At 61.6% G+C, this 57671-nt stretch carries 51 protein-coding genes (1 of these 51 running past the window's edge); 24 read left to right on the top strand and 27 right to left on the bottom strand.

Annotated features, from left to right (window positions below; genetic code table 11):
* Both QRN61_RS20535 and QRN61_RS20530 read left to right on the top strand, forming a co-directional pair.
* Positions 1-130, top strand: partial view of a DUF4136 domain-containing protein gene (locus QRN61_RS20535; RefSeq protein WP_007963018.1) — the final stretch only. The gene continues 428 nt to the left of window position 1, outside the view; only the last 130 of its 558 coding nucleotides appear in the window; its start codon lies beyond the left edge, outside the window; it ends in the stop codon at positions 128-130.
* A 252-nt stretch (positions 131-382) separates the two neighbouring features.
* Positions 383-2380: a pilus assembly protein TadG-related protein gene (locus QRN61_RS20530; RefSeq protein WP_115988288.1), complete on the top strand. Its 1998-nt coding sequence runs from the start codon at positions 383-385 to the stop codon at positions 2378-2380.
* On the opposite strand, the gene QRN61_RS20525 is transcribed toward QRN61_RS20530, so the two are convergent.
* Positions 2377-5124 carry a PAS domain-containing sensor histidine kinase gene (locus tag QRN61_RS20525; RefSeq protein WP_285375104.1) on the bottom strand — a complete coding sequence of 916 codons (2748 nt, stop codon included), beginning with the start codon at positions 5122-5124 and terminating at the stop codon, positions 2377-2379. The two genes, QRN61_RS20530 and QRN61_RS20525, sit on opposite strands and share 4 nt — an antisense overlap.
* A complete protein-coding gene (locus QRN61_RS20520) occupies positions 5121-5567 on the bottom strand; it encodes a TadE/TadG family type IV pilus assembly protein (RefSeq protein ID WP_007963015.1) in 447 nt (148 codons plus the stop codon). The genes QRN61_RS20525 and QRN61_RS20520 overlap by 4 nt, the downstream gene beginning before the upstream one ends.
* 75 nt (positions 5568-5642) lie before the next feature.
* Here QRN61_RS20520 and QRN61_RS20515 point away from each other — a divergent pair, with 75 nt between their 5' ends.
* Together QRN61_RS20515 and QRN61_RS20510 are read left to right on the top strand one after the other, a co-directional pair.
* Positions 5643-6113 (top strand): prepilin peptidase, encoded by a 471-nt coding sequence (locus QRN61_RS20515; protein ID WP_097089922.1) that lies wholly within the window; start codon positions 5643-5645, stop codon positions 6111-6113.
* 118 nt (positions 6114-6231) lie between these two features.
* Entirely contained in the window at positions 6232-7017 is a 786-nt protein-coding gene (locus QRN61_RS20510; RefSeq protein WP_285375098.1) for a response regulator transcription factor, read from the top strand.
* A 60-nt stretch (positions 7018-7077) separates the two neighbouring features.
* Here the strand turns inward: QRN61_RS20510 and QRN61_RS20505 are convergent, their stop codons facing one another.
* The 3 genes from QRN61_RS20505 to QRN61_RS20495 form a co-directional block, all read right to left on the bottom strand.
* Positions 7078-7485, bottom strand: coding sequence for a response regulator (locus QRN61_RS20505; protein ID WP_095138201.1), 408 nt, complete (start codon positions 7483-7485; stop codon positions 7078-7080).
* Positions 7486-7551: 66 nt separating this feature from the next.
* Positions 7552-7764, bottom strand: coding sequence for a Flp family type IVb pilin (locus QRN61_RS20500; protein ID WP_134785354.1), 213 nt, complete (start codon positions 7762-7764; stop codon positions 7552-7554).
* 120 nt (positions 7765-7884) lie between these two features.
* A complete protein-coding gene (locus QRN61_RS20495; RefSeq protein ID WP_414888930.1) occupies positions 7885-8100 on the bottom strand; it encodes a Flp family type IVb pilin in 216 nt (71 codons plus the stop codon).
* Between the two features lie 336 nt (positions 8101-8436).
* On the opposite strand from QRN61_RS20495, the gene cpaB reads away from it, so the two are divergent.
* The 9 genes from cpaB (at position 8437) to QRN61_RS20450 (ending at position 18519) form a co-directional block, all read left to right on the top strand.
* Complete coding sequence (cpaB, locus tag QRN61_RS20490) at positions 8437-9372, top strand: Flp pilus assembly protein CpaB (RefSeq protein WP_282412495.1); 936 nt, start codon at positions 8437-8439, stop codon at positions 9370-9372.
* 20 nt (positions 9373-9392) lie between these two features.
* Positions 9393-10616 carry a type II and III secretion system protein family protein gene (locus QRN61_RS20485; RefSeq protein WP_096794833.1) on the top strand — a complete coding sequence of 408 codons (1224 nt, stop codon included), beginning with the start codon at positions 9393-9395 and terminating at the stop codon, positions 10614-10616.
* On the top strand, positions 10613-11803 hold the full coding sequence (locus tag QRN61_RS20480) for a CpaE/TadZ family protein (RefSeq protein ID WP_097089925.1): 1191 nt from the start codon (positions 10613-10615) through the stop codon (positions 11801-11803). The genes QRN61_RS20485 and QRN61_RS20480 overlap by 4 nt, the downstream gene beginning before the upstream one ends.
* Entirely contained in the window at positions 11800-13068 is a 1269-nt protein-coding gene (locus QRN61_RS20475) for a TadA family conjugal transfer-associated ATPase (protein ID WP_285375089.1), read from the top strand. Before QRN61_RS20480 ends, QRN61_RS20475 begins: the two co-directional genes overlap by 4 nt.
* A gap of 18 nt (positions 13069-13086) precedes the next feature.
* Positions 13087-13971 (top strand): type II secretion system F family protein, encoded by an 885-nt coding sequence (locus QRN61_RS20470; protein WP_285375086.1) that lies wholly within the window; start codon positions 13087-13089, stop codon positions 13969-13971.
* 1 nt (position 13972) lies between these two features.
* Positions 13973-14857: a type II secretion system F family protein gene (locus QRN61_RS20465; protein WP_247268746.1), complete on the top strand. Its 885-nt coding sequence runs from the start codon at positions 13973-13975 to the stop codon at positions 14855-14857.
* A gap of 23 nt (positions 14858-14880) precedes the next feature.
* Complete coding sequence (locus QRN61_RS20460; RefSeq protein WP_285375082.1) at positions 14881-15603, top strand: tetratricopeptide repeat protein; 723 nt, start codon at positions 14881-14883, stop codon at positions 15601-15603.
* A gap of 17 nt (positions 15604-15620) precedes the next feature.
* A complete protein-coding gene (locus QRN61_RS20455) occupies positions 15621-15893 on the top strand; it encodes a DUF3613 domain-containing protein (RefSeq protein ID WP_097089929.1) in 273 nt (90 codons plus the stop codon).
* Positions 15894-16119: 226 nt separating this feature from the next.
* Entirely contained in the window at positions 16120-18519 is a 2400-nt protein-coding gene (locus QRN61_RS20450) for an autotransporter family protein (RefSeq protein WP_285375079.1), read from the top strand.
* 169 nt (positions 18520-18688) lie between these two features.
* Here QRN61_RS20450 and QRN61_RS20445 read toward each other — a convergent pair whose 3' ends face one another.
* The 4 genes from QRN61_RS20445 to QRN61_RS20430 all read right to left on the bottom strand — a co-directional run bounded on the left by QRN61_RS20445 (position 18689) and on the right by QRN61_RS20430 (position 24595).
* Positions 18689-20359, bottom strand: a complete 1671-nt coding sequence (locus QRN61_RS20445) for a ShlB/FhaC/HecB family hemolysin secretion/activation protein (protein WP_285375076.1) — start codon at positions 20357-20359, stop codon at positions 18689-18691.
* Between the two features lie 134 nt (positions 20360-20493).
* On the bottom strand, positions 20494-22083 hold the full coding sequence (locus tag QRN61_RS20440; protein ID WP_285375073.1) for a collagen-like triple helix repeat-containing protein: 1590 nt from the start codon (positions 22081-22083) through the stop codon (positions 20494-20496).
* A gap of 302 nt (positions 22084-22385) precedes the next feature.
* A complete protein-coding gene (locus QRN61_RS20435) occupies positions 22386-23240 on the bottom strand; it encodes a MaoC family dehydratase (RefSeq protein ID WP_285375071.1) in 855 nt (284 codons plus the stop codon).
* A 2-nt stretch (positions 23241-23242) separates the two neighbouring features.
* Positions 23243-24595, bottom strand: coding sequence for a 3-oxoacyl-ACP reductase (locus QRN61_RS20430; RefSeq protein WP_285375069.1), 1353 nt, complete (start codon positions 24593-24595; stop codon positions 23243-23245).
* 236 nt (positions 24596-24831) lie between these two features.
* On the opposite strand from QRN61_RS20430, the gene QRN61_RS20425 reads away from it, so the two are divergent.
* From QRN61_RS20425 to QRN61_RS20415, 3 genes are all read left to right on the top strand, one after another.
* Positions 24832-26109 carry an acetyl-CoA C-acetyltransferase gene (locus tag QRN61_RS20425; RefSeq protein WP_285375067.1) on the top strand — a complete coding sequence of 426 codons (1278 nt, stop codon included), beginning with the start codon at positions 24832-24834 and terminating at the stop codon, positions 26107-26109.
* 322 nt (positions 26110-26431) lie between these two features.
* Positions 26432-27328, top strand: a complete 897-nt coding sequence (locus QRN61_RS20420; RefSeq protein WP_003221347.1) for a PA4780 family RIO1-like protein kinase — start codon at positions 26432-26434, stop codon at positions 27326-27328.
* Positions 27329-27512: 184 nt separating this feature from the next.
* Complete coding sequence (locus tag QRN61_RS20415) at positions 27513-28757, top strand: MFS transporter (RefSeq protein WP_285375062.1); 1245 nt, start codon at positions 27513-27515, stop codon at positions 28755-28757.
* Here the strand turns inward: QRN61_RS20415 and cueR are convergent.
* From cueR to QRN61_RS20400, 3 genes are all read right to left on the bottom strand, one after another.
* On the bottom strand, positions 28711-29124 hold the full coding sequence (gene cueR / locus QRN61_RS20410; RefSeq protein ID WP_150369573.1) for a Cu(I)-responsive transcriptional regulator: 414 nt from the start codon (positions 29122-29124) through the stop codon (positions 28711-28713). The genes QRN61_RS20415 and cueR overlap by 47 nt on opposite strands.
* Positions 29121-31514, bottom strand: coding sequence for a heavy metal translocating P-type ATPase (locus tag QRN61_RS20405; protein ID WP_285375059.1), 2394 nt, complete (start codon positions 31512-31514; stop codon positions 29121-29123). The genes cueR and QRN61_RS20405 overlap by 4 nt, the downstream gene beginning before the upstream one ends.
* 194 nt (positions 31515-31708) lie before the next feature.
* Positions 31709-32092 (bottom strand): hypothetical protein, encoded by a 384-nt coding sequence (locus QRN61_RS20400; RefSeq protein ID WP_027613629.1) that lies wholly within the window; start codon positions 32090-32092, stop codon positions 31709-31711.
* A gap of 148 nt (positions 32093-32240) precedes the next feature.
* Here QRN61_RS20400 and QRN61_RS20395 point away from each other — a divergent pair, with 148 nt between their 5' ends.
* Both QRN61_RS20395 and QRN61_RS20390 read left to right on the top strand, forming a co-directional pair.
* Complete coding sequence (locus tag QRN61_RS20395; RefSeq protein ID WP_096794848.1) at positions 32241-32441, top strand: heavy-metal-associated domain-containing protein; 201 nt, start codon at positions 32241-32243, stop codon at positions 32439-32441.
* Positions 32442-32575: 134 nt separating this feature from the next.
* Positions 32576-33778, top strand: coding sequence for a multidrug effflux MFS transporter (locus tag QRN61_RS20390; RefSeq protein WP_150369575.1), 1203 nt, complete (start codon positions 32576-32578; stop codon positions 33776-33778).
* Positions 33779-33783: 5 nt separating this feature from the next.
* Here the strand turns inward: QRN61_RS20390 and QRN61_RS20385 are convergent, their stop codons facing one another.
* From QRN61_RS20385 to QRN61_RS20375, 3 genes are all read right to left on the bottom strand, one after another.
* Positions 33784-33957 (bottom strand): hypothetical protein, encoded by a 174-nt coding sequence (locus QRN61_RS20385; protein ID WP_166496092.1) that lies wholly within the window; start codon positions 33955-33957, stop codon positions 33784-33786.
* Between the two features lie 153 nt (positions 33958-34110).
* The gene (locus tag QRN61_RS20380; protein WP_027613632.1) at positions 34111-35124 is read right to left on the bottom strand and encodes a zinc-binding alcohol dehydrogenase family protein; all 1014 of its coding nucleotides are present in this window, start codon (positions 35122-35124) and stop codon (positions 34111-34113) included.
* Between the two features lie 32 nt (positions 35125-35156).
* A complete protein-coding gene (locus QRN61_RS20375) occupies positions 35157-35450 on the bottom strand; it encodes a putative quinol monooxygenase (RefSeq protein ID WP_096794850.1) in 294 nt (97 codons plus the stop codon).
* A 118-nt stretch (positions 35451-35568) separates the two neighbouring features.
* Between QRN61_RS20375 and vimR the strand changes: the two genes are divergently transcribed.
* The 3 genes from vimR to QRN61_RS20360 all read left to right on the top strand — a co-directional run bounded on the left by vimR (position 35569) and on the right by QRN61_RS20360 (position 39051).
* Positions 35569-36498, top strand: coding sequence for a transcription regulator VimR (vimR, locus tag QRN61_RS20370; protein WP_027613634.1), 930 nt, complete (start codon positions 35569-35571; stop codon positions 36496-36498).
* Positions 36499-36813: 315 nt separating this feature from the next.
* The gene (locus tag QRN61_RS20365) at positions 36814-37545 is read left to right on the top strand and encodes an ArsR/SmtB family transcription factor (RefSeq protein ID WP_097089938.1); all 732 of its coding nucleotides are present in this window, start codon (positions 36814-36816) and stop codon (positions 37543-37545) included.
* Positions 37546-37671: 126 nt separating this feature from the next.
* The gene (locus tag QRN61_RS20360) at positions 37672-39051 is read left to right on the top strand and encodes an MFS transporter (protein WP_285375050.1); all 1380 of its coding nucleotides are present in this window, start codon (positions 37672-37674) and stop codon (positions 39049-39051) included.
* 109 nt (positions 39052-39160) lie between these two features.
* On the opposite strand, the gene QRN61_RS20355 is transcribed toward QRN61_RS20360, so the two are convergent.
* The 3 genes from QRN61_RS20355 to QRN61_RS20345 form a co-directional block, all read right to left on the bottom strand.
* Entirely contained in the window at positions 39161-40114 is a 954-nt protein-coding gene (locus QRN61_RS20355; RefSeq protein WP_003221371.1) for an adenosine deaminase, read from the bottom strand.
* Positions 40115-40196: 82 nt separating this feature from the next.
* Positions 40197-41162 carry a 2-oxoglutarate and iron-dependent oxygenase domain-containing protein gene (locus tag QRN61_RS20350; RefSeq protein WP_285375048.1) on the bottom strand — a complete coding sequence of 322 codons (966 nt, stop codon included), beginning with the start codon at positions 41160-41162 and terminating at the stop codon, positions 40197-40199.
* 144 nt (positions 41163-41306) lie between these two features.
* A complete protein-coding gene (locus tag QRN61_RS20345) occupies positions 41307-42380 on the bottom strand; it encodes a BMP family ABC transporter substrate-binding protein (protein WP_096794853.1) in 1074 nt (357 codons plus the stop codon).
* 286 nt (positions 42381-42666) lie between these two features.
* On the opposite strand from QRN61_RS20345, the gene QRN61_RS20340 reads away from it, so the two are divergent.
* On the top strand, positions 42667-43758 hold the full coding sequence (locus tag QRN61_RS20340) for a calcium:cation antiporter (protein ID WP_096794854.1): 1092 nt from the start codon (positions 42667-42669) through the stop codon (positions 43756-43758).
* A 124-nt stretch (positions 43759-43882) separates the two neighbouring features.
* On the opposite strand, the gene QRN61_RS20335 is transcribed toward QRN61_RS20340, so the two are convergent.
* From QRN61_RS20335 to QRN61_RS20295, 9 genes are all read right to left on the bottom strand, one after another.
* Positions 43883-45241, bottom strand: coding sequence for an 8-oxoguanine deaminase (locus tag QRN61_RS20335; protein WP_027613641.1), 1359 nt, complete (start codon positions 45239-45241; stop codon positions 43883-43885).
* Positions 45242-45500: 259 nt separating this feature from the next.
* On the bottom strand, positions 45501-46187 hold the full coding sequence (locus QRN61_RS20330) for an SDR family oxidoreductase (RefSeq protein WP_095138233.1): 687 nt from the start codon (positions 46185-46187) through the stop codon (positions 45501-45503).
* A gap of 248 nt (positions 46188-46435) precedes the next feature.
* Positions 46436-47362, bottom strand: a complete 927-nt coding sequence (locus QRN61_RS20325) for an ABC transporter permease (RefSeq protein ID WP_003221385.1) — start codon at positions 47360-47362, stop codon at positions 46436-46438.
* Positions 47362-48468 carry an ABC transporter permease gene (locus QRN61_RS20320; RefSeq protein WP_285375044.1) on the bottom strand — a complete coding sequence of 369 codons (1107 nt, stop codon included), beginning with the start codon at positions 48466-48468 and terminating at the stop codon, positions 47362-47364. Before QRN61_RS20320 ends, QRN61_RS20325 begins: the two co-directional genes overlap by 1 nt.
* Positions 48469-48483: 15 nt before the next feature.
* Positions 48484-50031, bottom strand: coding sequence for an ABC transporter ATP-binding protein (locus QRN61_RS20315; RefSeq protein WP_285375041.1), 1548 nt, complete (start codon positions 50029-50031; stop codon positions 48484-48486).
* A 606-nt stretch (positions 50032-50637) separates the two neighbouring features.
* Positions 50638-51219 (bottom strand): IMPACT family protein, encoded by a 582-nt coding sequence (locus QRN61_RS20310; RefSeq protein ID WP_285375038.1) that lies wholly within the window; start codon positions 51217-51219, stop codon positions 50638-50640.
* Between the two features lie 7 nt (positions 51220-51226).
* Complete coding sequence (locus QRN61_RS20305; protein ID WP_027613646.1) at positions 51227-51877, bottom strand: TetR/AcrR family transcriptional regulator; 651 nt, start codon at positions 51875-51877, stop codon at positions 51227-51229.
* An 87-nt stretch (positions 51878-51964) separates the two neighbouring features.
* Entirely contained in the window at positions 51965-53353 is a 1389-nt protein-coding gene (locus QRN61_RS20300; protein ID WP_285375035.1) for a uracil-xanthine permease family protein, read from the bottom strand.
* Positions 53354-53475: 122 nt separating this feature from the next.
* Positions 53476-54396, bottom strand: coding sequence for a LysR family transcriptional regulator (locus tag QRN61_RS20295; RefSeq protein ID WP_007968115.1), 921 nt, complete (start codon positions 54394-54396; stop codon positions 53476-53478).
* Positions 54397-54534: 138 nt separating this feature from the next.
* Here QRN61_RS20295 and aptA point away from each other — a divergent pair, with 138 nt between their 5' ends.
* Positions 54535-55884 (top strand): omega-aminotransferase AptA, encoded by a 1350-nt coding sequence (aptA, locus tag QRN61_RS20290; protein ID WP_095138240.1) that lies wholly within the window; start codon positions 54535-54537, stop codon positions 55882-55884.
* Positions 55885-55960: 76 nt separating this feature from the next.
* A complete protein-coding gene (locus QRN61_RS20285) occupies positions 55961-57454 on the top strand; it encodes a CoA-acylating methylmalonate-semialdehyde dehydrogenase (RefSeq protein WP_027613649.1) in 1494 nt (497 codons plus the stop codon).
* Positions 57455-57671 lie beyond the last annotated feature (217 nt).

The following is a 57671-nucleotide window of genomic DNA, read 5'->3' as shown; positions in this document are numbered from 1 at the left end:
CAAGGACGGCAAACTGGTGTGGCGTGGCAGCGATGAGCAGATGCTCAGCAGCACGCCGAACCCGCAGGATCGCAGCAACGCAGTGCGCGAAACCGTCAGCCGGATATTGGCCAACTATCCACCGCGCTAGTTCGCTGTAAAAAAAAGGGAGCCCAAGAGGCTCCCATTTTTTGCCCCACCACAAATCTCCCTGTGGGAGCGGGCTTGCTCGCGAAGACGGCGTGTCAGCCACATCCATGTTGAATGACACAGCGCATTCGCGAGAAGACGAGGTCTGCAGGGTTTTGTGCAGCACCAAATGGCGCGTTGCCATTAGCGCCGTCTACACTCAAATCCACCATCGGAGGTAGCGCTCGGCAACGCGCCGGCAAAGGAGTGCGCCATGTCGCCTCGTACGCAGTTCAACGGCCCGGCCCGGCAACGCGGGGCGATCGGGTTGATGGCGGCTGCCACCCTCAGTCTGGCGCTGGTGTTGATGCTGTTGGTGGTCGACACCGGTCGGCTATACATGGAGCAGCGCAAGTTGCAGCGAGTGGTCGACAGCGCGGCGCTGGAAGCGGTCAGTCGCGGCGGCAATTGTCAGTCAGGCCTCAGCGCGGCCACGTATGCCGGGCAAAGCGCAGTGCGCAATGGCTACACCGTCGATACCAACAACACTCTGACGACCACCTGCGGCAGCGTGCAGACCGCGGCCAGCGGGTTGCGCGCGTTCACCGCCGATGCAACCCGGTCGAGCGCAATCAAAGTGGACGCCAGCCGCACGGTGACCACCAGTTTTGCCGGCGGGGTGCAGGCCCTGTTCAGCGGCTCGACGGTCAGTCTGAACACCACACTCAACGCCTCAGCCGTCGCCGCGCAACCGACCCCGACGGTTGCGCAACTGAACATCCGCAGTACGCTGGCGAGCATCAACACCGCCCAGTCGAACATTCTCAATCCGCTGTTCTCGGGGCTGCTCGGCGGCAACGTCAACCTCACGGCTCTGGGTTGGGACGGTCTGCTCAACACCGACATCAACCTGCTCAGCTACCTCAACCAACTGGCGATCAACCTCAACGTCGCCGCCGGCAACTACACGCAACTGCTCAACACCCAGGCCACGGTCACCCAACTGATTCAGGCGGCCGCGACGGTGGTGCAGCTCAATGGCGCGACCGCGACGGTGATCACTGCGCTGGGTCAGCTGCAGGTTGCGGCGATCAATGCTGCGCCGGTCAAACTCGGCGACATCCTGCAGTTGCAGACCGGCACCACCGCCGCCGGGCTGGATGCCAACCTGCAACTGCTGCAACTGATTCAGGGTGTGGTGCAACTGGCCAACAGCAAAAGCGCGGTGGCCGCGACCTTGCCGATCAGCGTGCTGGGGCTGGCGAATGTCACGGTGCGGGTCAAGGTGATCGAGCCGCCGCAGTTCTCGGCGATTGGTGATCCGGCGCGGGCCAAGGCCAACCCATTGGGGGCGGATCGGATTTATGTGCGCACGGCGCAGATTCGCACGATGCTCTCGGTGAATCTGCCGGTGTTGTCCGGGGTGACCGGGCTGGCCAATGCGGTGTTGGGGCTGGTCGGCACACTGACCCCGACCCTCAATGCGCTGCTGAGTCTGAATCTGGTCGACACGCTCAACTCCGTGCTCTGTCTGCTGGGCGCCGGTTGCGAGCAACTCGATCCGAAACTGCTGCCGAGCCCGCAAATCGATATCGCGCTGGATGCCGGCGGCGCGAAAAGTTATGTCACGGACTACAGCTGTCCGACCGGCACTACCGGCACCAAAAGCCTGACAGCCCACACCGTCACGTCGATTGCAGACCTCAAACTTGGCAAGATTGATCCGACCAACGCCTTTTCATCGGCGGCCGAGCCTGTGGTCTCGCCTTTACCGCTGGTGGATCTGGGCATCGTGACCTGCCACAAGATTCTCGGCCTCGGCAGTTGCGACGCCGCGACCCGTGTTCAATACGGTGCCGGCGGCATCGCGATCAAACTCGACACCCCGGTCGCGCAAAATTCACAGGACCTGGTGTTTTCCAGTGGCACGCCGTTCGCGACTCCGCCCAACCTCAAATTGCCCTCCAGCGTGCAATCGGCGATTCCCACCAACAATATCGTCGGTAGCCTGAGCAACACCCTGGCGGGTATCAACCTGATCGTTTACCAACCGGTCGGCAGCAACCCGCTCGGTGCCATTGTCACCGGAGTGGCCTCGTTGATCAGTGATGTCAGCAGCCGTTTGTTGCCCGTGGTGACCAGCGTGCTCAGCCCATTGCTCGACCCCTTGCTCAACAACCTGCTGAAAAGCCTGGGCATCAACCTTATGGACGTCGACGTCGGCGCCAACATGACCTGCGGCCAGACCGGCAAGGCCTATCTGGTGATCTAGGCGTCCGGGGCAATCGGCAACTCGATACAGAAACGTGCACCCTCCAGCGAGTTGCGCACGCTCAAATGACCACCCATGTTTTCGATGATGCCGTAGCTCACCGACAGCCCCAGCCCGGTGCCGACGCCCACCGGTTTGGTGGTGAAGAACGGTTCGAAAATCCGCTCCAGCAAGCGCGGGTCGATGCCGCCGCCGTTGTCCTCGACCCACAGCCGTACCTTGTGCTCGTCGCGCTCGGCATAAATCGAGATCCATGGCTTGAACGATGAGTCTTTCTCGCGTTTGCCGAGCAGCGCATCGCGGGCGTTGACCATCAGGTTGATCAGCACCTGCTCCAACTGATCGACGTAACCGCGCACCTGCACGCTGAAAGTGGTTTCGCTGATCCGCAGGTCGACGCCTTTGCCGCGCATGCCTTCGGCCAGCAACGACAAGGTGCCTTCGATGGCCGAGGCCGGGTTGAACAGTTGTTGCTCGATCTCCGAACGACGGCCGAACACGCGCATGTGATCGACCACTTTCGCGGCGCGCTGCACCTGGGCGTCGATGCGATTGAGTTTGTCGGTCAGATAGTCGATCTGCACATCGCCGTTGCCCAGACGCTTGAGCACGTTGACGATGGCCATGCGCATCACGTTCAGCGGCTGATTGATTTCGTGGGCGAGGCCGGTAGCCATTTCGCCGAGGGTGGCCATTTTCGCGCTTTGCGTGAGCTGCTGCTGCGAGCGCCGCACCTCGGTGTTGTCGCGGCCCACGGCCTGCACTTCAAGCAGGCGCCCGTGTTCATCGAACACCCCGCGATCAGACCATACCCACCAGGCGTGCTCGCGCCCGGGCAACTGCAAACTGATTTCGGCGGTGCTCACCGGCAGCTCCGGCGTCAGCAGTGCCAGACGCTGGACGAAGGCGGCGCGTTGTTCGTCGGACATCCAACTGCCCAGATCGACCCCCGGCAATTGCTCCGGGGTGCATTCCAGGTAGGTCGCCAGCGGCCGGTTGCCGAAGGTCAGGGTCAGGTCCGGGCGATAACGGCAGATCATCGCCGGAGAGTCTTCCACCAGAATCCGGTAACGCTCTTCGCTGTGTCTGACCTGTTCGGCGGCGAGGGTCGCTTCGGTGACGTCCAGCCACAGCCCGACGGCTTCGACCGGCAGACCAAGATCATTGCGCAGCAGTTTGGCTTCGTCGAGCAGCCAGTGGTAGTCGCCGCGTGCGTCGCGCAAGCGAAAACGCGCGCGCGCCGAGCCTTCGCGCAACAGTTGCCGGGTGCGAGCGAAATACAGCTCGCGGTCTTCGGGGTGAATCAGTTGCACCCAGTCGGCGGCGCAGCCCTCGGCCGGCGTCCAGCCCAGCAGCGGCTGCAGGCTGGCGCTGAAGAAGTCGGGAAGCAGCGCACCCTCGACGTAGCGCTGCACATAAATCACCGCCGGCGAACTGGCGATCAGGTTATCCAGCCGCGCATGGGCGGCTTCGGCGCGTTGATGCTGGTTCTGGATGTCGCTGATGTCGAGCATGAATCCCACCAGTCGCCGCTGTTCACCGGTGCCGGCGACCTGGCCCTGAACGCGATACCACAAGGGCGTTTGTCCGGGGCTGCTGCGGTGCAGGCGCACGCACAGGGTCAGGGGCTCGCCGTGCAATTGCAGGGCATGCAGACGACTGCGCAGTTCTTCGCGGTCGGCCGGATGAATCAGTGCCAGCCAGTCTTGCAGCGAGATGCGAGCACGGTCCGCCGGCAACACATCGAGCAGCGTAGGCGCCAGCAGCATGTCGTCGCCAAGCATTTCCCACCAACCGGTGCCAAGCAGGGTCTGCAGCGATTCGAGGCGTTCGGTGTAGTGATGATGTTGCTGTTCTCGCAGGCGGCTGAGTAACGGGCCGGCCAGTGCGCTGGTCAGGGCCATCCAGTCGCGGTCGTTCAGGTGCGGGGCGGCAACGTCCACGTTGTAGAAGCCGCAGAGCAGCCACGCGACCACCCCACGATCATCGCTGTAGGGCACGGCGAAACCATCGGCGTTGCCAAACGTGGCCTCCACCCGCGCGTGTTCGTACAAACCATGATGGGCGCCAAGGCGTTGCGGCGCGCTGCCGTTGAGGCTGTCGAGCGGCGTGCCCAGACGCTGGCCATCCTGCCACAGCAGCGGCGCGTCGTGGGCGCGATATTGCTCGTAGATCTGCCAGCCCTGTGCCTGTTCGTCGAGCAGGGCGATGGCCAGACACGGGATATGCCAGCGCTGGGCGATGGCCTGCAATTGCTCGCTGAGCACCATCGGCAAACGCGTCAGGTTGCAGACGCGCAGGTGTTCGCTGATCTGCCCGGCGAGGGCCTGACAGGTTTCACGATTGCGCGACTGCTGGCGCTCCAGCAGCAGGTCGCCGATGTCCATCAGTTGCAGCATCCAGCCCTCGGCCGAAGGCTGCACCCAACCGCGCAGGTGCAGGGTCTGATCGCTGAGGCCGGGAAAATCCAGATCGAGTATTTGCCCTTGCCAGTCCTGCGGGCGGCCTTCAATTGCCAACGTACTGTGCGCGAGTAAATAAGCCGACAACGGCAGCGGCGAGTCGTGGGGTGGCTGTTGCGCGAGTTGGTGGCGCAACGGCCCGGCGATCTGCAATACGCCGCCGTCGTGGTTCAGTTGCAGGTGCAGGCCCAGCGGCGGTGCGCCGAGATGATCGGGCAGTTCGTTGGCCGGCGGTGGCGCGCGCTTGAGCAGGCGCCCGAACAGATTGTCGCCGGCGGTCAAAATTTCAGGCTCGACGCGGCGGAGAGGGTGGCGGGCAGACTCGGCACTGCACCCACGCCCGGCAGCACCAGAAATGGAATGACCTGATTGAGCTTGCTGGTGGGGTAATCGACTCTGACCGTCAGCGTACCTTGAGTGGCGTCATACACCGCCGAGGTATCGACGCCGACCACCAGGTTCAGCGCGGATGGCACCCACTGCAACTGTTGGGTCAACGCGGTGTTGGCAGTGCTCACCACCACGGAAGCATAACCGGGAGTGTTGGGGTCGACTGCGACGCTGCGGCGCACCGCTTCAGATGTCGCCTCGTTGAAAGTCTGCATCAATACAAACGGCAGGCTGTAGCTGACCAGCGCGTAGAACACGGCAAAAAAAATCACGAATACCAAGGCGAATTCGATCGCCACTGCGCCTGCCTGTGATTTTGCGAAGCCGGTTTTCATGAGTGCGTCTACCCTGACTTTCACTGCGTAGTATCAGCATAGAATCATTCAGCAAAATCGGATGGATTTAACCGGATGCAGAGTTTAGTTCTCCTGATCTGGCTGGCCCTGTGCGCCGCCCAGGATGCCCGGCAACGGCGTATCGCCAATGTGCTGACGTTCGGTGCAGGAGCGCTGGCGCTGATCCATTTGCTGGCGACTGGCACCACCTGGTTCGGAGCCGATGCGCAGCAGGGATGGTGGGCCGCCGCGATCGCCCTGATGTTGACTGTTCCTGGGTATTTCATGGGCCGGATGGGCGCAGGCGATGTGAAATTAATGACAGCCATGGGCCTTGCGACGAACGGTTTATTCATTCTTTGTGCGTTTATCGGCGCTGGTATCGCCAGTCTGCTGTGGCTGCTCGTTGCGCCAAGAGTCTGGCTTCATATGAGTCAATGGCTTAGAGAACGTCTTCGATATTTAGAGCCAGGAGCGTCAAAGAAGCTGCCATTTGCACCGTTCGTGCTGGCAGGTGTATTGGCTTCGATACATTGGATCCATTAGTCGCCAGATGCCACTAGTCCTATGTACATAGTCGGAAAGTGCGTCTACTTTCAAATGAAGTGGTTACATCGCCAAAGTGCAGAAAAAGTCAGCTTTGGCCCGAGCAATGGAGTGGTTCGTGAACAAGCTTACGTCGGCGGTAAAAGTGCTCGTGGTCGATGATCAACCGTTGATCGTCGAAGAATTGTGCGAGTTTCTCGAAAGCAGCGGGTACCGCTGTGTGCCGTGTGAATCCAGCACTCAGGCGATCGAGCGTTTCAGTGAAGACGCCGAAATCGGTCTGGTGCTGAGCGACCTGCATATGCCGGACATGGATGGCATCCAACTGGTGCAGGAGCTGCAACGCATCAGCGGCAAACAACGGGTGTTCGAAGCGATCATGCTCACGGGGCGCGCCGACAAACAGGACGTGATCAAGGCCCTGCGTGCCGGGATTGCCGACTACTACCAGAAGCCGATCCAGCTGGATGAACTGCTCGAAGGCGTGAAACGTCAGGAAGCGGCCCTGCAAGAGCGGCACAAGAATGTCCAGTTGGGACACCTGAACCAGAAGCTGCAGTTTCTCTCGGAATCCATCGACGATCTCTACCAGGATCTGGACAAGGTCCGGCGCAATCCGGCGGCGGTGGTCAAAGACATGCTCGGCGGCGACGGCGCCGAAGCCGAGCAGGAGATCCCGGCGATCTTCAATCAGCTGTCGCCACGGCAACTGGATGTGGCGCGGCTGGTGGGCAAAGGGCAGACCAACTATCAGATCGCCTGCGAGTTGGGCATCACCGAAAACACCGTGAAACTGTATGTCTCGCAGGTCTTGCGCCTGACCCATATGCACAACCGCACCCAGTTGGCATTGGCGCTATCACCGAGTGCTTCGGCCGCCCGTCAGCGTGTGACAGCACACTGATCTTGATTGCCTGTTCCTCGCGGGCAGGCAGTCAATTCTTCCAAAAACACCCTGAGTGAATTACCCGGCCTGCGTCTTCGGTTTGGGGAACAGATTGTCCAGGGTTTCCAGCAGGCGCACGTGGTAGATCGGCTTGCGAAACAGGTCCAGCACCTGCAGGCGCAGCATGTCGCTGACGTCTTCCATGTCGGCATGTCCGGAGGTCACGATCACCGGCAGATGCTGGCGTGAGGTGTGCTCGCGCAGACGCTTGATCAGCGACATGCCGGACTCTTCCGGCATACGCAGATCGGTAATCACCAGGGCGATATCCGGAAAGCGGGTGAGGTGATGCAGGGCGAGTTTCACCGAGGTGGCGGTGTGACAGACAAAGCCCTCGCCCTCCAGTAACTCGGCCAGCTCAAGCAAAGCGTCCTCTTCGTCGTCAACCAGAAGCAACTGTTGGCGGGGGAGCGAGGAGGCAGTCATGGGCAGTCCCTGAAAAGCTGGAAGTGAGATCGAGTGTAGCGCGACATTCGCCGGACGCGACTCACATCAGGGGGTTTGTACCGGAGCGGTTTGCGAGGCTCCACCGAGCGCCACCAGAACATTGTTGAAAATCGCAAAGATTTTCGCGCCCAGGGGTGTGATGAACACCACCACCACGACCGCCACCATAGCCACGACAATCGCGTACTCGATGGCTGAAGCGGCTTCCGTACTGGCCAGAAAGGACCTCAGGCGCATGATCAGGTATTCAAGGATCATTGACATTCTCCTTAGTTACAACGGGAGATCGGACCTGTGAAATCCGATGACTTGCCAGTGCCTGAGCGCTGCTATGGGTGAGCATGGGACCGGGCACTGGAAGAGGGGCAAGGTTTTTGATCAAGGTGTCGGTCTGACCTGCGTAGCGCCACCGAGTTTGGTCAACACCAGGTTGAAAATGGCCAGCACCTTGTCGCCGATGGGCGTCACAAACACCACAACCACGACCGCCACCATTGCCACCACAATCGCGTATTCGATGGCAGATGCGCCTTCTTCACTTCTGCACAGCAGCCTGGCCCTGGCCAGTAGATAGTCGATGATCATCCGAAACATACGTCCACTCCTTTGCGCCTCTGGCGCCGATCCCACGCTACAGCGGCATGCTTTCACCGTGCTATCAGAGCATTGTCAACAAACCCCCGGTCAACAACTGTAAGAACGGATTAATCACAAAGGATTAACCAGAACGTTAGTCGAGCCAAACCCTGCAGTTAATTGGCCAGGACTCATACTTTAGTGAGTTATTTTCCTGTCAGAAATGGCGTTTTGGCTCGGATCAGCTAGCTTGGAAATAGCGAAATCGTTGCATGTTCATAGCTGCCTGATCGCGAAAAATTCTCTCGGCAGGAAGTGCAGGCTGTCGGTGCAGTGAGGAAAGGGAGAGCCGTCATGAACAGTCGCGTCACCATGGGTCTTGCAGCCGTTCTGCTGCTGGGGGCAATCGTCGTCGGCTACTGGGGCCTGATGCTCAGTCGGCAACCGGCTCCCGTTGCCCAAGTGCCTGCCGCCCCGGCAGTCGCCATGGAAAAAACCGTGGCCGCCGCCGAAGATCAGACCCGCCAGCCAGTGGTCGTGCTGTTGCACGATGTGCCGCCGTTCACGCCGCTCACGGCTGCCGATGTGGCGGTGGAGAAACTGCGCAGTGCGCCAGCCGGCAGCCTTTCCAGTGTCGAGCAAGCGGTGGGTCGCACGCCGTGGCGGCACTTGAGCGCAGGCACCTGGCTCAACGACGAAAGCTTTCAGGCCGGTGGCTCACTGGCGCGGATGATTCACAGTGATGAGCGTGCGCTGACCGTGGCCGTGGACGAAGTGATCGGCGCCGCCGGGCAACTGATTCCCGGCGACTACGTCGATGTGCTGCTCTACCTGCGTCAGGACGCGAGCAATCTGCAGCAGTCGGCGCAGATCGTGGTGCCGGCCATGCGCGTACTCGGTGTCGGTGAGCAATACGGCCTGACCAACGACGGACAACCCGCCACCCCGGCCTTGAGCGCCGACGAAAAACTCAAACAGGATCAACGCCGGATCGCTGCACGCACCGTGGTGCTGGCGGTGCCCGAACAATTGCTCAGCCGGATGATGCTCGCCACTCAGGTCGGCACGTTGCGCCTGGCCGTGCGCAGCAGCGAAGAACAGCGTCTGGCCAAGTACTGGGCCGGTGAAACCCAGTCACCGGCGCACGTGGACAACGCCAACAGCCAGCTCTTCCAGTTCACCCAACTGGCCCTCGGTGCCGCGCCAAAAGCGCCGGCCGCTGGCGGCCATGGCGGTGCGCGGCCGATGGAAGTGATCCGCGGCAATCAGCTTTCCCAACAAGCCCCATGACTGAGCAAGGATCCACGTGCATGCAGAGTCGATTCAGGCCGCTATTAACACCTGTCGTCCGGGCCTTGATACTGATGGGACTGTCGATCAACGCCGCCGTCGCGGCCACCGGCAATTGCTCGGCACTCGGCCGTATGCCGCCGGTGATCGAGATCGGCGAAGGCTTCCAGCAGGACATCCAGTCGCCCGTGGCAATCACCCGCGTGGCTATCGGCGACCCGAAGATCGCTGATGTGCACGACACCGGCAGCGCCTCGTTTCTACTCACCGGCGTGGCCCCCGGCGCCACCAGCCTGATGGTCTGGACGTCGTGCTCCAGTGAGCCGCGCCAGAGCATGGTGTTCGTCAAGGGCAGTGCCACTGCCGCACTGACCAGCGCCAGCAGAATGCCTTCCGATGATCCGACACTGCCCTCGCAAGTGCAGACCGACATTCGTTTCGTCGAAGTCAGCCGCACCAAACTCAAGGAAGCCACCGCTTCGCTGATCGGCACCCGGGGCAATTTCCTGTTTGGTTCGCCCGGTACGTTGCCACCGATCGATGGCGTGCCGACGCCGAGGCTGCCGGTGGATAACGGCCTGTTCAATTTCTCGTGGATCGGCGGCAAGACCATGGCGATCATCAACGCGCTGGAAACCAGCGGTTTCGCCTACACCCTCGCACGCCCCAGCTTGGTGGCGTTGAGCGGGCAGAGCGCAAGCTTTCTGGCCGGTGGTGAAATCCCGATTCCGGTGCCCAGCGCCGGTAGCGACAACGTGTCGATCGAGTACAAGGAGTTCGGTATCCGCCTGACCCTGACCCCGACCGTGATCAGCCACGACCGCATCGCGCTGAAGGTCGCACCGGAAGTCAGCGAACTGGATTTGAGCAACGCCGTGCAGATCGCCGGCACCACCGTGCCGGCCCTGACCATCCGCCGTACCGACACCAGCGTCTCGCTGGCCGATGGCGAAAGCTTCGTGATCAGCGGCCTGATCAGCACCACCAACAGTTCGCAGGTGAACAAGTTTCCGGGGCTGGGTGATATTCCGGTGCTCGGCGCCTTTTTCAAAGGCTCGCAGATCAGACGCGAAGAGCGCGAACTGCTGATGATTGTCACCCCGCACCTGGTGCAGCCACTGGCGGCGGACGCGCAACTGCCATCGCTGCCGGGGGAAAAACTGCGCAACTACGATCCGAATTTCTACCGCATGTTCTTCCTCGAAAACGGCAACTTCGACAAACGCAGTGGGCTGTCCCAATGAACCAGAACCTCAGCCAGACTTTTCTGGCGATCACCCGTAACAGCACCGATCTGGAGTGGCTGCAAGGCGCACTCGCGCCGCTGGGCCAAGTGGTGAGCGCCGGGGCCGGGAGCCTGGACGAGTTGCTGGCGCTGGTCGATGTCACCTTCGCCAGCCTGGTGTTCGTCGGCCTCGATCGCGACCATGTGGTGGCGCAGAGTGCGTTGATCGAAGGCGCGCTGGAAGCCAAACCGATGCTTGCCATCGTTGCGCTGGGCGATGGCATGGACAACCAACTGGTGCTCAACGCCATGCGTGCCGGCGCCCGGGATTTCGTCGCCTACGGTTCGCGGGCCAGTGAAGTCGCCGGGCTGGTACGGCGCTTGAACAAGCGCCTGCCACCGGTGGCGGCCAACACGCATCTTGGCGGCCTCACGGTGTTGTACGGTACGCAGAGCTATTGCGATGGCGCGCTGCTTGCCAACCATATGGCGCAGGTGGTGCAAAAGAGCGGACAACAGACCCTGCTGCTGGATCTGGGGCTGCCGCGCGGCGACAGCCTGGCGTTGCTCGGGCTCGAGAGTTCGTTCCACTTCGGCGATGCCTTGCGTCACTTGCGCAGGCTCGACGCGACCCTGATCGACAGTGCCTTCACCAGCGCTGAAGCGGGGCTGCGGATTCTGGCGTATGCCAGCAGCGACGAGCCGCTGGAAGGCACCAGCGCCGCCGAGCTGTACATGTTGCTCAGCGCCTTGCGCCAACACTTCCAGCACATCGTCGTGAACCTCACCGGGCAGTCCGACAGTGAAGCCTTGCGCACCTTTGTCAGCCACTGCGACAAGCTGATCTGGTACACCGATCAGAACGTGCTCAACTGCCGCCGCAACCTGGCCGTGCTCAATCTTTGGCGCGAGAAAGGCATGAAGCTCGACCACGCGCGTTTGCTGGTGGACGGCTATCTGGGCAGCGTTGCCCCGGATGCTGAAACCCTGGGCAAAACCTTCAACCTCGAAGTGATCGCGGTATTGGCGGCCAACGCCGAAGTGCGCCTGAACGCCAAGAACCAGGGCGTCAGCCTGTTCGAACTGGCCCCGCGGGAAAAACTCACGCAAAGCCTGCGTGCTCTCGGCGAGCGTCTGGCCAAGCGCTCCGAAGGCCTGGCCAAACCCAAAGTCACCTGGTTCGACCGCTTGCGAGGCACCTCATGAACGCGGAAAAACTGTTCGGCGCGGTGCAGCGCGGCGCGACCGGTAATACCGATCACGAAGGCCTGAAACTGGTCCTGCACCGCTACATCATCGACGCCATCGAAGAGTCGGGGAAAAACCTGCTGGAGGGCTCGCGCCAATTGCTGGCGCAGTTTGTCACCGACAAGGTCGCCGAATACATCGCCCGCCTGCACCTGGCGATTTCCCGTTACGAGATGGAGCGGCTGGCCGAAGAAATCGTCGACGAACTCACCGGTTTCGGCCCACTGGAAGTACTGCTGCGCGATCCGTCGGTGACCGAGATTCTGGTCAACGGCCCACACCGGGTGTTCATCGAGCGCGACGGTGTGTTGCATCAAAGTGACCTGCGCTTTATCGATTCGCACCACGTCGAACGGGTCATGCAACGGATTCTCGCGCCACTCGGGCGGCGTCTCGACGAGTCCTCGCCGATGGTCGATGCGCGTTTGCCGGACGGCAGTCGGGTCAATGCGATCATCCCGCCGATCGCGCTCGACGGCCCCTGCCTGTCGATTCGAAAGTTTCGCAAGGACATGCTCAAAAGCAGTGATCTGATGGCGATGCAGACCATCGATCTGGCGATTTTCGAGTTCCTTCAGGAGGCGGTCGGCAAGCGTTGTAACGTGCTGATCAGCGGCGGTACCGGCACCGGCAAAACCACGCTGCTGAACATCCTCAGCCAATTGATCAACCCCCACGAACGTCTGGTGACCATCGAAGACGTCGCCGAATTGCAGCTCAGCCACCCGCATGTTGTGCGCCTGGAAACCCGTCCGCCGAATGCCGAGGGCCACGGCGAAGTCAAGGCCAGCGACCTGATCCGCAACGCCCTGCGCATGCGCCCCGACCGGATCATCCTTGGCGAGATTCGTGGAGTCGAGGTGGTCGATGTGCTGACCGCGATGAACACCGGTCACGACGGCTCGATGAGCACCGTACACGCCAACAATGCCCAGGATGCGTTGCTGCGGTTGGAGACGCTGGTGGGGCTGACCGGTCGCTCGATCGCCGAGCGCACCTTGCGCCAGATGATCTGCGCCGCCCTCGATGTGATCATCCAGCTGACTCGCATGCCCGACGGCCGCCGCTGTGTCAGCGAGGTGGTGGAAGTGGTCGGCATCCGTGAAGACGTCTACGTCACCAACACCTTGTTTCGCCTTGATCGGCGCACTGGTTTCGGCTTCCTGCGCGAAGCGGTCAATCCGGCGGGCGACAAGTTGCGCTACGAGACCCACCTGGGCTGACCGCATGGGACTTGCATCATGATCGGACCGGCCATTCTTATCCTCCTGTGTCTGATCCTGCTCGGGCTGTCGATCTGGCTGTTCGTGCACGGTATCCACAAGACCAGCAACGAACGGGTTCTCAATCGTCTCGCGGCGGGGCAGCCGCAACTGGCCGCGCAGAAGCCGACCTGGGTCGGGCTTGAACGGATGTTTTTGCGCGCCGGGCTTGGCCGTCCCAGCGAGCGTTTCGGGCTGTGGATGACCCTGTGGGGCGTGGCGATTGTCCTGGGTTATCTATTGGCGGACTGGATCGGTTTGCTGGCGATGCTGCTGGCGCCGCCGCTGATCCTGCGCCTGTACATTTCCTGGCTGTACCACCGGCGGATCAAACGCATGATCGAGCAGTTGCCGCAGCTGCTCGACTACACGGTACGCAGTCTCAAGTCCGGCCGCACCTTGAGCGACGCCGTCATGGGCGGCATCGAATCGAGCGAGGATCCGCTGAAAAAAGCCATGGGCCGGGTGCAGCGCAACGTGCAACTGGGGGTCAATCTGCCGGATGCGGTCAGCGATTTCGCCGAACTCTACGAACAGGACGAACTGCGCATGTTTGCCCTCGGCCTCAAGGTCAATCATCGCTACGGCGGCAATGCCAGCGAGCTGTTGGAGAACCTGATCAAGCTGATCCGCGAACGTGACCAGGGCGCCCGGCAACTGCGCGCACTGACTGGCGAAACACGCATGACCGCGTGGGTGCTGGGTTCGCTGCCCGTGATTCTGGTGAGCTACTTCATGCTGACCAACCCCGGCTACATGCTCGCCATGTGGCACGACTCCGGTGGTCGGACCATGTTGATCATCGCCGTGGTGTTGCAAGTGACCGGTTGCCTGGCGCTGTGGCGCATGTTGCGGAGTATTTGAAATGGTCTATCTCGCCGCTCTGATGCTGCTGCTCGGCGCGCTGTTGCTGGTGGTCAATCACCTGCTGACCGAGCGCCGCCGGGTGCGCCAGGTCAACCAGCGTTTGCAGGGGCATCTGGTGCGCGAGAACCGTTTCGGTAACTGGCTGCGGGCTCTGGGTAACAGCAGGTTCGGTCAGCGCTCGGTGAGCATCGACAGCGAAACCCAGACCCTGCTCAGTCGCCTCGGCTGGCGCCGCGCCAGTGAGCGCTCGCTGTTCGCCGCCTGCCAGATCGGCACTCCGCTGCTGGTTTTGGGGCTGGCGATATTTCTGCAGGAAGTGTTTTTCCCCCACGCCGCCAACCGCTGGATCGTGCCAATGCTCGCCACCGGTGCCGGTTATCTGTTGCCCAAGCGCTTGCTGGCTTACGCCGCCGGGCGTCGGCAGAAAACCATCGCCGTGGAAATCTCCACGTTCATCCCGCTGCTGCGCATCCTCTTCGAGTCGGGCATGGCGGTTGAACAAGCCTTGCGCGTGCTCAGCACCGAAGGGCAGAAACTGCTGCCGGAACTGACCCGCGAACTGCGCCTGATTCTGGCCCGGGTCGACTCTGGACTGGAGCTGGGACAGGAGTTGAACAAGACCTCGGTGATGCTGGCGGTCGATGAGTTCACCGACACCTGCGTGATCCTGCAGCAACTGATTCAGCAGGGTGGCGGGGCAATGAAATCGCTGCTGGCGCTCAAACAATTACTCGACGACCGCCGCCTCACCCGACTGCAGGAATACATTTCGAAGATGTCGGCGAAGATGTCGGTGGTGATGATGCTGTTTCTGTTTCCTGCCTTGCTGATCGTACTGGCCGGCCCGGGGTTCACTGCGATTACCCGGGCATTTGCAAACTGACGTTGGCTCATGGAGAGCGTTTGATGAAAGCACTGATTGTCGTGGCAAGTCTGTTGTTGCTCGGTGGTTGCGCCACCGACGGTCCGGCGCCGTGGTCGGCGATGCTCGCACCGACCAGTTGCAGCAAACTCGATTCCGAACAGGAACTGGCACTGAACCTGGCGGACGATCTGGCCAACGACGGCAAACTGCACGCCAGCCTGGCCAACCTGCAAAGCCTGCCCGACAAACTGGTCGAGGTCCGCCTACGCAAGGCCAGGGTGTATCGCTTGCTCGGGCGCAATGAAGCCGAGCCGCTGTATCGCGGGCTACTCGGTACTTGCCTCACGGCGGACGCCGAACACGGCCTGGGGCAGATCTATGCCGCCCGTGGCGACAACGGCCAGGCTCAGGCGCACTTGCAACGCGCGGTGCGTCTGGCGCCGACCAATGAAAAAATCCGCAACGACCTCGGCGTGGTCTACCTCAACCAGTTGCGTCTTGAAGATGCGCGTTTCGAGTTCCTGACGGCCATCGAACTCAAGCAGAACGATCAACTGGCCACGCTGAATCTGGTGAGCTTGCTGCTGTACCAGAACAACTGGCAGCAAGCAGCCGAAATCGTCAGCCGCGCGCACCTGACGCCGGAGCAGTTCGCCGACGCCCAGGCCCGCGCGGAAAAACTCAAGGTGCCGGCCAAGGCCCCGACCGCGGTTGGTAATCAAGTAGCGGTGGTGGCTGACCCACAACCGTCGAAGCTCAAGTGACACTCCGGGAGATGACCATGAACACCTTGCACAGTGTTTATTGCCTGGCCCTGCTCAGCCTGCCGTTCGCCGCCCAGGCGATCGACGCCGGCCCGGCCTCGGCGCAGCAACAGGAAACCGAAGGGTGGCTGGTGCTGCAAAGTCGCAACCAGGCCGCCTCGCTCAAGCCGCAAACCGCCACGGCGGCGGAGCGGGAGCTGGCGCTGCAACGCTGGTTGAAGAAATACAAATACGAGATTCCGGATTTTTACGACCCGGATGCGGGCGGCAAGATCGAGACCAAGAACTAGGTTGATCGCCACGCTCAAGCGCGCAGGAGATGCGGCCTGAGCGGATACTGGATGGATTGTCTTGAAAATTGACGCCATCACTTTGACATTTGTGTGGTATCAAAATGATGGCTCATGTACATTCCCCGCGCCCGAACCAGGACGACTTGGTGGGACGGTAGGGATGCCTGAATCATGTAATGAACCCTGCTGAAACTGTTTCTCATGTTTTGGAAGGGAATCTCGCGTGACTATCGTTTGCCTGCGCCGCTCTGCCTTGGCGCTCTCCATCTCCGCCGCCGCTTTGCACACCTCTATGGCTATCGCCGCCGGCGCGAGCCTGAACCATGACCTGAGTGGCGGCCCGCTGACCAGTAACCTGCAGAACTGGGGGCTGATCACTCTGAGCGGTAACGGCAATATCGCTCCTGTTTCCCAGGTGAGTACGACCTACGGTGCACAGCTCTCGGGGGTGACGGCGGATCAACTGCGCAATATCGGCAATATCCGGATTGACGGCGCCAGGTTCGGCACCGGGATCAGTCTGGGGACCGCTGGAGTGGTGCCGACCAAAATCGCCGGCGCGCTGCTCAACGAAGGCTCTATTTCAGTTCACGGTCTGGCCGACGCTGGCACCTCCAGCGGTATTTCCGATCTCGGCAGCACACTGGGCGATTCGTTGGTCAACAGTGGCAGCATCGACGTCAGCGGCCAGACCGCCAGTGGCCTGCTGCTGGTGCATACCAGCATGACCGGGCTCAGCAACCGAGGCACCATCAACGCAAGCGGTACCGATGCATTGGGCGTATTGCTCGATGGTGCGACGCTGAGTCAGTCGGTCAACAACACCGGGACTATCCGTGCGACCGGTGCCAATGCCGAGGCGGTAGTGTTCGAGGGGGTCAAGTTCAGCGCTCCGGCGAGCGCCAATTCCACCGCGCTGTGGAACGGCGGAACCATCTCCGGCGAGGACATCGGTGTGCATGTCAGCGGCCAGGCCAGTGGCGCCCTGCCTTTCGGCATCTATCAAATGAACGGGTTGATCGAGGGTGGCAAGGCGGCGATCCAGGTCGATGACGGCGCGAGCTACTTTTATTTCTATGGCGGCGCGGTGAAGGGTGACTTGCTCGGCCTGTCTGGAGTACTGGTCGACGGTGATGCGACTTTCGACGGTTCGACCATCCGCTCCGGCTACGTCACCATCGAAGAGGGCACGCTGACCCTGATGAAGCCGCACACCACCTTCATCGGCGACTTCGATATGGAAGAGTCGAACTCGGTGCTGGAGATGTACCTGGGCAATGACACCAACCCGGCGCTGCCTGTGCTGAAAGTCACCGGCACCACCGATATCGCTCCGGGCGCGCAACTGCGTCTGCTGGCGCGCTCCAGTGATTTTCGCGTGAGCCCCGGTGGAACGCGTTACACCCTGATCAGCTCGGGGAATCTGGTCGGTGGCAACAACCTGACCGTGACCTCGACCTCCGCGCTGCTGGATGTGAAGAGTTTCGGTGTGGTCGGTAACGACATCACCAGCGTGGTGACGACCAAGTCGAGCGAGGTGCTGGCCGAGAACACCCTGGCAGTCGGCGGTAGTGATAACGCGGCGACGGCGGTCGGGCATGTGCCAGGACTGCTGGCACGCCTCGATGAACAGGATCCGGTGTTCCAGGCATTCGCCAACGCTGGCACCGATGCCGAACTGGCGCGCCTGAGTGAAACCCTCAGCCCGGATGTCAGCCGTGGTGTACTGCACGCGGCGACCAACAGTCAGACGCTGGTCTCGGGCGTGATCAATGATCGCTCCAGTCGCGCACGCTCAGCCACCGGCGCCCCGGAAAAAGGCGTATGGCTGCAAGCCTTGAGCAGCGATGCCAATCAGGACGAGCGTCGCGGTGTCGCCGGTTATGACGCCGACAGCCACGGGATCGCGGTCGGTGCCGATGGTCAGTTGAATGCCGATACCACATTGGGTCTGGCCTACAGCTACCTCGATACCGATGTGAAATCCGACCTCGGCAACATGACCAAGGTCACTGGGCATGCGCTGACGCTGTACAGCAACTGGGTGCATGACAACTGGTTCGTCGACTCGTCGCTGATGTACGGCTGGAACGATAACGAATCCAAACGTTATATCGCTGGCACTCAGGCCAAGGCTGATTACGACAGTGATGTATTCGGCGTGAGCGCACTGGCCGGGTACAGCCTGCGGCTGATGCCTGATGTGGTGCTGGAACCACAGGTTGGCGCGCGCTATGCCAATGTCGGCATGGACGCGTATCGCGAGAAGGGCAGCTCGGCGTCGCTGAATGTCGGCAGTCAGCGTTATGAAGTCGGTGAGATGGGCGTCGGTGCACGTCTGGCGGCGGCATTCGATGTTGGCAGCGGCAGCCTGGAACCGGAAGCGAAGCTGATGGCCTGGCATGACTTCATCGGTGACAAGGTCAGCACCACATCGGCCTTCGTGCTGGGGGGCGAGTCGTCCGTCAGCCGCGGTACCACTCCGGTGCGTGACAGCTATGAACTGGGCCTGGGCGCCAACTACCGGAGGGGCGCGTGGAGCGTCGGCGGCTCTTACAACTATCTGACCTCCAGCGGTTTCGACTCCGACAGCTTTACTGCGAAGGTGCGTTACGCGTTCTGATCCACATCGGGTAAAACCTGTGGGAGCGAGCCTGCTCGCGAAGGCGTAGTGTCAGTCGGCAAAAATGCTGGCTGATCCACCGCTTTCGCGAGCAAGCCCGCTCCCACAGTGATGTGCGCTGCAATGTGAGAGCAAGCGGTCTGCCTGCTCAGTTGATTGATCTGACACCCTACAGTTGATAGCTGAAACTGATGCTGTAACGCGCCCGACGATTGAACGTATCCAGCGCTTCATCGGACATCGGCTTGGCGGCCTCCAACGCAATGTTGTAGTACTTGGCATCGCCAAAACGCAGGCCTACTGCTGCCGATGACAGGTCATTGCTCTGCACCGCCAGCTTGTTGAACCAGGTTTTCGAACGGTCCAGCACCACGTACGGCTGCAGGATGCGCACCCAGTTGCCGTCGCGATTGAAACTGTAGTTGACCTCGTAAGCCGCACCCCAGCCCTTGTCGCCCGATGCCTGATCGTCCGGGTAGCCACGGCCGAAATTCTGCCCGCCGAACACCGCGCGTTCGCTGTCAGGCAGGGTGTCATCACTCCAGTACAGCGCGGCCGACAGCACGCCTTGCCAGTTGTCGAAGAACTTGTCGCTCTGCACCCCGGAGAGGCGCAGGCGCAGGAAGTTCAGGTCCAGCGCCGGGTTGTTGGAATGCGCGCCCATGCTGTCCAGACCCTGATACACGCCACCACTGAGAATCCGCAGTTGCCGGGCATCGCTCTTGCGCCAGTCACCCTCGAATGCGAGGGCACGCACGTTGGTGCGCTCTTCGATGCTGAGCGGATAGCCGACCACGTCGTAGCGGTTTTTGTCATCCACTGCATAGAGCCGCGCTCCCGCGTTAAGCAGTTCGTTGGAGGTGGCAATGAACGGGTGGCTGACACCGATGGAGTAACGATCGTCTTCCTTGTGCGGTTTGAGTTCGAAGCCATCGCTGGTGAGCACATTGGTGCCCGGATCGGCCCGGTAGCGCGAGGCAAACAGGCTCAGTTGCGTACCTTCGCTATTGAGGAACTGGTTGTAGTCCAGACGGTAGTAATGTTCGTGATCGTCGCCCGGCGGAAACAGCCCGCTCAGGGTCAGCTGCTCGCCCATGGCGGTCTGCGAGTTACTGCTGACCCCCAGCAATGCCTGCGTGCCGTTGCGGTTATCTTCGGTGGTGCTCATGGTGCTGGTGAACGCTTTGCGACTGGCCTGGGCCACCAGTGTTGTTGCGCCGTCGGTGGTGCCGGGCGGCGGCACTTGCGCCTGGATGGTCACGCCGGGGATGCGGGTCATCAGGGTGGTGTAGCGTTCGAAGGTCTTGCGGGTCAGCGGGCGCTCGGCCTGGATTTTGGCTGCCAGTTCGTCGAGCAGGCCTTTGACCCGGCCGACATCGCCCTGCACCTGCACATCGCGCACATAACCTTCGACCAGCACCACTCGGGCTACGCCGTCGTCGAAACGCTGTTGCGGCAGGAAGGCGTAGGACAGCAGATAGCCGTCCTTCTGGTAGCGCCGGGTGATGTCGCGTGTGGCTTCGATCAGGTCGGCGAGGCTGGTCTGATGGCCGATCAGGGGTTTGTAGACTTCGGCCAGTTCGTTGAGCGGGTAGATCGTGCCGCCTTCGATCTGCACGGTTTTCAGGTTGATTTTGGTCTCCATCAACAGCGGCTGCGCCGTGGCCGCGCCGGGGTCGGGTACTTGCAGGGGCGTGGCGGCGGGGCGATAAGCATCTGCCGGCAGGTTCGGCACGGGCAGGTTACGCGTGGTTTCGTTGCTGTTGAGAAAGCTGGGCAGGGTGTCGGCGAGGGCGGCGGAACTGAGACTGAGGAACAGCAGGGATGCCATTACGCGCATAGGACACTCCATGGTCAGATCACAGCGCTGGGCTGAATTTTTCCTAAGAAAAAAGCGGAAGACTCGTGGGAATCTTCCGCCCTCAACCAAGCGTAGGCGCTGTAGGTGAGGCCGTCGAATCGGCCAGGTGCAATTTAGCGTTTGTTGCCTCCAAGAGCGCCGGTCAGACCACCGAGCACGCCACCCAGACCTCCGGTTGCGGTGCCTCCAGTGGCGGTGCCGCCGTTGACCAGTCCGCCGACCGCACCGACGGTGGCGCCGACGTTGCTGACCACACCACCCACGGCGGTGGTGACCGGGTTGTTGGTGGCGGCAATGGTGTTGCCGATCGTGCTGACCGCTCCGCCGACCTGGCCGGTGAGACCGGCGACCGGCGTGCCCAGACCTGTCGCGGCGCCGACTTGTTGAGTGACGCTGGTGACCGCACTGGTGACTGGGTTCAGCCCTGCGCCGACGGTAGCGCCGGCGGTGGCCAGTGGCGAGGTGGTGGCGGTGATCGGAGTGCCCGAGCCGCCGAGTACGGTGTTGAGCGAAGCGATGGTGTTGCCCAGTCCGCCAGCCGTGACGCCGCCGGCGCTGACCACGCCGTTGGTGCTGCCGGCGTTCAGACCGGCACCGACGTTGACCACGGCGCCGCCAACCGTTTGCAGCAAGCCGGTACCGCCCAGACCGCCGCCGAGACCACCGCCCAATCCGCCACCGCTGCTGGTGCCGTTATCCACCAGCCCGCCGGCTTTGCCGACGGCAGTGCCGACATTGGTCAAGGCGCCGCCGACGGTGTTGGTCAACGCGTTGCCGCCGCCAGCACCGGTGACTTGACCACCCACGCCTTTGACGGCGCCACCGACCTGGCCGAGGACACCATTGAGCGGAGCGCCGAGGCCGGTTGCATCGCCGACTTTGTCGGTGGTGCTTTCAACCATGGCAATCACTGGTACCAGACCGTTGCCGACACTTTTAGTCACCGAGCCCAGTGGGCCAGTGGTAGTGGCCAGACTCAGGGTGTCGCCGAGCATGGTGACTTTTTCACCGACGCCGTCGAGCACCGGAGCGACTTTGGTGACCACGCCGCCGACAACCGGAACGCTGCCGGTGGCGGTCGCCAGTTTGCTGCTCAGATCCGAGACGCCGGTACCGACATCTGAAACCACGCCGCCGACCGAGGACGCCGTGACGCCCAGGCCATTGTCGACCGTGCCCAGTTTGCCGATGCCGTTGGCCACGCCATCACCCAGGGTAGTGACCACATTGCCTGTGGTTTTTACTGCGCTTTGCACCACGCCGCCCACTACTGGAACGGTGCTCAAGGAGTCGCCGACCTGACCGACACCACTGCCGACGCCCGCGACGGTGTTGCCGACATCCTGCACCAGGGTGGTGGTCACTAGCGGGGTGGTAGTCGGGTTGGTCGGGTTGGTTGGATCCGTAGGGTCTGTCGGATTGGTAGGATTGGTCGGGTTCGTCGGATTGGTCGGGTTGGTCGTGCCGGTACCGCCAGTGCCACCGGTACCACCTGTGCCAGCGGTATCGGTGCCGCCAGTACCGCCAGTGCCACTGCTACCGCCTGTGCCACCAGTGCCGCCAGTGCCCGACGTCGCGCTGTCTGGCGAAGAGCTGCCGGAGCTGCTGTGATGGCCGCCACCGCCGCTGCTGCAGCCAGCGAGGCCAAGGGAGAGGATCAATGCCAGAGCTGTTGCCGATTTGCACCACACTTGAGTTTTCATGATTGAGATTCCTTGCACCTGTAACAACATTCGTCGTTTTCGATGGCTCACCGATCTGTCGCCGGTGATGCCTCGTCCGTGGTGCCAATCTCGATCGCGCGGTGCTTTTCCACCATTCTCAAGTTGGTATTAACGCCTTTATATATAAGGCGCCGCGCCGTGCCTAAGGACTAATACCCAGGATATAGACGCACAAAAAAAGGCCTTGAAAATCAAGGCCTGGAGTTTTTCAGAGTGCGCTGCCAAGCGCGGCAAAACTTAAGTGATATATACACAATTTACAGGCTTGCCCGGGCGGATACTCAGGCAACCGGTTGCCACTGACCGACCATATGTTCCAGATCGCCGTTGCCGATCAGGCGCAACTCGCCGCTGGATCCCGGCGCACTCGCCAGCAATGAGACCTCGCTGGGCAAGCGCACCGGTTTGCGAAAGTGCACGGCGATTTCAAGGTTGGCCTTGGGTAGATGATCAGCCAGTGCGGCGAGGGTTCGTGCCTTGTTCCACAGACCGTGAGCAATCGCCGTGGGAAAACCGAACAGTTTGGCGCTGGCCGCGCTCAAGTGAATCGGGTTGTAGTCCCCCGAGACTTTGGCGTATTGCCGACCGATGTCGGCAGAGGCTTTCCATTGCGCGACTTGCGTCAACACCTGGGACGGTTCCCAGTGTTGCTCGACAGGTTCGCCGTCGAGTTTCACGCCGCGACAGAGCATCTGGCTTTCGGCTTCCCACAGCGGCCCGAGTTGATCATCGAGGCTGGTCAACACATCGAAGGTCGCGCCTTTGGGATGCGGCTGCAGGTTATGCACGCGGACGCTGACTTGCGCGCGACTGATCCCGCCCATCGGCCGCAACACGCGAATGCGGTTGCTCAGGTGAATCAGCCCCAGCAACGGGAACGGAAACTCCTTGGCCGTGAGCAATTGCATCTGCAGGGCGAACGCGAGGATGTGTGGATAAGTCGGCGGCAGCAGGCCGTCATCGGCAAAGCCGCAAACCTTGCGATAGGCCGCCAGTTTCTGCGGGTCGACATCGACCCAGCAACGCAAACCCGTTTCGGGCAGTCGGGTGCCGGTGATCTTGCGCCGTGTCGCGGCCCGCGCGTACAGGCCGGGCAGGCTCGGTTCACGGTCGAGGGTGTGCCATTCAATGCTCATGCCTATGCCCCCAGAACACTTTGGCCACAGACCCGCAATGCCTGGCCGGTGAAGGCTCCGGTGCCCGGTTGCGCCAGCCACGCGACGGCTTCGGCGACGTCTTGCGGCAAGCCGCCCTGGCCCAGCGAACTCATGCGCCGTCCGGCCTCACGCAGGCCGAACGGGATGTGCGCGGTCATCTGGGTTTCGATGAAGCCCGGGGCCACGGCGTTGATGCTGATGCCGCGTTCGTGCAGCGTTGGCGCCCAGGCCTGGGCCAGGCCGATCAGCCCGGCCTTGCTCGCGGCGTAGTTGGTCTGTCCACGATTGCCGGCGATGCCGCTGATCGAGGCCAGCAGAATCACCCGCGCATTGTCGTGCAGGGTGCCGCTGTCGAGCAGCGCCTTGGTCAGCACTTGCGGGGCATTGAGGTTGACCGCCAGCACCGCGTCCCAGAATTCCGGGGTCATGTTGGCCAGGGTCTTGTCGCGGGTGATCCCGGCGTTGTGCACCAGAATGTCGAGGCCGTCCGGCAGTTGTTCGATCAGGTGCGCGGCGGCATCTTCAGTGCAAATGTCGAGGGTGATGGCGCGGCCGCCGAGCCGCGCGGCGAGGGCTTCCAGATCGGTCTTGGCCGGCGGCACGTCGAGCAGAATCACCTCGGCGCCATCGCGGGCGAGGGTCTCGGCAATCGAGGCGCCGATCCCCCGCGCTGCGCCGGTGACCAGCGCCTTGCGTCCGGCCAATGGCCGGGTCCAATCGGTGACCGGCGTGGCGCACGGGCTCAGGCGAATCACTTGCCCGGAGACAAAGGCACTTTTCGGCGACAGGAAAAATCGCAGCGGCCCCTCAAGCTGATCTTCAGCGCCGTCACCGACATAGATCAGTTGCAGCGTGCCGCCGCTACGCAGCTCCTTGGCCAGCGAACGCGAAAAGCCTTCGAGCGCTCGCTGTGCACTGGACGCAAACGGATCGCGCAGGGTTTCCGGGGCGCGGCCCAGGATCACCAGGTGCGCGCTGCTGTCGAGGTTTTTCATCAACGGCTGGAAGAACTCGCGCAGCTGTTTGAGCTGGTCGGTGTGCTGCAGGTCGCTGGCGTCGAACACCACGGCCTTGAGTTTCGGCCCGTGCCCGGGAATCCACGCGGTGGCCAGCGACGGTTCAGTGCCGTAGCTGTAGATCGCATCGGTCAGGCGGTTGGCGAACGCATTGACCCGCTCGGCCAGCGGCCCGCCACCGATCAACAGCGCGCCGTCCACCGGCCGCAGGCGTCCGGCCTGCCAGCGTTCCAGCCGCACCGGCGACGGCAGGCCCAAAGCCCCGACCAGACGGTGGCCGATGGATGAGTTGGCGAAGTCGATATAGCGGTCAGACATGGAACGCTCTCCAAAAGTTGGGGTTCAAAGTGTGGACTACCAACGGCAATCAATCGTTCGATCCACGCAATAAGGCCTACGCTAGAACAGCAGAGTAGACCACCGTCCCTGTGGGAGCTGGCTTGCCAGCGATGGCGGAGTGTCAGCCACTGGAAATGCTGGAGGTGCCGGCCCTATCGCTGGCAAGCCAGCTCCCACAGGGATTTCCATGAATTCGGATCAACAAGGAGCTTTTCATGAGTCAGCTGCGCCGCGTCGCCATCATCGGTGGTAACCGTATTCCTTTCGCCCGTTCCAACGGGCCGTACGCCACTGCCAGCAATCAGGTGATGCTCACTGCTGCCCTGGAAGGCCTGATCGAACGCTACAACCTGCACGGCCAGCGCATCGGCGAAGTGGTGGCCGGTGCGGTGCTCAAATTGTCACGGGATATGAATCTGACCCGCGAATGTGTGCTCGGCTCGCGCCTCTCACCGGCCACCCCGGCCTATGACATCCAGCAAGCCTGCGGCACCGGGCTGGAGGCGGCGCTGCTGGTAGCCAACAAAATCGCCCTTGGCCAGATCGACTGCGGCATTGCCGGTGGCGTCGACACCACCTCGGACGCGCCGATCAGCGTCAGCGAAGGCTTGCGCAAAATCCTCCTGCAGGCCAACCGCGCCAAGACCACCGGCGACAAGCTGAAAACCTTTCTGCAACTGCGTCCGCGGCACCTGATCCCGGAATTCCCGCGTAACGGCGAACCGCGCACCGGCCTGTCGATGGGCCAGCACTGCGAACTGATGGCGCAGACCTGGAACATCCCCCGTGAGGAGCAGGATCAACTGGCCCTCGAAAGCCATCACAAACTCGCCGCGTCCTACAGTGAAGGCTGGCACAACGATCTGATGACGCCTTTCCTCGGCCTGACCCGCGACAACAACCTGCGCCCGGACCTGACCCTGGAAAAACTCGCCACGCTCAAACCCGCTTTCGAAAAAAGCGCGAAGGGCACGCTGACGGCAGGCAACTCCACGCCACTCACCGACGGCGCCTCAGTGGTGCTGCTGGGCAGCGAGGAATGGGCAAAAGAACGTGGTCTGCCGACCCTCGCCTACCTGCGCGATGGCGAAGCGGCGGCGGTGGATTTCGTCAACGGCGCCGAAGGCCTGTTGATGGCGCCGGTGTATGCAGTGCCGCGCCTGCTGGCGCGTAATGGGTTGACCCTGCAAGACTTCGATTACTACGAAATTCACGAAGCGTTTGCCGCGCAGGTGCTGTGCACGCTCAAGGCCTGGGAAGACCCCGAATACTGCAAGACGCGTTTGGGGCTGGACGCACCGCTGGGTTCGATCGACCGCAGCCGGCTGAATGTGAAAGGCAGCTCGCTGGCGGCGGGGCATCCGTTTGCCGCGACCGGCGGGCGGATTGTCGCCAACCTGGCAAAACTGCTGGATGCGGCCGGCAAGGGCAGGGGGCTGATCTCGATCTGCGCGGCCGGGGGGCAGGGTGTTACCGCGATCATCGAACGTTGAGCGCAATCCCCTGTGGGAGCGGGCTTGCTCGCGAAGGGGCCGTGTCAGGCGCCGTCATTGTGTCTGACAGACCGCTTTCGCGAGCAAGCCCGCTCCCGCAGGGGAAATGAATGCCAATGTCAGATTCTGTCGCAAATGCCCTCGACGCTGATTGCCAACATTTCAAACCGGCTCAGCTATGATCGGCAACGGTCGATTATTTCGGCACAGTGTGTGCATCCACAGGGTTCACAGGTCGGCAACCCCTCCCCGTAGCGCGAGGATTGCCGTATAACGAGTGACATTCGCGTGTTTGGTAATAAAGGACCCACAATAAAAGCTGATGAAGACTCCAAAACGCATTGAACCCCTGATCGAAGACGGTCTGGTCGACGAAGTGCTGCGCCCACTCATGAGTGGTAAAGAAGCAGCTGTTTATGTGGTGCGCTGCGGTAACCAGTTACGTTGCGCGAAGGTTTACAAGGAGGCGAACAAACGCAGTTTCCGCCAGGCAGCCGAGTATCAGGAAGGCCGCAAGGTGCGTAACAGCCGGCAGGCGCGAGCGATGGCCAAGGGTTCGAAATTCGGTCGCAAAGAGACCGAAGACGCCTGGCAGAACGCCGAAGTCGCGGCGCTGTTCCGTCTGGCCGGTGCCGGCGTGCGAGTGCCCAAACCATACGACTTTCTGGATGGCGTGCTGCTGATGGAGCTGGTGGCCGACGAATATGGCGATGCCGCCCCGCGTCTGAACGACGTGGTGCTGGAGCCGGATCAGGCCCGCGAGTATCACGCGTTCCTGATCTCGCAGATCGTGCTGATGTTGTGTACCGGTCTGGTGCACGGTGACCTCTCGGAGTTCAACGTGCTGCTGACCCCGACCGGCCCGGTGATCATCGACCTGCCGCAGGCGGTGGATGCCGCTGGCAACAACCACGCGTTCAGCATGCTCGAGCGCGATGTGGGCAACATGGCTTCGTACTTCGGGCGCTTTGCCCCGGAGCTGAAGCAGACCCGCTACGCGAAGGAAATGTGGGCGTTGTACGAAGCCGGCACCTTGCACCCCAACAGCGTGCTGACCGGTGAGTTCGACGATCCGGAAGATCTGGCCGACGTTGGCGGAGTGTTGCGCGAGATCGAAGCGGCGCGGCTCGACGAAGAGCGCAAGCAGGCGATCCGTGCGGCGGATGACGAGCCCAAGGGCAAGTCCGACGAACCGCCTCCGCCACCGTGGATGCAGTAAGCGCATGAACAGAAACCCGGCTTCGGCCGGGTTTTTTGTGCCCGTATGTTCATACACCACCGTTTCCTGTGGGAGCTGGCTTGCCAGCGATAGCGGTGGTTCAGCCTGAAAAATCTTATCGGCTCTACCGGCCTCTTCGCTGGCAAGCCAGCTCCCACAAGGACCGGTGGTGTCTTGAGGGGGTATGTGGGAATCTTGTCAGCCCTCGCACACTCAAGGATTGAATGTGAACGCCCGCCTCATCATCACCGCCCGGCTGATCTCCGACTTCGGCGCCTTCCTCAACATGGTCGCGCTGGCGACTTACGTTTACCTGCTGAGCAACAGCGCCATGAGCGTCGGGGTGTTCCTCGCCAGTCGGGTCGGCGGGGGGATTTTTGCCAGCCTGATGGGTACACGCTTCTACCGGCGCTGGAATGGCCGGGTGCCGCTGATCGCCTTCGATCTGCTGCGCGCGGCGCTGCTCGGGCTGCTGTTGATCCTGCCGCTGAGCCAGCAGGCGTTGCTGTTGCCGGTGATCGCTTTCGGCCTGGGTTTTGGCAATTCGATGTTCGCCATCGGCCTCAACAGCCAGTTGCCGAGGCTGATCGACCCGGCGCAGCTACTGAAAACCAATGCCTGGATCACCTCGGCGTCATCCGCAGCGATGGTCGGCGGCAGCCTGGTGTCCGGTTTGCTGGTGGCGGCCTTCGGTTTCGAAACGGTATTCGCGCTCAACGCACTGACCTATGTGCTGGCGGCGCTGTTGATTGCACCGTTGCGCTTCGCCGCTGCAGAAGTCAGCGAACAATCGACCAGCGAACGCGGCGAATGGTCAGCTCTGAAACAAGGCCTGCGCAGCGCTCCGGTGATCGCCGCGATGCTTGCCGTGACCATGGCCGACACCTTGGGCAGTGCCGCGCACAACGTCGGCTTCCCGATCATCTCCAAACTGCTGACCCCCGACTCGGCCAGCACCACGCTGGGCCTGATGCTGGCGGTGTGGGCCAGCGGCAAACTGCTCGGGGCACGGATTGCCAGTCGCCTCAAAGGCACGGATAACATTGATTTGGAACGACGGTATTTCTTCGGCGTGGCGTTGATGTCCTGCGGTTTCATCCTGATGTTCCAGCAGCACAGCCTTTTCGGTCTGCTGCTGTTTTCCCTGCCGGCGGGGTTGGGTGACGGTATTTCTGAAGTCGGCCTGATGTCGCGCCTGCAACGTGAACCGGAGCATTTGCGGCTGCCGATTTTCAGTTTCCTGACCTTGCTGCAAATGACCGGGTTCGGCGTCGGCATGCTGGTTGCCGCGCCGTTTTACGGCTGGTGGACACCGGGTACCGTGGTCATGCTGTTCCACGGCATCCCGCTCGGTACGCTGTTGACCGTGAAGCTGCTGGCGCTCAGGCGCGGGCGGGTTGCGCGCAGCAGCCCGACGCCAGTTCCTTGAGGATCGGGCAATCGGGGCGATGGTCGCCATTACAGTGCTCGACCAGATCCTGCAGGGTGTCGCGCAGCTCGCCGAGTTCGCGAATCTTCCGGTTCAGCTCGTCGATGTGCTGACGCGCCAGCGCTTTCACATCGGCACTGGCGCGCTGGCGATCCTGCCACAGGGTCAGCAGCTTGCCGACTTCCTCCAGGGAAAACCCCAGATCCCGCGAACGCTTGATGAACGCCAGGGTGTGCAGGTCATCATCGCCGTAAACCCGATAGCCGCTGTCGGTGCGATGGGCCGCCTTGAGCAGGCCGATCGACTCGTAATAGCGGATCATTTTCGCGCTCAGGCCACTGTGCCGGGCCGCTTGGCCGATGTTCATCGGTATTCCTCCAGGTCCTTTGGTTTCCAGGTTTTCAACAGTAGCGCATTGCTCACCACGCTGACGCTCGACAGCGCCATCGCCGCGCCGGCCAGCACCGGGTTGAGGAAGCCGAACGCCGCCAGCGGAATGCCGATCAGGTTGTAGACGAAGGCCCAGAACAGGTTCTGGCGGATCTTCGCGTAGGTCTTGCGGCTGATCTCCAGCGCCGCCGGCACCAGCCGTGGATCGCCGCGCATCAGGGTGATACCGGCGGCGTGCATCGCCACGTCGGTGCCGCCGCCCATGGCGATGCCGATGTCCGCTGCGGCCAGTGCCGGGGCGTCGTTGATGCCATCGCCGACCATCGCCACCACACCGGTCTTCTTCAGTTCGGCGACGGTCGCGGCTTTGTCGGCGGGGAGCACTTCGGCGTGGACATTGCTGATACCCAGGGCCTCGGCGACGACTTTGGCGCTGCCACGGTTGTCGCCGGTCAGCAGATGGCTGTGAATACCGCGGGCGGCCAGTTGCTGCACGGCTTGCAGTGCGCCGGGCTTGAGCGTGTCGCCGAAGGCGAACAAGCCGAGTACACGCGGTTCCGGGCTTTGCTCGATCAGCCACGACAAGGTCCGGCCTTCACTTTCCCAGACCTTGGCAGACTCGGCGAGATTGCCAGCGCTCAGGCCGCTTTCTTCCAGCAAGCGCCGATTGCCCAGCGCCAGACGCCGACCGCCAAGATTGCCGGCGATGCCAAGCCCGGTCAGGGATTGGCTGTCGCTGACATCCGGCACGTTCAGGCCACGTTCGGCGGCCGCGTCCAGCACGGCTTTGGCCAGCGGATGTTCGCTGCCGCGTTGCAGGGCGCCGGCCAGTGTCAGCAGAGTATTTTCATCGCCATCCAGCGCACTGAAATGGGCGATACGCGGGGTGCCGGAAGTCAGCGTGCCGGTCTTGTCGAAGACCACGTTGTCGACTGCATGGGCACGTTCCAGCGCTTCGGCATCTTTGATCAGAATCCCATGGCGCGCAGCCACACCCGTGCCGGCCATGATCGCCGTCGGCGTGGCGAGGCCGAGGGCACATGGACAGGCAATCACCAGCACAGCGACCGCGTTGATCAATGCTGTTTCCATAGGCGCGCCGTACAGCCACCAGCCGATCAGGGTGGCGAGGGCGATCAGCAACACGCTGGGCACGAACACCTGGCTGACTTTATCCACCAGTTTCTGGATCGGCGCTTTCGCCGCCTGAGCGTCTTCTACCAGACGGATGATCCGCGCCAGCACGCTTTCCGCGCCGAGGGCGGTGGTGCGCACCAGCAAGCGACCTTCACCGTTGATCGCGCCGCCGGTGACTTTGTCGCCCGACTGTTTTGGCACTGGCAGGCTTTCGCCGCTGATCAGCGCTTCGTCGGCGTGGCTTTGGCCTTCAAGTACTTCGCCGTCTACCGGGAAACGTTCACCGGGTTTGACCAAGACCTGATCGTTCAGACGCAGGGCGCTGATCGCGACGTCCTGCTCGCGACCGTCGATGACCTGAATCGCGCGTTCCGGACGCAAGGCTTCCAGAGCGCGGATGGCGCTGGCGGTCTGGCGTTTGGCGCGGCTTTCCAGGTATTTGCCGAGGAGCACCAGGGCGATCACCACCGCCGAGGCTTCGAAATACAGATGCGGCATGCGCCCGGCGGCGGTGGCCCACTCGTACAGGCTCAAGCCATAACCGGCGCTGGTGCCGAGGGCCACCAGCAAGTCCATGTTACCGGCCCCGGCGCGCACGGCTTTCCACGCGGCCACGTAGAAACGTGCACCGAAAATGAATTGCACCGGGGTGGCGAGGGCGAATTGCGCCCAGGCCGGAAGCATCCAGTGAATGCCGAACGGTTGCAGCAGCATCGGCAACACCAGCGGCAACGCCAGGACGATCGCGCAGATCAGCGCCCAGCGCTCATGTTGCAGGCGCTGTTGCTGATTATCGGTAGTGGGATGTTCGGCTTGCCAGACGCTGGCCGAGTAGCCCGCCTTGCTCACAGCATCGAGCAGCGACTGAATATCGACCTGACCGAGCCATTCGAGGTGCGCGCGTTCGTTGGCGAGGTTGACGCTGACGCTCTTCACCCCGGGGACTTTGTTCAGGGCGCGCTCGACGCGACCGACGCACGAGGCGCAGGTCATGCCGTCGATGCTCAACTCCACCGTCTGCTGCGGCACGCTGTAACCGGCGCGTTCAACCGCCGCCATCAACGACGGCAAGCTGTCACCAGGCGCCTGGACGCGGGCCTGTTCGGTGGCGAGATTGACGCTGACGGCACTGGCGCCGCTGACTTTGCGCAACGCCCGCTCGACACGCCCGGCGCAACTGGCGCAGGTCATGCCGGCAATCGGCAGATCGAAAGTGATGGAATCGGACATCGGTCTTACTCCCTGTAGAAGATGCCTACAAGGATCAACCTTGCCACGCGGGCAAGGTCAAGCGCCAATATTTGACTCACTACAAAAACAGTGTGGGAGCGGGCTTGCTCGCGAATGCGCTGTGTCAGTCAACATCATCGCTGAATGACACAGCGCATTCGCGAGCAAGCCCGCTCCCACATTTGGAGTTTTGCTTAGTATTCGAGGGCGGCAGGTCGCAGGTACAAGCCTTTGGCATTTGCCGCGATCCGGTACTTGAGCACATCGCCGGCCTTGAGCGAGATCTCCTGCGCCGGCGGCGCGAGCATGCCTGCCTGGCAACCCGGCACTTGGCCAGGCAATTGTTTCAGACGGATGGAAATCGTCCCGTGGGGCAGGTTGAACGAAGTGGTCTGTTCCTGAAGCAGGCGCGCTGCCAGTTCATCATTGACGTACACGCCAATCTCGCAGGGAGTCGGCACTTCCAGACGCTCGCGCGAGATGATCAGAACGGCGTAGTCCTCACCGGTCGCGTTGGCCTGGGGCAGGGCGGCAAAGAGGCTGAGCAAGCCAAACAGGCTGAAAGCTGACCAGCGCATGGCTGAATCTCCTGAATTTGAGTCATTGATGCACGCAGCTTGGCTGAGCGCGACGCCGATTGCCAGCCCGGCAGTTTTCTGCAGAACTTGACCTTGCCATGGTGGCAAGCTCGACACTGCCGGCAACCTCACTCAAAGGAGTCCATCCATGCAAGTGTTCAACGTTCAAGGCATGTCCTGCGGTCATTGTGTCAAAGCCATCACCAACGCCGTGCAGGCGAAGGATCCGGCGGCCAGCGTGCGGGTCGATCTGGCGGCTAAAGAAGTTGGTGTCGAGAGTTCGCTGAGTGCCGAGCAGGTGATCGAGGTGATCAGCGAAGAGGGCTACCCGGTAAAACTCGCCGGATAACGATAAATCCCTCGCCACAGGTTTCAGGTGTAGGTCATCTGATTTCTAATAGTTAGCGAGCTATCGGAATGTTCAAGGTGTCTCAGCGCGGCTAGACTGTCGGGCTGCCGACTTCTATCCCACCTGGATGCCTGATGAACTTCCGTACCATTCTGATTCTTGGTGCCCTGAGCGCCTTCGGTCCGCTGGCGATCGACTTCTATTTGCCGGCGTTCCCGTCGATGGCGCTGGCCTTTGGCACTGATGAAAAGCATGTGCAACTGACCCTGGCAGCCTATTTCGCCGGTCTGTCGATCGGGCAGTTGCTGTATGGCCCGGTGGCCGACCGATTTGGTCGGCGCCTGCCGCTGTTGGTCGGTGTCGGCCTGTTCACTCTGGCCTCGCTGGCCTGTGCCTACGCACCGAATCTGGAATGGCTGATCGGTGCGCGTTTCGTTCAGGCGCTGGGCGGCTGCGCGGGGATGGTGATTTCCCGGGCGGTGGTCAGTGACAAGTGCGATGCGGTCGGTTCGGCGAAAGTCTTTTCGCAACTGATGCTGGTGATGGGATTGGCGCCGATTCTCGCGCCGTTGCTCGGCGGTCTGTTGGTCAATACCACCGGCTGGCAGTCGATCTTCCTCGCACTGACCGGCTTCAGCGCACTGGCCGCCCTCGCTGTGGCGCTGGGTCTGCCGGAAAGTCTGCCGGACTATGTGCCGCGCCAGCCGTTGTCCGGTGCGTTGCGCCAATACGGCCGGCTGTTTGGCGACCGGGTGTTTCTCGGCCACGCCCTGACCGGCGGTATCGCGGTCGCCGGGATGTTTTCCTATATCGCCGGTTCGCCGTTCGTCTTCATCAAACTGTACGGCGTACCCGCCGAGCATTTCGGCTGGCTGTTCGGCACCAATGCGGCGGGGTTCATTCTGGTGGCCCAGGTCAATGCGCGGCTGTTGGCCAAGCGCGGTCCGGCATTCCTGCTGGCACGGGCGGTGTGGGTGTATCTGTTGGCCGGGGTTTCTTTGCTCGCGGTCAGCTCGCTGCACACCGAAGCGTTGTGGCCGCTGTTGATCCCGTTGTTCGTGTGTATCGCCAGCCTCGGCTGCATCCTGCCCAACGCAGCGGCGTGTGCAATGAACGGCCAGGGTGCGCGTGCCGGTAGTGCGTCGGCACTGATGGGCTGCCTGCAGTTCAGCGTGGCTTCCGGCGCGGCTTCGCTGGTGGGCGTTCTGCACGATGGCAGCGCCATGCCGATGGCCATGGTCATCAGCCTGTGCGGGTTGCTGGTGGTGAGCGTCGCGATGTACACCCGGCATTTGCAGAATGCCCGGGCGTTGGCGCAAGCGCAGGCCGAAGCCTGATTGCCTCAGCCGACGGCGCGTTGCTGTCCGGGGTCGGGAATCCGATGGGGCGCGTGCAGGCGCGCTTCGAGGGTGCGGGTGAAGGCGAGCGCCTCGGCTTCACTGCGAAAGGTCACGGCGTGCTGGTCCAGGCGAACCTGCCATTGGGACTTTGCCACTTCTTTTATCAGGATCTTCATTACTGACCTCCCTTGTGTAAAAGATGCATCGCAGAGGCTTCGAGTGTAGACCTGAATACGATCGGATTTGTGACAACGATCAAGCATCTGACTGACGGCAAAAAATAGCGCCAGCCCTTGAAAGGACTGGCGCTGATTACGACGTCCGGGTTTTCAGAAACTTTCTAAAACAATTTTGCCCTTGGCCTTGCCGCTTTCCAGCAGCTCATGCGCCCGGCGCAGGTTCGCCGCGTTGATCGTGCCGAAATGCTCGCCGACGGTGGTCTTCAACGTCCCCGCATCAATCAGCTCGGCCACGCGGTTGAGCAGCTTGTGCTGCTCGATCATGTCCGGTGTTTCGAACAGCGAGCGGGTGTACATGAACTCCCAGTGCAGCGACAGGCTCTTGCGCTTGAGCTGGCTCACGTCCAGCGACTTCGGATCGTCGATCAGCGCGAGTTTGCCTTGCGGGGCCAACGCCTCGACCAGTTGCTCCAGGTGCAGATCGGTCTGGGTCAGGCTGGCGACGTGGGTCACGTGATCGATGCCGGCGCGTTTCAGTTCCTCGCTCAACGGCTGGCTGTGGTCGATCACCAGGTCGGCACCCAGCTCGGTCACCCAGTCGCGAGTCTGTGCACGGGACGCGGTGCCGATGACCTTCAGGCCGGTCAACTGGCTGGCCAGTTGGGTGAGGATCGAACCGACGCCGCCAGCGGCGCCGACGATCAGCAGGCTTTGACCTTCATCGGTCTTGCCCTCACGGATCTGCAGGCGTTCGAACAGCAGTTCCCACGCGGTGATCGCGGTCAGCGGCAGCGCGGCGGCTTCGGCAAAACCGAGGGATTTGGGCATGTGGCCAACAATGCGCTCATCGACCACGTGCAGCTCGCTGTTGCCACCGGCACGGGCGATGGAGCCGGCGTAAAACACTTTGTCGCCGGCCTTGAACAGCGTCACTTCACTGCCGACGGCCTTGACCACACCGGCGACGTCCCAGCCCAGTACTTTTGCTGCGCCGTTTTCCGGCGCCACGTTCTGCCGCACCTTGGTGTCGACCGGGTTGACCGAGATGGCTTTGACTTCCACCAGCAGGTCGCGCGGGCCGGCGACCGGCTCCGGCAGTTCGATGTCTTGCAGGGATTTTTCGTCGCTGATCGGCAGGGAGGCGTAATAGGCGATGGCTTTCATGACTTGCTCCGTAACGGTAATAGAAGAAGGGCTCAGGCGATGGCGCCCAGACGTTTCAATTGGAAGTGTTCGATGCAGTGGCCGGCGGCGGCCTGGAAGTTCTGAAAATGCGCGCTGGCGTTGTGCGCCGAAAGGATTTCCTCGCTGGCCCAGTGTTCGATCACATAAAAGGTCAGCGGATCGGCGAGGTCGCGGTGTAGGTCGTACTGGCTGCAGCCTTCCTCGGCGCGGCTCGGCTCAACCAGTGCGCGCAGGGCGTTTTCGAGGGTGTCCTGCTGGCCGGGTTTGGCGATCAGGGTGGCGATGGCGGTGAATGCTTGGGACATGTGCGGCTCCAGTCGCGGGATAAATTTGCTTGAACCCATCATTGGCTATTTCTCGGCGCGATAAAACCGGCTAAAAGAGCAGTCTCTTTCAATATTTTTTTGATAATCGAGGCTGACAATGCTGCGTTTCGACGATTTACAGTTGTTCGTTCGCGCGGCGGATCTGGGCAGCCTGTCGGCAGCGGCGCGGGTGATGGACATGTCCGCCGCTGTGGCCAGCGCCGCGCTCAAACGCATCGAACAGCAACTGGGCGTGCGTTTGCTGGCGCGCTCGACCCGCAGTCTGCGTCTGACCGCCGAGGGCGAAGGCTTCCTCGAATACGCGCGGGCCGCGTTGAGTTCGCTGGACGAAGGCCGGCGATTTCTCTCCAGCGCGCAGGATCAGGTCAGCGGCATCCTGCAGTTGTCGGCGCCTTCGGATTTCGGGCGCAACCTGCTGTTGCCGTGGCTCGACGAGTTTCAGCGCGAGCATCCGAAGCTGACCGTGCGCCTGCTGCTCGGTGACCGGATCGCCGACCTGTTCCGCCAGCCGGTGGACATCGCCCTGCGTTATGGCGAACCCGAGGATTCGAGCCTGGTGGCCCTGCCCATCGCCCCGGACAATCGCCGCGTGCTCTGCGCATCGCCGGCATACCTGGCGCGCCACGGTGAGCCGCGTCAGCTCGAACAACTGGCGCAGCACAATTGCCTGCTGTACATGCTCGGCAGCCGCGTGCACGACCATTGGAGTTTTCATGACGGCAAACGTGAAGTCGGCCTGACGGTCAGTGGCGATCGCTTCAGTGATGACGCCGACGTCGTGCGGTTGTGGGCGGTGGCGGGGGCGGGCATCGCCTACAAATCGTGGCTCGATGTCGGCACGGATGTGCTCGCCGGGCGCCTCAAAGTGTTGCTGCCAGAGCTGCTCTGTGAGCGTGCTCCGCTGAATCTGTTGTGCGCCCATCGCGCACAATTGAGTAAGCCGGTGAACCTTTTGAGGGAAATGCTCGCCAGCCGATGCGCCGAATTGAGTAGTCAATTTCCCCATTTCCCGAAAGTTGATCATTAGTCGCAGGCAATTAGCGAAATTTCACTCAGGAACTATCACCATTCGTGTCAGCCACGGCGCAGGAAGCAGCGTGCATCCCGCTTATACTAGCGACCGCCTCAAACCTGCACCGATAACCGGTCAGGACTGAATCCGGCCGGTTTTTCAGAGCCGGGCGAGCGCTGCACAAACGCCGCGGACACTCCATTGACGGGTGCCGCAGCACCGGCCTGGCTTGCTCCGGTTCATGGCGTTTTACCCGTCTTGGCCGATGACCCATTACTGGTCAAGATGTCTTCGAGCAGTAGACGATACGATTCAACAGGGAGTGAATACATGGAACATGCACCTTGCATCAGCCAGATCGCCACGCTGCTGGCCGACCCCAAGCGCAGTGCGATGATGTGGGCGTTGATGGATGGCTCGGCACGCCAGACCGAAGAGCTGGCGCTGCTGGCAGGGTTGTCGCCATCTTCGGCCAGTGCGCATCTGGGGCGTTTGTCCGCCGGGGGCCTGTTGAAAGTCGAGGTCCGTGGGCGCAAGCGCTTTTTCCGTCTGGCAGCCCCGGAGATCGCGGCGGCCATCGAAGCGCTGGCCAGTGCCACGATCGCCAGCGCACCGCGGGAAATTCCTCACGTATTCAAACGCTCGGCACCGAGCGCCAATCCCAGGACTGCGCCGTCTTCACTGCTGCGTGCGCGCTTTTGCGATGATCATTTGGGTGGCACGCTGGCCGCCGATCTGTATCAGCGTCTGCTCGATGCCGGCTGGCTCGAACAGATCGAGCAGCGGGTCGTGGTGACCCTCAAAGGCTCGACGCAACTGGCCAACCGCGGTGTGTTCATCCAGGCCCTCGCTCATCGCAAGGCTCAGGTGGCGTGCGCCTGTCCGGACTGGAGTGAACGTCGCCCGCACCTGGGCGGTTCACTCGGCGCGGCGGTGCTGCAACTGTTCATGCAGTCCGGCTGGCTGGTGCTGCCCAAGGACTCCCGAGCCTTGCAAGTGACCCCGGCCGGGCAGCGGGAAATCCAGCGGTTCGCCAAGGAAACCGAGCTGGAATTGGCGTGATAGAGCGTTCGCCGACCGACACTTCGACGCTGGCGTCGCCTGTGACTGCGAACAGGTCGTATCCAGAAAAAGCGCTGAGGCGTTATCGCGCACACTCGATCCGCACACATTGCGGAGGGGATGGGCATGGATACGCGAGACTTCAGCGCGGCAGAACGCCTGGAACGGCTGCCGCTCAGCGGTTATCACCGAGTCATTTTCATCATCATTGCCCTGGCGTTCTTTTTCGACTCCATGGACCTGGCCATGATGACGTTCCTGCTCGGCTCGATCAAAACCGAGTTCGGCTTGAGCAGTGCACAAGCCGGCCTGCTCGCCAGTTCGAGTTTTTTCGGCATGGTGCTGGGGGCGTCTTTATCGGGGATGCTCGCCGATCGTTTCGGGCGCAAACCGGTGTTTCAGTGGAGCATCGTGCTGTGGGGCGTGGCCAGTTACCTGTGTTCGACAGCGCAAACGGTCGAGAGCCTGACGCTGTTCCGCATCCTGCTGGGGATCGGCATGGGCATGGAGTTTCCGATTGCACAGTCGATGCTTTCGGAGTTGATCCCGGCGCAGCGGCGCGGGCGCTACATTGCATTGATGGACGGTTTCTGGCCGCTGGGTTTCGTCGCCGCCGGGGTGCTGTCGTACTTTCTGCTGCCGCTGATTGGCTGGCGCGATATCTTCCTGGTGTTGGCGGTGCCGGCGGTGTTTGTGCTGGCGATCCGTTTCTTCATTCCCGAATCACCACGCTGGCTGGAGCAAGCCGGACGCCACGAAGCAGCGGACAAGGTCCTGAACGCAATAGAGGCGCGCGTGCGCACGTCGCTCGGGGTGGCGACGCTGCCTGAGCCGGTGTGCCTGCCAAGAACAGTGACGCCGCCGGGCAACTTCTTCTCGGCGCTCAAGCAGATCTGGTCGCCGCAATATCGCCAGCGCACCACGATGATCTGGAGCCTGTGGTTTTTCGCTTTGCTCGGTTTCTACGGGCTGACATCGTGGCTCAGTGCGTTGTTGCAACAGTCGGGTTTCGCCGTGACCCAGTCGGTGTATTACACCGTGCTGATTTCTCTGGGCGGGATTCCCGGGTTTCTGATGGCAGCGTGGCTGGTGGAACGCTGGGGGCGCAAACCGGTGTGCATCGTGACGTTGCTCGGCGGCGGGGTGATGGCGTTTCTCTACGGGCAGAGTGCGGTGTTCGGCGGCAACGTCGCGTTGCTGATCAGCTCGGGGCTGCTGATGCAGTTTTTCCTGTTCGGCATGTGGGCGGTGCTCTACACCTATACGCCGGAGTTGTACCCGACTTCGGCGCGCGCCACAGGCTCGGGCTTTGCCTCGGCGATTGGCCGTGTCGGCTCGTTGCTCGGGCCGCTGGTGACCGGGCTGGTGTTCCCGATTACCGGGCAAGGCGGAGTGTTTGCGCTGGGCGCGCTGTGCTTTGCGATTGCGGCGGGGGTGGTGTGGCTGTTCGGGATGGAGACGCGGGGCAAGACGCTGGAAGAGCTGACAGAGTCGACACCGGTATAAATGTGGGAGCGAGCCTGCTCGCGAAAGCGTCGTGTCAGACAACTCAAACTGTGACTGACATGAAGCCTTCGCGAGCAGGCTCGCTCCCACATCGGTTATGCGGTGTTGCTTACGGTTTTACCAGACGCGCATCCAGGCTGTTCTGCGCCAGGCGCTTGGCCTGATCCTGGGTCATGCCCAGGTGTTCATGCAGCGCATGGAAGTTCTCGGTGACGTAGCCGCCGAAATACGCCGGGTCATCGGAGTTGACGGTGACCTTCACCCCACGCTCTAGCATGTCGAGGATGTTGTGCTGCGACATGTGATCGAACACGCAGAGCTTGGTGTTCGACAGCGGGCACACAGTCAACGGGATCTGCTCGTCGATGATCCGCTGCATCAGGCGCTCGTCTTCGATGGCGCGTACGCCATGGTCGATACGCTGGATCTTCAGCAGGTCGATGGCTTCCCAGATGTACTCCGGCGGGCCTTCTTCACCGGCGTGGGCGACGGTCAGGAAACCCTCGTGGCGGGCGCGGTCGAACACACGCTGGAACTTGCTTGGCGGGTGACCCATCTCCGAGCTGTCGAGGCCGACGGCGACAAACGCATCACGGAACGGCAGCGCCTGATCGAGGGTTTTCTGTGCTTCGTCTTCGCTCAGGTGGCGCAGGAAGCTCAGGATCAAACCGCTGGTGATGCCCAGTTGCTGTTCGCCATCCTTGAGTGCCGCAGCGATGCCGTTGAGCACTACTTCGAACGGGATGCCCCGGTCGGTGTGGGTCTGCGGGTCGAAGAACGGTTCGGTGTGAATCACGTTCTGCGCTTTGCAGCGCAGCAGGTAGGCCCAGGTCAGGTCGTAGAAGTCCTGCGAGGTGCGCAGCACGTCGGCGCCCTGGTAATACAGGTCGAGGAATTCCTGCAGGTTGTTGAAGGCGTAGGCCTTGCGCAGGGTTTCGACATCGCTCCACGGCAGGGCGATCTTGTTGCGTTCGGCCAGGGCGAACAGCAACTCAGGCTCCAGCGAGCCTTCCAGATGCAGGTGCAGTTCGGCCTTGGGCAGGGCGTTGAGCCAATCGTACATATTCTTTTCTCATCAGGTGCAGATGGCGGCCATTCTACAGATGCGCGCCGAAACAATTGGCAAAACCTGACCAAGCGATCCATCACACCGCTTGCGGCTCGCGCCGATAGGCGTAGGTATCGGCGAAGCGCGACAGCAGGAATTCGGCGCAGGAGGTGGTCGGATATTTCGCCGGATGCTGTGCGTCCTGGCAACCGGGCAGGCATTCGATACGGGTGTCCGGGTGCGGCTCGGCGAAGAACGGCATCGAATAGCGATCCACCCCCAGCGGGCTGATCACCCGATGCGGGGTCGAGCGATAGCGGTCGTTGCTCCAGCGCGCCATCATGTCGCCGAGGTTGACCACGAAGGTGCCGTCAATCGGTGGCGCGTCGATCCATTCACCGTTGATGTTCTTCACTTGCAGGCCGCCGGCGCTGTCCTGGTAGAGCAGGGTGATGCAGCCGTAATCGGTGTGCGCTCCGGCGCCTTGCTGTTCGGCGCTGCTGGCGGTGTGGCGTGGTGGGTAGTGGATCATCCGCAGTACGCTGACCGGCTCAACGAAGCGCGAATCGAAGAAGTCGCGTTCGATCCCCAGCGCAATCGTCATCGCCCGCAGCAGGGTTTGCGCGAGGGCCTGCATGTCGAGGTAGTGCTGCTCCATCAGCGCTTCCCAGCCTGCTTGCGCCGGATGGCGATTCGGCCCGCGCAGCGGTTTTTCCGCGAGCACCTCGGGATGATCCGCCGGCAAGTGCAGGCCCATGTCGAAGGTTTCCTTGAGGTCGCTGGGTTTGTCCGGGTCGAGCTGTTCGGTGGCGATGGCGCCGTAGCCGCGATGATGGCGGGTCTGGGTGATGTCGATCCTGAGTTTTTCTTCTGTCGGTTGCGCAAAAAAACGCTGGGCGTGGTCGAGCAGCGAGTCGATGCGCTGTGCGGAAATCGGGTGGCCCTTGATGTAGAAAAAGCCCCATTCGCGGCAGGCCTGGTCGATCTGTGCGGCGACGGCGGGCCAGGCGTTTTGGTCGTTGGTGTAGAGCGGTGAGATGTCGATGATCGGAAGACTGTTCATACACAATCCTTGAATACGCTGGGTTCCAATGTGGGAGCGAGCCTGCTCGCGAAGAGGGAGTGTCAGACAACATTTTTGTTTAATGACACACCGCTTTCGCGAGCAGGCTCGCTCCCACAAGGTTTTGTGTGGTGAATCGGAGGATTACTTCGGCATCTCGGCCTTCATCCCTTCCACGTAATAGTTCATCGACGCCAGTTCCGCATTCGTCGCACTCACACCTGCCGGGATCTTCTCCACGCCGGCCTGATCCTTGATCGGCCCGGTGAACGGTTGCAACTTACCGCTCTTGATGTCGGCAATGATCTGCTCGGCCTCGGCTTTCACCGGTGCCGGTACCAGATCACTGATCGGCAGTTCAACCGTGCCTTCCTTCAGCCCGCCCCAGTAGTCCTGGGATTTCCAGCTGTGGTCGATCACGCTTTGCGTGGCCTGAATGTAGTGCGGTGCCCAGTCGTTGACGATCGAAGTCAGCACCGCTTTCGGGCCGAAGTGCGCCATGTCCGAGGCGTAACCCACGGCGTACACGCCACGCCGTTCGGCGGCCTGAATCGGCGCCGGGCTGTCGGTGTGCTGGAACACTACGTCCACACCCTGATCGATCAGGGCGTTGGCGGCGTCGGCTTCCTTGCCCGGGTCAAACCACGAGTTGACCCACACCACTTTGATCTCGGTGCCGGGGTTGTACTTGTTCAGCGCCAGCTGGATGGCGTTGATATCGCGGATCACTTCCGGAATCGGGAACGAGGCGACGTAACCGACCTTCTTGGTCTTGGTCATCTTCGCTGCAAGGAAACCGCCGACATAACGACCCTCGTAGGTGCGCGCGAGATAGGTGCCGAGGTTCTTGTCCTGCTTGTAGCCGGTGGCGTGTTCGAAGGTGACCTTGGGAAACTGTTTGGCGACTTTCAGCGTCGGGTTCATGTAGCCGAAGGAGGTGGTGAAAATCAGGTCGTAATTGTCCTTGGCCATGTTGCGGATCACCCGCTCGGCGTCGGCGCCCTCGGCCACGTTCTCGACGTAATTGGTGCTGATCTGCGCGCCGAATTTCTCCGCCAGTGCCTTGCGCCCCTGTTCATGCTGATACGTCCAGCCGTGGTCGCCGATCGGGCCGATGTAGACGAAACCGACCTTCAGCGGATCGGCAGCGCTGGCGCTCAGGCTGATCCCCAGACCGATGGCGGCGCACAGCAGTTTGTGCAGCGGACGTATTTGCATGAATTGGAGCTCCATTTTGTTGTGTGTGGTCAGGGGCAATGCAAATTGCTGACCAACAGGACAACAAACAATCCAAAACCGAGGTGCGGCCTTCGCGAGCAAGCCCGCTCCCACAGGGCAACGCGATCAAATGTGGGAGCGAGCCTGCTCGCGAAGAGGCCGGCAAGGCCGATAAAAGTGCATGTCTGAACCAGCTGCCATCCACTGGTGCGCTAAGGTGTAACGAAACGTTAGCGCCGCGCCGCAGTCAGTAGCTCATTCGAATCTCTCGGCAAAAAGGCCCGCCATGCTCACGATCCTCAAGCAAGAAAGCTTTCTGCTGCTGGCGGTGATTGCCGCGTGCATCGCTTATCCGCTGGAACACTGGATGCTCCACAGCGGCCAGATCGTCGCGCTGATCTGCGGTCTGGTGCTGATCGCCTTCATCGTCGCCGCCTCGATGCGCGTCGCCCATCATGCCGAACTGCTCGCAGAAAAAGTCGGCGACCCCTACGGCACGATGATCCTGACCCTCGCTGCGGTGCTGGTGGAAGTGGTGATCCTGGCGATCATGATGAGCAACGAGGCGTCCGCCACGCTGGTGCGGGACACGATCTATTCGGCGGTGATGCTCGACATCAACGGCATCCTCGGCCTCGCCGCGTTGATGGGCGGGCTCAAGCACGGCGAGCAGTCGTACAACGATGATTCGGCACGCAGCTACAGCGTGATGATCCTCACCGCCATGGGCGTATCGATGGTGGTGCCGGAGTTTATTCCGGCGGCCAACTGGAAGATTTATTCAGCGTTCACCATCGGTGCGATGGTGGTGCTTTACGCGCTGTTCCTGCGCATGCAGGTCGGGCCGCACAGTTACTTTTTCAGCTACAGCTACCCGGATAAACGCCGCAAGAAAGAACCGGTGGAAGATGAACCGAAACCGCTGAGCCTGACCTGGTCGATCGGCATTCTGGTGTTCGGCGTGGTGGTGATCGGCGCACTGGCCGAAGTGATGTCCAAGACCCTCGATCTGGGCCTGGAAGGTACCGGTGCACCGCCGGTGATCACGGCGATTCTGGTGGCGGCGATTTCCGCGGCGCCGGAGATTCTGACGGCGTTGCGTGCCGCGTTGGCCAACCGCATGCAATCGGTGGTGAACATTGCGATGGGCGCGTCACTGTCGACGGTGATCCTGACGGTGCCGGTGATGGAAGCGATGGCGCTGTACACCGGTCAGCCGTTTCAAATGGCGATGACCCCGGTGCAGACGGTGATGATCTTCATCACGCTGATTGTCAGTGCGATCAATCTGAATGACGGCGAGACCAATGCCATCGAAGGCATGACTCACTTTGTGCTGTTTGCGACGTTTATCATGCTGTCCCTGCTCGGCCTTTGAGGCTGACAGAGACCAATGTGGGAGCGAGCCTGCTCGCGAAAGCGATGTGTCATTCAACAAACATGTTGTCTGACACTCCCTCTTCGCGAGCAGGCTCGCTCCCACAGTTTTGAACGGCGTTGGATCAGGTGCCGGCGATCAACTGCCGAGCCGCCTGGCTGTGATCGGCGATCAGGCCTTTGAGATCAAGCCCCTCAACCTGACCGTCCACCACGCGCCACTTGCCGCCAATCATCACCCGATCCGCACGATCGGCACCGCACAACAGCAGCGCCGAAATCGGATCATGGCTGCCCGAGAAACGCAGCTCATCGAGCTTGAACAACGCCAGATCCGCCTGCTTGCCCACCGCCAGCTCGCCAATGTCGGTACGCCCCAACAGGCTCGCCGAGCCTTTGGTTGCCCAGCCGAGCACGCGTTCCGGGGTGATTTTTTCCGCACCATAACGCAGACGCTGGATGTACAACGCCTGCCGCGCTTCGAGGATCATGTTCGACGCGTCGTTCGAGGCCGAACCATCCACGCCCAGACCGAACAACGCACCGGCATCGGTCAGATCGATGCTCGGGCAGATGCCGGAGGCCAGACGCATGTTCGAACTCGGGCAATGGCAGATACCGGTGCCGGCCTGGCCGAGGCGAGCGATTTCATCCGGGTTGAAGTGGATGCCATGGGCCAGCCAGGTGCGCGGGCCGAGCCAGCCGACGCTGTCCAGATAATCCACGGTGCGCAGGCCGAAACGCTGCAGGCAGAAATCCTCTTCGTCGAGGGTTTCCGCCAAGTGCGTGTGCAGGCGCACATCGAGTTTGTTCGCCAGTTCGGCGCTGGCCGACATGATTTCCGGGGTCACCGAGAACGGCGAGCACGGTGCCAGAGCGATCTGAATTTGCGCACCGTCGCCGCGCTCGTGGTACTCGTGAATCAGGCGCTGACTGTCGTCGAGAATCACCTGACCTTCCTGCACAGTCTGCTGCGGCGGCAGGCCGCCGTCCTTCTCGCCGAGGCTCATCGAACCGCGTGTGAGCATGGCGCGCATGCCCAGTTCACGCACGGTGTCGACCTGCACGTCGATGGCGTTTTCCAGACCGTCCGGGAACAGGTAGTGGTGGTCGGCGGCGGTGGTGCACCCCGACAGCAGCAGTTCAGCCAAAGCCACTTTTGTCGCGAGGGCGAGTTTTTCCGGGGTCAGCCGTGCCCACACCGGGTACAGGGTTTTCAGCCACGGGAACAGCGGCTGATTGACCACCGGCGCCCAGGCGCGAGTCAGGGTTTGATAGAAGTGGTGATGGGTGTTGATCAGGCCCGGCAGGATCACATGCTCGCGGGCATCGAACACTTCGTTGCACGGCGCGGACGGTTGCTGACCGGCCGCCAGCACTTCGACGATCACGCCGTCTTGTAGCACCAGACCGCCACGGGCATCAAGCGCGTTGGCCGTGAAAATGGCGAGGGGATTTTTTAACCAGGTACGGGTCGCAGGCATTGTGGCCGGCTCCTCTGAAAGTTGGGTTCAGGGTTGCCAGCTCAGTGTTGCCCTGTCTGCTGATCCAGGGTCGCCGCGAAGGACGAGGTGCGGAGTTTCAAACAAATCGCCGGATCGGGCAAGCCCAACCCGACAGGACACCACCATCCCCTTGTAGGAGTGAGCCTGCTCGCGATAGCGGTCTTTCATTCAATATCATCGGTGACGGACACACTGCGATCGCGAGCAGGCTCACTCCTACAGGGAAGATCTGTGGTGCTTACCAGGGAATGGTTTCACCCTTGTAGTTGATGAAGTGATGCCCGCCCTTGCCGGTGTACGCATTCACCTGATCAATCAGCCCGCGAGTGCTGGTCTCCACATCCAGGTCGGCGCCTTCACCGCCCATGTCCGTCTTCACCCAGCCCGGATGCAGCGACAGCACGGTAAGTTTCTGCTCGCCCAACTGGGTGACAAAACTGTTGGTCATCGAGTTCAGCGCGGCCTTGCTCGCCTTGTACAGCGCCAGCTCCGGGGCGTCGGGTACGGTGACGCTGCCCAGGCCGGAACTCATGAACGCCAGCACGCCGCTGCCGTCGCGGATCTGCCCGACGAAGCGTTGCGCCAGGTTGATCGGCGCCACGGCGTTGGTGAAAAACAGTTGCCCGACTTCGGCCAGTGTCGCGCCACCCGGGGTTTGCACTTCAGGGCCTTTGACCCCGGCGTTGACGAACAGCAGGTCGAAGGTCTCGCCCTTGAGCTGCTGGCTCAGGGCGATCACCGCTTGCTGGTCGTCCATGTCGAGTTTCTCGATCCGCACCTTGCCCAGCGCTTGCAGCGCCTCGGCCTTTTGCGGATTGCGCACGGTGGCGGTCACTTGCCAGCCGTCGGCCAGCAGGGTTTTCACCAGCCCGAGGCCCAAGCCACGGGAGGCGCCGATGATCAGTGCGTTTTTTGCCTGGGACATGACGGGGTTCCTTGAAAGTTACGGTTCACGGATTCAATGGACACGCCTGACCGAGCCGTAGTTGCAACACTCGTCGCAACACATCGAGCCGGGTCTCAAAAGAGCTGTTGATCCCGAAGCATACTCCAGACTTTGGCGTGGTTGCTTCTCGAATTCGCAGGCCGCTCAACGGTGTTCGCAAATCATGTACACAACACGGACACTGTGGGAGCTGGCTTGCCAGCGATGAGGCCCGTGGCATCACCACCCTAATGCCCGGCCTGCCACGGCTGCCCCAACGACACCGGCGCATACAACCGAGTCCGAACGGCATCGCGCGACAACAGCACCAACACCACAATCGTCGCCACATACGGCAGCATCGCCAGCAGACTCGACGGAATCGCCAGCCCCAAGCCCTGCGCCACCAGATGCAGGATGCTGGCGAGGCCAAACAGATAAGCCCCGAGCAACAAGCGCCACACCCGCCAACTGGCAAACACCACCAGCGCCAGGGCAATCCAGCCGCGTCCGGCGGTCATGTTCTCGGCCCACATCGGCGTGTACGCCAGGGACAGATAGGCACCGGCCAAACCGGCCATCGCCCCGCCGAACAGCACCGCCAGCGTGCGCACGGTCAGCACCGGCAGGCCCATCGCACTGGCCGCGTCCGGGTTCTCGCCAACGGCCTGAATGATCAGCCCGACACGGCTTTTGATGATCACCCACGCCACCAGCGCAAACAGCGCGAACGACAGGTACACCAGCAAGTCCTGAGCAAACAGCATGCGCCCGATCAGCGGAATCTCACTCAAGTACGGAATCGCCAACGGCTCGAATCCGGCCAACGGCTTGCCGACCCACGCTGCACCGACAAAGGTCGACAGGCCCACACCGAAGATCGTCAGCGCCAGCCCGGTCGCCACCTGATTGGCGTTGAACACCAGCGCCACCAGGGCAAACAGCGATGACAACAACATTCCCGCGAGCATCGCCAGCAACACGCCGAGCCACAGGTTGCCGCTGTTGAGGGCGACGATAAAACCGATCACCGCGCCAAACAGCATCATTCCTTCCTGGCCGAGGTTGAGCACGCCGCTCTTTTCGCAGATCAACTCACCCAGCGCCACCAACAACAGCGGCGTGCCGCAACGCACCATGGCGTAGAAAATATTGCTCAGCAGGTCGATATCCATCACAGCGCTCCGGCGGTTACGGCGGTGGTCGAGGTGCGCCGTGCCCAGCGCAGTTTCAGGCGTGGCCGATAGAGAATCAGCACGTCGCAGGCCAGCAGGAAAAACAGCATCATTCCCTGAAACAGTTGGGTGATGGCTTGCGGCAGATTGAGGGTCATTTGCGCGCTTTCGCCGCCGATGTACAGCAGCGCCATCAGCAGGCTGGAGAACAGAATCCCGATCGGGTTCAACCGCCCGAGAAACGCCACGGTGATTGCTGCATAGCCATAGCCCGGCGAGACTTGCGGCACCAATTGCCCGATCGGCCCGGTCACTTCGCAAACCCCGGCCAGCCCGGCCAAACCACCGCTGATCAACAGCGCGAGCCAGATCAGATGCTTCTCGCGAAAGCCGACAAAACCTGCGGCACGTTTATCCAGACCGAGCACTTTGATCTGGAAACCGACGAAGCTTTTCTGCAACAACACCCACACCGCAACCAGTGCGAGCAAAGCGAAATACACCCCGGCGTGCACTCGGCCATCCTCCATCAGCAGCGGCAGGCGACTGGCGTCGCCGAACATCGCCGACTCGGGAAAGTTGTAGCCGGCCGGATCCTTCAGCGGCCCGTGCACGCAGAACAGCAACAGGTTCAGCGCGATGTAATTGAGCATGATGCTGGTGAGGATTTCATTGGCGTTGAAGCGCGTGCGCAGCCATGCCGTCAGCCCGGCCCAAGCGGCGCCGGCGAAGGTGCCGGTGAGTAGAATCAGCACCAGCGCCCAACGGCTTTGCAGGTCGATGATGTTCACCGCCAAGGCACTGCCGGCGAGTGCACCGAGCAGTAACTGACCTTCGGCGCCGATGTTCCAGATTCGCGCCTGATACGCCACCGCCAGGCCCAATGCACAGAGCAGAATCGGCAGGGCTTTGACCAGTAACTCGGAAATGCCATACAAGTCGCTGATCGGTGCAACCAGCAGGGTGTGCAGAGTTTGCAGCGGGTCATGTCCCAGAGCGATGAACAACAGCGAGCCGCAACCGAGTGTCAGCAGTGCTGCCAGCAACGGCGAGCACCACAACATCAGGCGCGATTGCTGGCCACGGGGTTCGAGGGAAAGCAGCATGTTGGGAAAACTCCGTCAGGCCGTGGCCGATGAATGCGTGGGGTTGATGTGCCCGGCCATCCAGCCGCCGACATCGCTCAGCAGGGTGTCGGTGGTGTTCTGCAGCGGCGACAGACGCCCGGCGCACAGGGCGCCGAGGCGGTCGCTGATCTGGAACAGTTCGTCGAGGTCTTCGGAGATCACCAGGATCGCCGCGCCGGCATCGCGCAGGGCAATCAGCGCGCGGTGAATGGTCGCCGCTGCGCCAACGTCCACGCCCCAGGTCGGGTGCGCGGCGATCAGCAGTTTCGGTTGCTGGAGGATTTCCCGGCCGAGAATGAATTTCTGCAGATTGCCGCCGGACAGGCTGCGCGCGGCCGCGTGAGTGCCCGGGGTTTTCACCCCGAAGCGCTGAATGATCTGTTGGGCAAGGGCTTCGACTTTGCTGCGCTCGATCAAACCGTTGCTCACCAGCCCCTGTTGAAAGGCCGTGAGCAAGGCGTTGTCGGCAAGGCTCAGTTCCGGCACTGCGCCGTGGCCCAGGCGTTCTGCCGGGACGAACGCCAGACCGAGTTGGCGCCGCGCATCCGGACGCAAATCGGCGACCGCTTGCCCGGCGAAACGAATCGTTGTCGCACCGTCGTGGGGCAGGGTTTGTTCACCGCTGAGCAGGGCGAGCAACTCATCCTGGCCATTGCCCGCGACCCCGGCGATGCCGACGATTTCGCCGCCGCGCACTTGCAGGTTGATGTCGCTCAACGAGCAGCCGAAGGGATCGGGGTTGTGCCAGCTCAAGCCGTTGACCTGTAGAAAGTCCGTACCGCCACTGACTTTCGGGTATTCGCCGATCAACGCCGCCGCTTCGCCGACCATCATCTGCGCCAACTGCTGATCCGAGCATTCGGCCGGCAGGCAATGCCCGGCGACCCGTCCGCCACGCAAGACCGTGGCGCTATGGCACAGTGCGCGCACTTCCGCGAGCTTGTGGCTGATAAACAGAATGCTGCAGCCCTCGGCGGCGAGGCGGCGCAGGGTGATGAACAGTTCGTCGGCCTCTTGTGGCGTCAGCACCGACGTCGGCTCGTCGAGGATCAGCAGGCGAATGTCCTGCATCAGGCAGCGAATGATCTCCACTCGTTGCCGCTCGCCAATCGACAGGCTGTGGACAAGTCGCTCCGGCTCCAGCGCCATGCCGTAGCGGCGCGACACTTCGCGAATCTTCGGCTCAAGCTGTTTCGGCGTACCGGCCTCGGCGCCCATTGCCAGAGCAATGTTCTGCGCGACGCTGAGGGTTTCGAACAGCGAGAAATGCTGGAACACCATGCCGATCCCCAACTGCCGGGCCTGCGCCGGGTTGCGAATATTTACTCGCTGACCCTGCCAGAGCATTTCCCCCGTATCGGCCTGGGTCACGCCGTAGATGATCTTCATCAAGGTACTTTTGCCCGCGCCGTTCTCACCGAGCAGCGCGTGGATTTCCCCGGGCGCGATGCACAGGTCGATGGCGTCATTGGCCAGGCAACCGGGGTAGCGTTTGCTGATCTGGCGCAGTTGCAGGCGCGGCGTTGAATCTGGGCTTGGCATGACAGGCTCGACTGACTTGGAGTTGTGCCTGTGGATAAAGCAATTTCCTGGCCATTGAGTCAGGAACGCCCGCCATAGCTGTTGCCGCGTGCCGGCGGCAGAGCGTCGCGCTGAAAAACGCAGGAGGAGCGGGCACCAATTCAGCGCAAAGCTGTTGATCCGGCTCCACTTTTGCACCGTGACGAACTGGTTAAAAAACGAGCAGCCGGGTCGAAGCTATACAGAACCTGCGACTGCGCCAGCCATGAACGGCTTATCCACAGGTTGTTCCACAGTATTTGTGCGCAATTGGAAATCCTTGGCATAAGCGCTGGGATGCTATCTCCCAATGGTGATAAACAGCGCTAACTATCTGTTTTTATGTGGGATTTCTCTTTTTTCATGCGCAATGGACGAAAAGTGAGCAAATCGCGCAAAGCCACGTGACAGAAGGGTTACAGCCACATGTGCTCAGGTTATCCACAGTCGGGTGCACAGCAGATGTGGGCAAGTTGCTGGGATAACGGAATTCGTCGATGCCCTAAAAGATCGCAGCCTTCGGCAGCTCCTACAGGGAAACGCAAAGTCCTGTGCAGGAGCTGCCGAAGGCTGTGATCTTTTGCTCTTCTAACGCTGCAGCACAATCCGCCCACGGCTCAAATCCGCCAGTTGCGTTTGCAACAACTCGATCTGCGCCTCACCCACTGCCAACTGCAACTCAACACCATTGGCAGTGAAGTTTTCTTCCACTACCAACCCACCCAGGTCCGCCAACCGCAGCTTCACCAACGCCAACTCGGCAAAGCCGCAGGCACAACTGAGCGGCACACGGCTGATCAACTCGACTTTTGCCGCCGTTTGCAGGCACTTGTTCGCGCCGCCGCCATAGGCTCGGGCCAAACCGCCGGTACCCAGTTGAATGCCGCCATACCAGCGGATCACCAGCACCGCGACCTGATCGCAATCCTGCGCTTCGATGGCCGCCAGAATCGGCCGTCCGGCGGTGCCGCCGGGTTCGCCGTCGTCGTTGCTGCGGTATTGCGCACCGAGTTTCCACGCCCAGCAGTTGTGCGAGGCATTCAAGTCGCTGTGTTGTTCGAAGAACGCCTGCGCGTCGGCGGGGCTGCCGATCGGCGCGGCGACGGTGATGAAGCGGCTTTTGCGAATCTCTTCGCGGTACTCGCAAAAACCGCTGAGGGTGAAAGGCATAAACGTCTTAAATAGTCGGGGTGAGGCCGCAGCCTTTGAGAATGATGCGGATCAGGTTGTTGCCGGCGTCTTCCATGTCCTGCTTGGTCAGCTTGCTGCGACCGCTGACGCGGCAGATCTGCGTGGCGAAGTCGGCGTAATGCTGGGTGCTGCCCCACAGCAGGAAAATCAGGTGCACCGGATCCACCGGGTCCATCTTGCCGGCATCGATCCAGGCCTGGAACACGGCTGCGCGGCCCTGGAACCAGGCGCGGTAATCCTGGTTGAAATACTCGGTCAGGCATTCGCCACCGCTGATCACTTCCATCGCAAAGATCCGCGAGGCTTGCGGTTGGCGGCGGGAGAATTCCATCTTGGCGCGAATGTAGCGGGTCAGCGCTTCGGCCGGATCATCCTCGGCGGTCAGGGTGTTGAAGGTGCTGTCCCACAGCTCGATGATGTTGCTCAGCACCGCCACGTACAACCCAAGCTTGTTGGTGAAGTAGTAATGCAGGTTCGCCTTGGGCAACCCGGCATTCTGCGCGATGGTGTTCATGCTGGTGCCTTTGTAACCGTGACGGGCGAACTCGTCTTCGGCGGCTTTGAGGATGGTCTCTTCGTTCTTCTGACGAATGCGGCTGGCGGGTTTGCCGCCGTGAGCAGGGACTTCAAAGGTCATAGGCACTTCCGGTTTGTCTGTGGGTGCAACCAGTTGCGTTGATAACGCACCCACAGGCATCCGACAAGTCCTGATGCAATAAAACCGTTACGCCTGTTCGATCTTGTTCAGCGCTGCGGCGGATTCGACGCGGGTGGTTTTCGCCTCCGGCAGCAACAGGCACAGGATGATCGCGGTCAGGCCACCGCTGGTGATCGCCGAATCGAACAGGTTTTGCACCAGTTTCGGCAACAGATGCAGAAGGTTCGGTTGCGCGGCAATGCCCAGGCCTACGCCGAGCGAGGTGGCGATGATCAGCATGCTGCGTCGGTCCAGCGGCGACTGCGCGAGAATCCGAACACCGGCTGCCGCCACGCCTCCGAACATCACCAGGGTGGCGCCGCCGAGCACCGGTTTGGGGATCTGCTGCAGCACCGCGCCGATCATGGGGAACAGGCCAAGACAAAACAGAATCGCGCCGATGTACAGCCCGACGTAGCGGCTGGCCACGCCGGTCAACTGGATCACGCCGTTGTTCTGCGCAAACGTGGTGTTGGGGAAGGCGCTGAAGGTGGCGGCGATCATGCAGCTCACGCCGTCACCGAGCACGCCGCCGCGCAGTCGGCTTATATAGGAGGGGCCGCTGATCGGCTGGCGGGCAAGCATGCAATTGGCGGTGAGGTCGCCGACGGTTTCGATGGTGCTGATCAGATAAATCAGCGCGACCGGCAGGAAAGCTGTCCAGTCAAAGCTGAAACCGAACTTGAACGGTGCAGGAAGACTGACCAGCGGCAAGTCAGGCAATGCCTGCGGAACCAGTTTCCCGCTGAACCACGCGGCCAGACTGCCAAGCAGCAGTCCGATAATGATGGCCGACAGCCGCACCCACGGCGTGTTCGAGCGATTGAGCAGGATGATCGTCAGCAACACGAACACCCCCAGCGCCAGATTGCCCGGCGCGCCGAAGTCCGGCGCATTGAATCCACCGCCCAGATCGGTGATGCCGACCTTGATCAGACTGACGCCGATCAGGGTGATGACAATCCCGGTCACCAGCGGCGTGACGACCCGGCGTAATTGACCGATGAAACGGCTGAGGACGATCTGCACCACGGCGCCGAAAAAGCATACGCCGAAGATCATCGCCAGAATGTCCTCCGGGCTGCCGCCACGCTGCTTGACCAGAAACCCGGCCGACAGCACCGCGCCGAGAAAGGCGAAACTGGTGCCCTGCAAACAGATCATCCCGGCGCCGATGCCGAACGGCCGTCGCGCCTGAATAAAGGTGCCGACCCCGGAAACCATCAGCGCCATGCTGATCAGGTACGGCAAGTGTGCGGTCAGGCCGAGGGTCGAGCCGATCACCAGCGGCGGGGTGATGATGCCAACGAAACTGGCGAGCACGTGTTGCAGGGCGGCGAGGATCGCGGCGGGTGGTTTTGGGCGGTCGTCGAGGCCGTAGATCAGGTCGCTGGACGGTTCAGAATCTGGCTGCATGGCTTAAGGCTTCTTGTTGAAGGATCGGGGTTGATCCTGCTTTGCAAAAAGCTGTCCACTTGCTCAGGTTATTCAGTGATTTTGTGGTTGAAAACCTTATCTGTCGGGCCTTGCAGGATTTTTCAACGCGTCGCCGCCAGACTCTCCAGAAAACTTTCCAGCACCAAATGAGGGCGCCGCCCCTTGCGCGTGACCGATGCCAGACTCAAATCATAAAAACGTGTCGTCGATTTCAGCGCACGCAAGCGACCTTGCTGCACCCACAGGCTGGCGTAGTGATCCGGCAGATAGCCGATATAGCGCCCGGTCAAAATCAGAAACGCCATGCCCTCACGGTCAGACGCACTGGCGGTGCAGTTGAGTGCCTGGTAATGCGCCTGAATCTCCGCCGGCAAACGAAAGGTCGGGGCAATCGCGTCCTGACTATTAAGACGTTCGTCATCCAGTTGCTTGTCATCGACATAAAACAGCGGATGACCCACCGCGCAATAAAGCAGCGAGCGCTCGCTGTACAACGGCTGATATTCCAGCCCCGACAGTGCGCTGGCCTGCGGCACCACGCCGACATGCAGGCGACCGTCGAGCACGCCTTGTTCGACTTCGTTGGGAGCGATCATGCGGATCTGGATCTGCACGTCCGGCCCGCGTTCCTTCAACTGTGCGAGGGCGTGGGTGATGCGCATGTGGGGCAGGGTGACGAGGTTGTCGGTCAGGCCAATGATCAACTCGCCACGCAGGTGCTGGTGCAAGCCATTGACCTCGGTGCGGAAACTTTCCAGCGCACTTAACAGTTGCAGCGCTGACTGATAAACCTCGCGGCCCTCTTCGGTCAGCGAGAACCCGGCGCGGCCGCGCTGGCACAAACGCAGGCCGAGGCGCTGTTCGAGATCGCTCATCTGCTGGCTGATCGCCGAGCGACCGATGCCAAGCACGGTTTCCGCCGCCGAGAAGCCGCCGCACTCCACCACGCTGCGGAAAATCCGCAGCAGGCGAATATCAAAATCACTGACCTGGGCCAGCGGATCGGGGCGGCGACTGCTCATGCTGTTGTTCTCATTGTTTAGCAGGCTTCTAACTGAAGGTTAGAAAAGTTGGATTTCACCGACTTTATCCGCGTGGCAATTTAGCTGCAACAACGCTTTTTATCTCCCTGATGCTTATGCCCTGCGAGGTTTTGCCCGATGAACATGCCTGAAAACGCGCCGTCGCCACTGGCCAGCCAACTGAAGCTGGACGCGCACTGGATGCCGTACACCGCCAACCGCAACTTCCAGCGCGATCCGCGTCTGATCGTGGGTGCCGAAGGCAGCTGGCTGTTCGATGACAAGGGCCGCAAGATCTACGATTCGCTGTCCGGTCTGTGGACCTGCGGCGCCGGGCACACCCGCAAGGAAATTCAGGAAGCGGTATCCAAACAACTGGGCACCCTCGATTACTCGCCAGGCTTCCAGTACGGCCATCCGCTGTCCTTCCAGCTGGCCGAGAAAATCACTGAGCTGACTCCCGGCAACCTGAACCACGTGTTCTTCACCGACTCCGGCTCCGAGTGCGCCGACACTGCGGTGAAGATGGTTCGTGCCTACTGGCGTCTGAAAGGTCAGTCAACCAAGACCAAAATGATCGGCCGTGCCCGTGGCTACCATGGTGTGAACATCGCCGGCACCAGCCTCGGCGGCGTCAACGGCAACCGCAAGCTGTTCGGTCAGGCGATGATGGACGTCGATCACCTGCCGCACACTTTGCTGGCCAGCAACGCATTCTCCCGTGGCATGCCGGAGCAGGGCGGTATCGCTCTGGCCGATGAGCTGCTGAAGTTGATCGAACTGCACGACGCGTCGAACATCGCGGCGGTCTTCGTTGAGCCAATGGCCGGTTCCGCTGGCGTACTGGTTCCACCGCAGGGTTACCTGAAGCGTCTGCGCGAGATCTGCGATCAGCACAACATCCTGCTGGTCTTCGACGAAGTGATTACTGGTTTCGGCCGCACCGGCTCGATGTTCGGCGCCGAGAGCTTTGGCGTGACCCCGGACCTGATGTGCATCGCCAAGCAAGTCACCAACGGCGCGATTCCGATGGGCGCGGTGATTGCCAGCTCCGAGATCTACCAGACCTTCATGAATCAGCCGACTCCGGAATACGCGGTGGAATTCCCCCACGGCTACACCTACTCGGCCCACCCGGTGGCGTGCGCCGCTGGCTTGGCGGCACTCGACCTGCTGCAAAAGGAAAACCTGGTGCAGAGCGTGGCCGAAGTCGCGCCGCATTTCGAAAATGCCCTGCACGGCCTAAAGGGGTCGAAGAACGTCATCGACATCCGTAACTACGGCCTGGCCGGTGCGATCCAGATCGCGGCCCGTGACGGCGACGCCATCGTGCGTCCGTTCGAAGCCGGCATGGCCCTGTGGAAAGCCGGGTTCTACGTGCGCTTCGGCGGCGACACCCTGCAGTTCGGCCCAACTTTCAACAGCAAGCCGCAAGACCTCGATCGTCTGTTCGACGCGGTTGGCGAAGTGCTGAACAAGCTCGACTGATTTTTCCCTCTATATATACCTGCGAATAACAGGCGCCCCATGTGGGCGTCTGTACACAAGAATTCAGGAGTTTTCGATGAGCGTTATCCCGCATTTGATCAATGGCGAACTGGTGACCGAGAACGGTCGCGCGGTTGATGTGTTCAACCCGTCCACCGGTCAGGCGATCCACAAGCTGCCGCTGGCCACCCGCGAAACCATTCAACACGCGATCGACGCCGCCAAGGCTGCGTTCCCGGCATGGCGCAACACTCCTCCGGCCAAGCGTGCCCAGGTGATGTTCCGCTTCAAGCAACTGCTGGAGCAGAACGAAGCACGCATCTCGCAATTGATCAGCGAAGAACACGGCAAGACCCTCGAAGACGCCGCCGGTGAACTGAAGCGCGGTATCGAGAACGTCGAGTTCGCCTGCGCCGCCCCGGAAATCCTCAAGGGCGAATACAGCCGCAACGTCGGCCCGAACATCGACGCCTGGTCGGACTTCCAGCCACTGGGTGTGGTTGCCGGCATCACACCGTTCAACTTCCCGGCGATGGTCCCGCTGTGGATGTACCCACTGGCGATCGTCTGCGGCAACTGCTTTATCCTCAAACCGTCCGAGCGTGACCCAAGCTCGACGCTGCTGATCGCTCAATTGCTGATCGAAGCCGGTCTGCCGAAAGGCGTGCTGAGCGTGGTGCATGGCGACAAGACTGCAGTGGACGCGCTGATTGAAGCGCCGGAAGTCAAAGCGCTGAGCTTTGTTGGTTCGACGCCGATTGCCGAATACATCTACGCCGAAGGTACCAAGCGCGGCAAACGCGTTCAGGCACTGGGCGGGGCGAAGAACCATGCGGTGCTGATGCCGGATGCGGATCTGGACAACGCAGTCAGCGCGCTGATGGGCGCGGCCTATGGTTCTTGCGGTGAGCGCTGCATGGCGATTTCGGTCGCAGTGTGTGTCGGCGATCAGGTAGCGGATGCGCTGGTGGCGAAACTGGTACCGCAGATCAAGGCGCTGAAAATCGGTGCCGGCACTTCGTGTGGTCTCGACATGGGCCCACTGGTAACCGGTCAGGCGCGGGACAAGGTCAGTGGTTATGTCGATGACGGTGTGGCAGCGGGCGCGACCCTGGTGGTCGACGGTCGCGGCTTGAGCATTCCAGGTAACGAAGAGGGCTTCTTCCTCGGCGGCTGCCTGTTCGATAACGTTACCCCTGAAATGCGCATCTATAAGGAAGAGATCTTCGGACCGGTGTTGTGCGTGGTTCGCGTCAATAGCCTGGAAGAGGCGATGAAGCTGATCAACGATCACGAATACGGTAACGGCACCTGCATCTTCACTCGTGATGGTGAAGCGGCGCGCCTGTTCTGTGACGAGATTGAAGTCGGCATGGTCGGCGTCAACGTACCACTACCGGTACCGGTGGCTTACCACAGCTTCGGCGGCTGGAAGCGCTCGCTGTTCGGCGACCTGCATGCCTATGGCCCGGATGGTGTGCGCTTCTATACCCGTCGCAAGGCCATCACCCAGCGCTGGCCGCAGCGTGCGAGCCATGAAGCTTCGCAGTTCGCTTTCCCTAGCTTGTAAGTAGCAGGGCATGACGAAGGCCGACCTCTAGAGGTCGGCCTTCGTGTTTTCGGGTTTTTTTGACCGATATGACAGAAATGTGAAAAAAGCGGTTGACGGCAGATTCTGGAGGTCTATAATTCGCCCCACTTCCGGCGCAGTCGAAACGGAAAACTCCTTGAAATTCAATGAGTTACGCAGTTTTCGGCAGCGGCTTGCTTCAGTTCATCGAAGCCTG

Origin of the sequence: Pseudomonas sp. lyk4-TYG-107 (assembly GCF_030209055.1) — a bacterium.
GTDB lineage: Bacteria > Pseudomonadota > Gammaproteobacteria > Pseudomonadales > Pseudomonadaceae > Aquipseudomonas > Aquipseudomonas putida_A.
Note: the sequence above shows the minus strand (reverse complement) of the source record. Positions and strands in the feature narration are given on the sequence as shown.

Bases quoted from the DNA above. Each gene is read 5' to 3' on its own strand.
- QRN61_RS20530 (WP_115988288.1), top strand. From the start codon at position 383: ATGTCGCCTCGTACGCAGTTCAACGGCCCGGCCCGGCAACGCGGGGCG.
- QRN61_RS20520 (WP_007963015.1), bottom strand. From the start codon at position 5,567: ATGAAAACCGGCTTCGCAAAATCACAGGCAGGCGCAGTGGCGATCGAA.
- QRN61_RS20515 (WP_097089922.1), top strand. From the start codon at position 5,643: ATGCAGAGTTTAGTTCTCCTGATCTGGCTGGCCCTGTGCGCCGCCCAG.
- QRN61_RS20505 (WP_095138201.1), bottom strand. From the start codon at position 7,485: ATGACTGCCTCCTCGCTCCCCCGCCAACAGTTGCTTCTGGTTGACGAC.
- QRN61_RS20500 (WP_134785354.1), bottom strand. From the start codon at position 7,764: ATGATCCTTGAATACCTGATCATGCGCCTGAGGTCCTTTCTGGCCAGT.
- QRN61_RS20495 (WP_414888930.1), bottom strand. From the start codon at position 8,100: ATGTTTCGGATGATCATCGACTATCTACTGGCCAGGGCCAGGCTGCTG.
- cpaB (WP_282412495.1), top strand. From the start codon at position 8,437: ATGAACAGTCGCGTCACCATGGGTCTTGCAGCCGTTCTGCTGCTGGGG.
- QRN61_RS20485 (WP_096794833.1), top strand. From the start codon at position 9,393: ATGCAGAGTCGATTCAGGCCGCTATTAACACCTGTCGTCCGGGCCTTG.
- QRN61_RS20480 (WP_097089925.1), top strand. From the start codon at position 10,613: ATGAACCAGAACCTCAGCCAGACTTTTCTGGCGATCACCCGTAACAGC.
- QRN61_RS20475 (WP_285375089.1), top strand. From the start codon at position 11,800: ATGAACGCGGAAAAACTGTTCGGCGCGGTGCAGCGCGGCGCGACCGGT.
- QRN61_RS20470 (WP_285375086.1), top strand. From the start codon at position 13,087: ATGATCGGACCGGCCATTCTTATCCTCCTGTGTCTGATCCTGCTCGGG.
- QRN61_RS20465 (WP_247268746.1), top strand. From the start codon at position 13,973: ATGGTCTATCTCGCCGCTCTGATGCTGCTGCTCGGCGCGCTGTTGCTG.
- QRN61_RS20460 (WP_285375082.1), top strand. From the start codon at position 14,881: ATGAAAGCACTGATTGTCGTGGCAAGTCTGTTGTTGCTCGGTGGTTGC.
- QRN61_RS20455 (WP_097089929.1), top strand. From the start codon at position 15,621: ATGAACACCTTGCACAGTGTTTATTGCCTGGCCCTGCTCAGCCTGCCG.
- QRN61_RS20445 (WP_285375076.1), bottom strand. From the start codon at position 20,359: ATGCGCGTAATGGCATCCCTGCTGTTCCTCAGTCTCAGTTCCGCCGCC.
- QRN61_RS20440 (WP_285375073.1), bottom strand. From the start codon at position 22,083: ATGAAAACTCAAGTGTGGTGCAAATCGGCAACAGCTCTGGCATTGATC.
- QRN61_RS20435 (WP_285375071.1), bottom strand. From the start codon at position 23,240: ATGAGCATTGAATGGCACACCCTCGACCGTGAACCGAGCCTGCCCGGC.
- QRN61_RS20430 (WP_285375069.1), bottom strand. From the start codon at position 24,595: ATGTCTGACCGCTATATCGACTTCGCCAACTCATCCATCGGCCACCGT.
- QRN61_RS20425 (WP_285375067.1), top strand. From the start codon at position 24,832: ATGAGTCAGCTGCGCCGCGTCGCCATCATCGGTGGTAACCGTATTCCT.
- QRN61_RS20420 (WP_003221347.1), top strand. From the start codon at position 26,432: ATGAAGACTCCAAAACGCATTGAACCCCTGATCGAAGACGGTCTGGTC.
- QRN61_RS20415 (WP_285375062.1), top strand. From the start codon at position 27,513: ATGTGGGAATCTTGTCAGCCCTCGCACACTCAAGGATTGAATGTGAAC.
- cueR (WP_150369573.1), bottom strand. From the start codon at position 29,124: ATGAACATCGGCCAAGCGGCCCGGCACAGTGGCCTGAGCGCGAAAATG.
- QRN61_RS20405 (WP_285375059.1), bottom strand. From the start codon at position 31,514: ATGTCCGATTCCATCACTTTCGATCTGCCGATTGCCGGCATGACCTGC.
- QRN61_RS20400 (WP_027613629.1), bottom strand. From the start codon at position 32,092: ATGCGCTGGTCAGCTTTCAGCCTGTTTGGCTTGCTCAGCCTCTTTGCC.
- QRN61_RS20395 (WP_096794848.1), top strand. From the start codon at position 32,241: ATGCAAGTGTTCAACGTTCAAGGCATGTCCTGCGGTCATTGTGTCAAA.
- QRN61_RS20390 (WP_150369575.1), top strand. From the start codon at position 32,576: ATGAACTTCCGTACCATTCTGATTCTTGGTGCCCTGAGCGCCTTCGGT.
- QRN61_RS20385 (WP_166496092.1), bottom strand. From the start codon at position 33,957: ATGAAGATCCTGATAAAAGAAGTGGCAAAGTCCCAATGGCAGGTTCGC.
- QRN61_RS20380 (WP_027613632.1), bottom strand. From the start codon at position 35,124: ATGAAAGCCATCGCCTATTACGCCTCCCTGCCGATCAGCGACGAAAAA.
- QRN61_RS20375 (WP_096794850.1), bottom strand. From the start codon at position 35,450: ATGTCCCAAGCATTCACCGCCATCGCCACCCTGATCGCCAAACCCGGC.
- vimR (WP_027613634.1), top strand. From the start codon at position 35,569: ATGCTGCGTTTCGACGATTTACAGTTGTTCGTTCGCGCGGCGGATCTG.
- QRN61_RS20365 (WP_097089938.1), top strand. From the start codon at position 36,814: ATGGAACATGCACCTTGCATCAGCCAGATCGCCACGCTGCTGGCCGAC.
- QRN61_RS20360 (WP_285375050.1), top strand. From the start codon at position 37,672: ATGGATACGCGAGACTTCAGCGCGGCAGAACGCCTGGAACGGCTGCCG.
- QRN61_RS20355 (WP_003221371.1), bottom strand. From the start codon at position 40,114: ATGTACGATTGGCTCAACGCCCTGCCCAAGGCCGAACTGCACCTGCAT.
- QRN61_RS20350 (WP_285375048.1), bottom strand. From the start codon at position 41,162: ATGAACAGTCTTCCGATCATCGACATCTCACCGCTCTACACCAACGAC.
- QRN61_RS20345 (WP_096794853.1), bottom strand. From the start codon at position 42,380: ATGCAAATACGTCCGCTGCACAAACTGCTGTGCGCCGCCATCGGTCTG.
- QRN61_RS20340 (WP_096794854.1), top strand. From the start codon at position 42,667: ATGCTCACGATCCTCAAGCAAGAAAGCTTTCTGCTGCTGGCGGTGATT.
- QRN61_RS20335 (WP_027613641.1), bottom strand. From the start codon at position 45,241: ATGCCTGCGACCCGTACCTGGTTAAAAAATCCCCTCGCCATTTTCACG.
- QRN61_RS20330 (WP_095138233.1), bottom strand. From the start codon at position 46,187: ATGTCCCAGGCAAAAAACGCACTGATCATCGGCGCCTCCCGTGGCTTG.
- QRN61_RS20325 (WP_003221385.1), bottom strand. From the start codon at position 47,362: ATGGATATCGACCTGCTGAGCAATATTTTCTACGCCATGGTGCGTTGC.
- QRN61_RS20320 (WP_285375044.1), bottom strand. From the start codon at position 48,468: ATGCTGCTTTCCCTCGAACCCCGTGGCCAGCAATCGCGCCTGATGTTG.
- QRN61_RS20315 (WP_285375041.1), bottom strand. From the start codon at position 50,031: ATGCCAAGCCCAGATTCAACGCCGCGCCTGCAACTGCGCCAGATCAGC.
- QRN61_RS20310 (WP_285375038.1), bottom strand. From the start codon at position 51,219: ATGCCTTTCACCCTCAGCGGTTTTTGCGAGTACCGCGAAGAGATTCGC.
- QRN61_RS20305 (WP_027613646.1), bottom strand. From the start codon at position 51,877: ATGACCTTTGAAGTCCCTGCTCACGGCGGCAAACCCGCCAGCCGCATT.
- QRN61_RS20300 (WP_285375035.1), bottom strand. From the start codon at position 53,353: ATGCAGCCAGATTCTGAACCGTCCAGCGACCTGATCTACGGCCTCGAC.
- QRN61_RS20295 (WP_007968115.1), bottom strand. From the start codon at position 54,396: ATGAGCAGTCGCCGCCCCGATCCGCTGGCCCAGGTCAGTGATTTTGAT.
- aptA (WP_095138240.1), top strand. From the start codon at position 54,535: ATGAACATGCCTGAAAACGCGCCGTCGCCACTGGCCAGCCAACTGAAG.
- QRN61_RS20285 (WP_027613649.1), top strand. From the start codon at position 55,961: ATGAGCGTTATCCCGCATTTGATCAATGGCGAACTGGTGACCGAGAAC.